At 64.8% G+C, this 55,766-nt stretch carries 55 protein-coding genes, 1 other RNA gene and 2 pseudogenes (2 of these 58 running past the window's edge); 26 read left to right on the top strand and 32 right to left on the bottom strand.

Translation table 11 applies throughout. From position 1 onward, the window contains the following. The 4 genes from H6935_10615 to H6935_10600 all read left to right on the top strand — a co-directional run. Positions 1–505 carry the 3' portion of an ABC transporter ATP-binding protein gene (locus tag H6935_10615; GenBank protein MCP5278795.1) on the top strand. The gene continues 260 nt to the left of window position 1, outside the view, so the window shows 505 of its 765 coding nt (coding positions 261–765); the start codon falls outside the window, past its left edge; the stop codon is at positions 503–505. 145 nt (positions 506–650) lie between these two features. Further along, the gene (locus tag H6935_10610; protein ID MCP5278794.1) at positions 651–1,358 is read left to right on the top strand and encodes an ABC transporter ATP-binding protein; all 708 of its coding nucleotides are present in this window, start codon (positions 651–653) and stop codon (positions 1,356–1,358) included. Positions 1,359–1,515: 157 nt separating this feature from the next. Next, positions 1,516–2,172: a hypothetical protein gene (locus H6935_10605; protein ID MCP5278793.1), complete on the top strand. Its 657-nt coding sequence runs from the start codon at positions 1,516–1,518 to the stop codon at positions 2,170–2,172. Between the two features lie 124 nt (positions 2,173–2,296). After that, positions 2,297–2,911, top strand: a complete 615-nt coding sequence (locus tag H6935_10600) for a hypothetical protein (protein ID MCP5278792.1) — start codon at positions 2,297–2,299, stop codon at positions 2,909–2,911. Positions 2,912–2,919: 8 nt separating this feature from the next. Here the strand turns inward: H6935_10600 and H6935_10595 are convergent, their stop codons facing one another. The 4 genes from H6935_10595 to zapB all read right to left on the bottom strand — a co-directional run bounded on the left by H6935_10595 (position 2,920) and on the right by zapB (position 4,346). Further along, positions 2,920–3,561, bottom strand: coding sequence for a 5-formyltetrahydrofolate cyclo-ligase (locus H6935_10595; GenBank protein MCP5278791.1), 642 nt, complete (start codon positions 3,559–3,561; stop codon positions 2,920–2,922). A 12-nt stretch (positions 3,562–3,573) separates the two neighbouring features. Continuing rightward, positions 3,574–3,753: non-coding RNA, 6S RNA (gene ssrS / locus H6935_10590), on the bottom strand. A gap of 3 nt (positions 3,754–3,756) precedes the next feature. After that, positions 3,757–4,029: a cell division protein ZapA gene (locus H6935_10585; protein MCP5278790.1), complete on the bottom strand. Its 273-nt coding sequence runs from the start codon at positions 4,027–4,029 to the stop codon at positions 3,757–3,759. Positions 4,030–4,154: 125 nt separating this feature from the next. Beyond that, positions 4,155–4,346: a cell division protein ZapB gene (gene zapB, locus H6935_10580; GenBank protein MCP5278789.1), complete on the bottom strand. Its 192-nt coding sequence runs from the start codon at positions 4,344–4,346 to the stop codon at positions 4,155–4,157. 98 nt (positions 4,347–4,444) lie between these two features. Between zapB and gluQRS the strand changes: the two genes are divergently transcribed. Then, positions 4,445–5,380 (top strand): tRNA glutamyl-Q(34) synthetase GluQRS, encoded by a 936-nt coding sequence (gluQRS, locus tag H6935_10575; GenBank protein MCP5278788.1) that lies wholly within the window; start codon positions 4,445–4,447, stop codon positions 5,378–5,380. Here the strand turns inward: gluQRS and moaA are convergent. Beyond that, positions 5,377–6,366 (bottom strand): GTP 3',8-cyclase MoaA, encoded by a 990-nt coding sequence (gene moaA, locus H6935_10570; GenBank protein ID MCP5278787.1) that lies wholly within the window; start codon positions 6,364–6,366, stop codon positions 5,377–5,379. The two genes, gluQRS and moaA, sit on opposite strands and share 4 nt — an antisense overlap. A 123-nt stretch (positions 6,367–6,489) precedes the next feature. Here moaA and mobB point away from each other — a divergent pair, with 123 nt between their 5' ends. Genes mobB through moaD form a run of 3 tightly spaced genes read left to right on the top strand, consistent with a single transcriptional unit; the run spans position 6,490 to position 8,427 of the window. After that, positions 6,490–6,987 carry a molybdopterin-guanine dinucleotide biosynthesis protein B gene (gene mobB, locus H6935_10565; GenBank protein ID MCP5278786.1) on the top strand — a complete coding sequence of 166 codons (498 nt, stop codon included), beginning with the start codon at positions 6,490–6,492 and terminating at the stop codon, positions 6,985–6,987. A 1-nt stretch (position 6,988) separates the two neighbouring features. Next, on the top strand, positions 6,989–8,176 hold the full coding sequence (locus H6935_10560) for a molybdopterin molybdotransferase MoeA (GenBank protein ID MCP5278785.1): 1,188 nt from the start codon (positions 6,989–6,991) through the stop codon (positions 8,174–8,176). Further along, positions 8,173–8,427: a molybdopterin converting factor subunit 1 gene (gene moaD, locus H6935_10555; GenBank protein MCP5278784.1), complete on the top strand. Its 255-nt coding sequence runs from the start codon at positions 8,173–8,175 to the stop codon at positions 8,425–8,427. The genes H6935_10560 and moaD overlap by 4 nt, the downstream gene beginning before the upstream one ends. Here moaD and H6935_10550 read toward each other — a convergent pair. The 11 genes from H6935_10550 to H6935_10500 all read right to left on the bottom strand — a co-directional run bounded on the left by H6935_10550 (position 8,424) and on the right by H6935_10500 (position 19,040). Continuing rightward, entirely contained in the window at positions 8,424–9,200 is a 777-nt protein-coding gene (locus H6935_10550) for a hypothetical protein (protein ID MCP5278783.1), read from the bottom strand. The genes moaD and H6935_10550 overlap by 4 nt on opposite strands. 405 nt (positions 9,201–9,605) lie before the next feature. Beyond that, positions 9,606–10,595, bottom strand: coding sequence for an NAD(P)-dependent glycerol-3-phosphate dehydrogenase (locus H6935_10545; protein ID MCP5278782.1), 990 nt, complete (start codon positions 10,593–10,595; stop codon positions 9,606–9,608). Between the two features lie 22 nt (positions 10,596–10,617). Next, positions 10,618–11,082 (bottom strand): protein-export chaperone SecB, encoded by a 465-nt coding sequence (gene secB / locus H6935_10540; protein MCP5278781.1) that lies wholly within the window; start codon positions 11,080–11,082, stop codon positions 10,618–10,620. 64 nt (positions 11,083–11,146) lie between these two features. Beyond that, positions 11,147–11,572 (bottom strand): thioredoxin TrxC, encoded by a 426-nt coding sequence (gene trxC / locus H6935_10535; protein MCP5278780.1) that lies wholly within the window; start codon positions 11,570–11,572, stop codon positions 11,147–11,149. A 68-nt stretch (positions 11,573–11,640) separates the two neighbouring features. Next, a complete protein-coding gene (grxC, locus tag H6935_10530) occupies positions 11,641–11,895 on the bottom strand; it encodes a glutaredoxin 3 (protein MCP5278779.1) in 255 nt (84 codons plus the stop codon). A 13-nt stretch (positions 11,896–11,908) separates the two neighbouring features. Then, positions 11,909–12,322 (bottom strand): rhodanese-like domain-containing protein, encoded by a 414-nt coding sequence (locus H6935_10525; protein ID MCP5278778.1) that lies wholly within the window; start codon positions 12,320–12,322, stop codon positions 11,909–11,911. 129 nt (positions 12,323–12,451) lie between these two features. Then, a complete protein-coding gene (locus H6935_10520) occupies positions 12,452–12,676 on the bottom strand; it encodes a DUF2892 domain-containing protein (GenBank protein MCP5278777.1) in 225 nt (74 codons plus the stop codon). A gap of 18 nt (positions 12,677–12,694) precedes the next feature. Beyond that, a complete protein-coding gene (locus tag H6935_10515) occupies positions 12,695–15,985 on the bottom strand; it encodes an efflux RND transporter permease subunit (GenBank protein MCP5278776.1) in 3,291 nt (1,096 codons plus the stop codon). Between the two features lie 39 nt (positions 15,986–16,024). After that, complete coding sequence (locus tag H6935_10510; GenBank protein ID MCP5278775.1) at positions 16,025–17,197, bottom strand: efflux RND transporter periplasmic adaptor subunit; 1,173 nt, start codon at positions 17,195–17,197, stop codon at positions 16,025–16,027. Between the two features lie 15 nt (positions 17,198–17,212). Beyond that, positions 17,213–18,598 carry a TolC family protein gene (locus tag H6935_10505; GenBank protein MCP5278774.1) on the bottom strand — a complete coding sequence of 462 codons (1,386 nt, stop codon included), beginning with the start codon at positions 18,596–18,598 and terminating at the stop codon, positions 17,213–17,215. 124 nt (positions 18,599–18,722) lie between these two features. Beyond that, complete coding sequence (locus H6935_10500; protein ID MCP5278773.1) at positions 18,723–19,040, bottom strand: winged helix-turn-helix transcriptional regulator; 318 nt, start codon at positions 19,038–19,040, stop codon at positions 18,723–18,725. A gap of 117 nt (positions 19,041–19,157) precedes the next feature. Here H6935_10500 and H6935_10495 point away from each other — a divergent pair, with 117 nt between their 5' ends. The 7 genes and pseudogenes from H6935_10495 to H6935_10465 all read left to right on the top strand — a co-directional run bounded on the left by H6935_10495 (position 19,158) and on the right by H6935_10465 (position 26,850). Beyond that, on the top strand, positions 19,158–20,705 hold the full coding sequence (locus H6935_10495; protein MCP5278772.1) for a 2,3-bisphosphoglycerate-independent phosphoglycerate mutase: 1,548 nt from the start codon (positions 19,158–19,160) through the stop codon (positions 20,703–20,705). Positions 20,706–20,712: 7 nt separating this feature from the next. After that, positions 20,713–21,909 (top strand): peptidoglycan DD-metalloendopeptidase family protein, encoded by a 1,197-nt coding sequence (locus H6935_10490; GenBank protein ID MCP5278771.1) that lies wholly within the window; start codon positions 20,713–20,715, stop codon positions 21,907–21,909. 42 nt (positions 21,910–21,951) lie between these two features. After that, a complete protein-coding gene (locus tag H6935_10485) occupies positions 21,952–23,364 on the top strand; it encodes a S41 family peptidase (protein MCP5278770.1) in 1,413 nt (470 codons plus the stop codon). 12 nt (positions 23,365–23,376) lie between these two features. Further along, the gene (locus tag H6935_10480; protein MCP5278769.1) at positions 23,377–23,772 is read left to right on the top strand and encodes a hypothetical protein; all 396 of its coding nucleotides are present in this window, start codon (positions 23,377–23,379) and stop codon (positions 23,770–23,772) included. 155 nt (positions 23,773–23,927) lie between these two features. Further along, complete coding sequence (gene moeB, locus H6935_10475) at positions 23,928–24,698, top strand: molybdopterin-synthase adenylyltransferase MoeB (GenBank protein MCP5278768.1); 771 nt, start codon at positions 23,928–23,930, stop codon at positions 24,696–24,698. Between the two features lie 888 nt (positions 24,699–25,586). Then, positions 25,587–25,703, top strand: a pseudogene (locus tag H6935_10470) (PEP-CTERM sorting domain-containing protein). Positions 25,704–26,277: 574 nt separating this feature from the next. After that, the gene (locus tag H6935_10465) at positions 26,278–26,850 is read left to right on the top strand and encodes a PEP-CTERM sorting domain-containing protein (protein MCP5278767.1); all 573 of its coding nucleotides are present in this window, start codon (positions 26,278–26,280) and stop codon (positions 26,848–26,850) included. Here the strand turns inward: H6935_10465 and slmA are convergent. The 8 genes from slmA to htpX form a co-directional block, all read right to left on the bottom strand. Next, entirely contained in the window at positions 26,847–27,440 is a 594-nt protein-coding gene (gene slmA, locus H6935_10460) for a nucleoid occlusion factor SlmA (protein MCP5278766.1), read from the bottom strand. The genes H6935_10465 and slmA overlap by 4 nt on opposite strands. Before the next feature lie 7 nt (positions 27,441–27,447). Continuing rightward, complete coding sequence (locus H6935_10455) at positions 27,448–27,750, bottom strand: DUF4936 family protein (protein ID MCP5278765.1); 303 nt, start codon at positions 27,748–27,750, stop codon at positions 27,448–27,450. Between the two features lie 9 nt (positions 27,751–27,759). After that, the gene (locus tag H6935_10450; GenBank protein MCP5278764.1) at positions 27,760–28,785 is read right to left on the bottom strand and encodes a folate-binding protein YgfZ; all 1,026 of its coding nucleotides are present in this window, start codon (positions 28,783–28,785) and stop codon (positions 27,760–27,762) included. Between the two features lie 156 nt (positions 28,786–28,941). After that, positions 28,942–29,781, bottom strand: coding sequence for a CBS domain-containing protein (locus tag H6935_10445; GenBank protein MCP5278763.1), 840 nt, complete (start codon positions 29,779–29,781; stop codon positions 28,942–28,944). Positions 29,782–29,784: 3 nt separating this feature from the next. Beyond that, a complete protein-coding gene (gene ybeY, locus H6935_10440; GenBank protein MCP5278762.1) occupies positions 29,785–30,306 on the bottom strand; it encodes an rRNA maturation RNase YbeY in 522 nt (173 codons plus the stop codon). Positions 30,307–30,403: 97 nt separating this feature from the next. Further along, the gene (locus tag H6935_10435) at positions 30,404–31,354 is read right to left on the bottom strand and encodes a PhoH family protein (GenBank protein ID MCP5278761.1); all 951 of its coding nucleotides are present in this window, start codon (positions 31,352–31,354) and stop codon (positions 30,404–30,406) included. Next, complete coding sequence (gene miaB / locus H6935_10430) at positions 31,354–32,691, bottom strand: tRNA (N6-isopentenyl adenosine(37)-C2)-methylthiotransferase MiaB (protein MCP5278760.1); 1,338 nt, start codon at positions 32,689–32,691, stop codon at positions 31,354–31,356. The genes H6935_10435 and miaB overlap by 1 nt, the downstream gene beginning before the upstream one ends. Before the next feature lie 57 nt (positions 32,692–32,748). Beyond that, positions 32,749–33,594 (bottom strand): zinc metalloprotease HtpX, encoded by an 846-nt coding sequence (gene htpX, locus H6935_10425; GenBank protein ID MCP5278759.1) that lies wholly within the window; start codon positions 33,592–33,594, stop codon positions 32,749–32,751. Positions 33,595–33,738: 144 nt separating this feature from the next. Between htpX and H6935_10420 the strand changes: the two genes are divergently transcribed. Continuing rightward, on the top strand, positions 33,739–34,809 hold the full coding sequence (locus H6935_10420; GenBank protein ID MCP5278758.1) for a hypothetical protein: 1,071 nt from the start codon (positions 33,739–33,741) through the stop codon (positions 34,807–34,809). 32 nt (positions 34,810–34,841) lie between these two features. Here H6935_10420 and H6935_10415 read toward each other — a convergent pair whose 3' ends face one another. Beyond that, complete coding sequence (locus H6935_10415) at positions 34,842–35,744, bottom strand: methionyl-tRNA formyltransferase (protein ID MCP5278757.1); 903 nt, start codon at positions 35,742–35,744, stop codon at positions 34,842–34,844. After that, positions 35,741–36,244, bottom strand: a complete 504-nt coding sequence (def, locus tag H6935_10410) for a peptide deformylase (protein ID MCP5278756.1) — start codon at positions 36,242–36,244, stop codon at positions 35,741–35,743. The genes H6935_10415 and def overlap by 4 nt, the downstream gene beginning before the upstream one ends. Positions 36,245–36,362: 118 nt before the next feature. Here def and H6935_10405 point away from each other — a divergent pair, with 118 nt between their 5' ends. The 7 genes and pseudogenes from H6935_10405 to H6935_10375 all read left to right on the top strand — a co-directional run bounded on the left by H6935_10405 (position 36,363) and on the right by H6935_10375 (position 43,847). After that, entirely contained in the window at positions 36,363–37,472 is a 1,110-nt protein-coding gene (locus H6935_10405) for a LysM peptidoglycan-binding domain-containing protein (protein ID MCP5278755.1), read from the top strand. 19 nt (positions 37,473–37,491) lie between these two features. Continuing rightward, on the top strand, positions 37,492–38,595 hold the full coding sequence (gene dprA / locus H6935_10400; GenBank protein MCP5278754.1) for a DNA-protecting protein DprA: 1,104 nt from the start codon (positions 37,492–37,494) through the stop codon (positions 38,593–38,595). Between the two features lie 2 nt (positions 38,596–38,597). Next, positions 38,598–39,056: a DUF494 domain-containing protein gene (locus H6935_10395; protein MCP5278753.1), complete on the top strand. Its 459-nt coding sequence runs from the start codon at positions 38,598–38,600 to the stop codon at positions 39,054–39,056. A 12-nt stretch (positions 39,057–39,068) separates the two neighbouring features. After that, positions 39,069–41,741: a DNA topoisomerase III gene (locus tag H6935_10390; GenBank protein MCP5278752.1), complete on the top strand. Its 2,673-nt coding sequence runs from the start codon at positions 39,069–39,071 to the stop codon at positions 41,739–41,741. A gap of 135 nt (positions 41,742–41,876) precedes the next feature. Further along, positions 41,877–42,479 carry a peroxiredoxin gene (locus H6935_10385; GenBank protein ID MCP5278751.1) on the top strand — a complete coding sequence of 201 codons (603 nt, stop codon included), beginning with the start codon at positions 41,877–41,879 and terminating at the stop codon, positions 42,477–42,479. A 63-nt stretch (positions 42,480–42,542) separates the two neighbouring features. Next, positions 42,543–42,941 carry a hypothetical protein gene (locus H6935_10380; protein ID MCP5278750.1) on the top strand — a complete coding sequence of 133 codons (399 nt, stop codon included), beginning with the start codon at positions 42,543–42,545 and terminating at the stop codon, positions 42,939–42,941. A gap of 822 nt (positions 42,942–43,763) precedes the next feature. After that, a pseudogene (locus H6935_10375) lies at positions 43,764–43,847 on the top strand (PEP-CTERM sorting domain-containing protein). A 147-nt stretch (positions 43,848–43,994) separates the two neighbouring features. On the opposite strand, the gene prsT reads toward H6935_10375, so the two are convergent. The 4 genes from prsT to H6935_10355 all read right to left on the bottom strand — a co-directional run bounded on the left by prsT (position 43,995) and on the right by H6935_10355 (position 49,861). Continuing rightward, positions 43,995–46,712: a PEP-CTERM system TPR-repeat protein PrsT gene (gene prsT, locus H6935_10370; protein MCP5278749.1), complete on the bottom strand. Its 2,718-nt coding sequence runs from the start codon at positions 46,710–46,712 to the stop codon at positions 43,995–43,997. A gap of 136 nt (positions 46,713–46,848) precedes the next feature. Next, positions 46,849–48,108: a transcription termination factor Rho gene (gene rho / locus H6935_10365; GenBank protein MCP5278748.1), complete on the bottom strand. Its 1,260-nt coding sequence runs from the start codon at positions 48,106–48,108 to the stop codon at positions 46,849–46,851. A 118-nt stretch (positions 48,109–48,226) separates the two neighbouring features. Next, positions 48,227–48,553, bottom strand: coding sequence for a thioredoxin TrxA (trxA, locus tag H6935_10360; GenBank protein MCP5278747.1), 327 nt, complete (start codon positions 48,551–48,553; stop codon positions 48,227–48,229). A gap of 174 nt (positions 48,554–48,727) precedes the next feature. Next, positions 48,728–49,861 carry an alanine--glyoxylate aminotransferase family protein gene (locus H6935_10355; GenBank protein ID MCP5278746.1) on the bottom strand — a complete coding sequence of 378 codons (1,134 nt, stop codon included), beginning with the start codon at positions 49,859–49,861 and terminating at the stop codon, positions 48,728–48,730. Positions 49,862–49,964: 103 nt separating this feature from the next. Here H6935_10355 and H6935_10350 point away from each other — a divergent pair, with 103 nt between their 5' ends. Beyond that, entirely contained in the window at positions 49,965–50,738 is a 774-nt protein-coding gene (locus H6935_10350) for a hypothetical protein (protein ID MCP5278745.1), read from the top strand. A gap of 7 nt (positions 50,739–50,745) precedes the next feature. Here the strand turns inward: H6935_10350 and H6935_10345 are convergent, their stop codons facing one another. Then, positions 50,746–53,067 carry a PAS domain-containing protein gene (locus tag H6935_10345; GenBank protein ID MCP5278744.1) on the bottom strand — a complete coding sequence of 774 codons (2,322 nt, stop codon included), beginning with the start codon at positions 53,065–53,067 and terminating at the stop codon, positions 50,746–50,748. A 4-nt stretch (positions 53,068–53,071) separates the two neighbouring features. Beyond that, the gene (locus tag H6935_10340) at positions 53,072–54,208 is read right to left on the bottom strand and encodes an FIST C-terminal domain-containing protein (GenBank protein MCP5278743.1); all 1,137 of its coding nucleotides are present in this window, start codon (positions 54,206–54,208) and stop codon (positions 53,072–53,074) included. Positions 54,209–54,355: 147 nt separating this feature from the next. On the opposite strand from H6935_10340, the gene H6935_10335 reads away from it, so the two are divergent. Both H6935_10335 and msrP read left to right on the top strand, forming a co-directional pair. After that, positions 54,356–54,736: a hypothetical protein gene (locus H6935_10335; protein MCP5278742.1), complete on the top strand. Its 381-nt coding sequence runs from the start codon at positions 54,356–54,358 to the stop codon at positions 54,734–54,736. Between the two features lie 287 nt (positions 54,737–55,023). Further along, on the top strand, positions 55,024–55,766 hold the 5' portion of the coding sequence (msrP, locus tag H6935_10330) for a protein-methionine-sulfoxide reductase catalytic subunit MsrP (protein ID MCP5278741.1). Its footprint extends 199 nt past the window's final position; 743 of the gene's 942 nt are visible here — the first part of the coding sequence; it begins with the start codon at positions 55,024–55,026; the stop codon falls past the right edge of the window.

Below are 55,766 nucleotides of genomic sequence, written 5' to 3'. Positions count from 1 at the left end.
CATCCGCCTGTTCGCCAACATGACCGCCCTGGAGAACGTGATGGTGGGGCGCCACGTGCGGTCCCGGGCCAATGTGCTGGGGGCGGTCATCCGCTGTGCCCGCACCCGGAGCGAGGAAAAGGCCATCCGCGACAAGTCCAGGGAACTGCTGGACTACGTGGGCCTGGGCCACAAGGGCCGCCATTTCGCCGGCCACCTTTCCTACGGCGACCAGCGCCGCCTGGAGATCGCCCGGGCCCTGGCCACGGAGCCCAGGCTGCTGGCCCTGGACGAGCCCGTGGCGGGCATGAACCCCGCGGAACGCCAGCAGATGGGTGAATTGTTCCTGAAGTTGCGGGCGGGGGGCGTGACCCTGCTGCTCATCGAGCACGACGTGAAGCTGGTCATGGGCCTGTGCGATCGGGTGGCGGTGCTGGACTACGGCCGCAAGATCGCCGAGGGCGATACCGGCACGGTGCAGCGGGACCCGGCGGTGATCGCAGCCTACCTCGGGGATGAGGGATGAGCCCCCAGTGTTGCATGCATTGCGCGGCAAAACTGCATTCCGCATTGCGGGACTTACCTCCGGCTGTCCAGCGGCCTACAGCCTGGTCGCGGCCCACCAGGGGAGCCCACGCCAGCCTTGGGCCGGCCCGGCGAAAGGCGATCGCATGAGCCTGCTTACCGTGAAAGGCCTCAGGGTCGCCTACGGCGGCATCCAGGCGGTGCGGGGAATCGACCTGGAGGTGGGCCAGGGGGAGCTGGTGTGCCTCATCGGCCCCAACGGCGCGGGCAAGAGCAGTGCCCTGAAGGGGCTCATGGGGATAGTGGCCCACAGCGGCACGGTGCATTTCGACGGCGCCAGCCTGACCCGGAAGGCCACCCACGAAATCGCTGCCCAGGGCATGGCCCTGGTGCCCGAGGGCCGGGGCATCTTCGGGCGGCTGACGGTGGCCGAAAACCTGGACATGGGCGCCTACACCCGGCGCGACAAGGCGGGCATACGCGCCGACCTGGACCGGGGCTACGACTTGTTCCCCCGCCTGGCGGAGCGCCGACACCAGCTGGCCGGGACCCTGTCCGGCGGGGAGCAGCAGATGCTGGCCATCGCCCGCGCCCTCATGGGGCGGCCCCGTCTGCTCTTGCTGGACGAACCCAGCATGGGCCTGGCCCCCCTCATGGTGCGGAAGATCTACGAAACCGTCACCGCCATCGCCCACGAAGGGGTCACCATCCTGCTTGTGGAGCAGAACGCCCACCTGGCCCTGCAGATCAGCCGTAGGGCCTACGTCATGGAGACCGGCACCATCACCCTGGCGGGCGATTCACCGGATCTGGCGCGGGATCCCCAGGTGCGGGCGGCCTATCTGGGGGAGTGAGGAAACCCGTGTGTTGCAAAAGCGCAACACAAAAATCTGGGGCATCTGGCGTCCACGGTAAAACATTCCGATGTACTAATGTTCCTACCTATACTTCAATCCCACGCAGCACAGATTAAAGTTTTCCTTTCTTATCAACCGCTTAGGAGTAGATGCAATGAAGAAGCTGTCCGCCCTCGTTCTGGCCCTGGTTGCTCAGGTTGCTTTCGCCGACCAGCCCACCCCCGAAGCCACTGCCACCCAGTTGCTGGATCCCGTCAAGTCCGCTCAGATCGCTCAGGACCCCAAGGCTGCCGTTGCCGCCATGACCAACCTGATGGACCCCGCCACCTCCATCATCATGATGCAGAAGGGCATGGACCCCGCCACCTACACCAAGATGGCCCAGGCCGGCATGTCCCCCGACATCCTGAAAGCCTACGCCGCCTTCGCTGATCCCGCCGTTTCCATGAAGTGGCTGGCCGCTGGCATGGACCCCAACTTCTACATGGCCGCCATGGCTCCCTTCCTGAACCCCAACATGTACATGAAGTGGATGATGTCTCCCCTGGACCCCCGCGTCATGAACATGGCCCTGTCCGGTCTGAACCCCAACATGTACATGAACTGGGCCGTGGCTCCCCTGGCTCCCGCCAACATGAACCTGATGATGGCTCCCCTGAACCCCAACCTGTACACCCAGTGGGCCGGCGCTGCTGCTAACCCCGCCACCTACGGTACCTGGGGCTCCTTCCTGAACCCCGCCACCTACGGCAACATCGCCAACCCCTTCGCCGCTTTCATCCCGGTGCCGGCTGCTCCCGCTGCCAAGTAATTCCGGCGGTTTAAGCTAGCAAGAAAGGGCGGAACGCAAGTTCCGCCCTTTTTCTTTGCCTTGGGCAGGGGAGACCCCATGCTAAGATTTGCCGTGAATTCATGAACTTCCTCGGCAAACTCCCATGTTTTTCCACCGTATGAAGGCATCTTGCAGCGTGGCGCTGGCGACCATCCTGGTGGCCACGGCCCAGGCTGGCCAGGATGCGGACGACGGCAGGGATGGATTTCCTAAGACCAGGGTGGTGAAGCGGGCCGACGGCAGTGAGGTGGTGCGCCTGGCCACCCTACAGCACGAGGCGGCGATGCGGATGGATTCCCCCTCTTCCCTGCCTCCCGGCGTGATTTCCTGGCTGGCCTCCTTGGAACCCCGTCCCACGACAGCCCTGGCCACCCTCCCGGCCAGATCACGCCAGGAAGCGCGGAACCTGCCGGCGGGAGTGGATCCGTCCCGGGTACGCAGCTGGGCCGAGTTCACCGATCCGGCACTGGCTTTGCAAGGGCTGGTCCTGGCTCGCCTGGGCGGGTTTTCCGAGGCCCTGCTCCAGCGCCCCGACCCTGGCGTCCGGGCCGAGCAGACGGGCATTTCTCCCCAGGGGACGACTGTGGTCAGGACGGTGAGCGAGGGAGCGAAACCTTCCCTCAGCGGCCGGCTGGCCATCCAGGCTTGGCTGACGTTGCCCAGGTTGGAACCCAGGGCCAATCCCTGGCTGTCGAACCTGGGCAGTTACCGCTACTGAGGCAAGCTTCAAGCCGTCCGGTGCCGGGGGCGCAGCAGGCCATTTTCCGTGAGAATGCCGTTCAGGGGCACGTCCCAGGGGTCGTTGGGAATGCGTTGCACCTGTTGCACGGAAAAGGCAACGCCGATGAGAGCGGGCGCGCGCCAGACCCTGCGGGCTGCAAGGAAAGCCAGGCTGGCGTCGTAGTAGCCGCCCCCCATGCCGATGCGATAGCCCCGGGCGTCGAAACCCAGCATGGGCATGAAGACCTTATGCAGGCCGGAACCCCTCAACCTCAGGCCCCGGGGGGCGTGGTACTCGGGGATGCCGAAGCGGTTCAGGCGCCAGTGGCGGGGCAGATGGGGCCGATGCTCCAGGCGGGAAAACCACATCTTGAGCTGCCCCCGGCCGGGCACGATGGGCAGGAAACACTGCACCCCCATGGCATAGGCCCGGTTGAGCAGGGGCATGACGTCGATCTCGCCATTGGCGGGGATGTAGAAGCCGATGCGCTTGCGGGCGACCAGCAGGCGGTGGCGCAGGGCGGCCCTCACCAAATCCCGGCCCGCTTGTCGCCGGGCCCGCTCTGGAACGGACTTGCGCAGGGCGCGAAGTTGCCGGCGCAACGCAGCCTTGTCCGGCGTATAGGCTATGGGGCTGGGTGATGCCATGGGCATGTAAGGGGTCTCCCCGCTTGCGCCGTCCGGGACGCTATCTTGAACCCTTGGGTTCAAGGCGGTCGGGCGCATCCGCATCGGGTACATGGGCAAAGCCACGCGCGCACCAGCGGGATAGACACCCAACCTTACGCAGAGCGTATCGGTTCAAAGAATGTACGACCCTCGCGAACGCAGCAGGGAGATTGGTCAGAAAAGATTGTCCTGCTGGGCCAGTGCCTGATCAAGCATATTGGTGATGCGGGCCAGGCGTTCCCGGTACTCCGTGTCATTGGCTTCCGGGGGACGGGCGCTGAGGAAATCGTGGGTGATGTTCAGAGCCGCCATGATGGCGATGCGTTCCAGGCCGATGACCTTGCCCGTGTCCCGGATTTCACGCATCTTGCGGTCCAGGTAGGACACGGCCTTGAGCAGGCCTTCCCGGTCATCCTCGGGACAGGCCACGCGGAACTCGCGGCCCATGATGGCCACATCCAGACTGACGTTGTGGGGCGAGGAAGGCATGTCAGTTCGCACCGGGCAGCCCCAGGCGGACCGAAGCCCCCTCGGGGAACTCGGAACGGCAAGGGCTTGAGGGGCGTTTCATCTCAGTCCGGCATCTTGTTGAAGAGGGATTCCATGCGGCCCCGGGCTTCATCCAGGCGTTCGCTCAGTCGCTTGTTGGCATTCTCAAGGCTGACCACCTGTTGGCGCAGCTTTAGATTTTCGCCACGCATGGCCTGATACCGCTCCAGCATTTGAGCGATTTTCGATTCTAGGGCGTCCAGTTCGGCCTGCATGCCGGCACTATAATTGCCGGCATTTTCCCCCGTCAACAAAGGTCTGGGCGTAGACAGGTTTCCGGCCAGGCAAAAGCCCAAGGAAGCGTGCATCCGGTATGACCGCCTATCGTGGCCGTTTTGCCCCCACCCCTTCCGGTCAACTGCATTTCGGCTCCCTGGTGGCGGCCCTGGGGAGTTGCCTGGACGCACGCTCCCAATCTGGCGAATGGCTCCTGCGCATGGAGGACGTGGACCCCCCTCGGGTGGTGCCCGGGGCGGCGGACGCCATCCTGCGCACCCTGGAGGCCTACGGCTTCGAATGGGACGGCGAGGTGATGTGGCAGGGCCGCAGGGCCGAGGCTTATGCCGCCGCCCTGGAACGTTTGCGGGAGGCGGGGCAGGTGTACGCCTGTGCCTGTTCCCGCAAGACCCTCGCCGAGGGAGCGCGGCGGGGCGTGGAGGGTTTTGTCTACCCCGGTACCTGCCGGGGTGGGCAGCCCCGTCCCGGCATGGCCCTGCGCCTCCTGGTGCCGGCAGCGCGGGTGGTGTTCCAGGATGGCCTGCTGGGCCGGGTGGCCTGCGACGTGGCCCGGGAATGCGGCGATTTCGTGCTGCGACGGGCGGACGGGGTCTACGCCTACCAGCTGGCGGTGGTCGTGGACGATGCAGAGCAGGGCATCACCCACGTGGTGCGGGGTGCCGACCTGCTGGCTTCCACGCCGCGCCAGCTGGTACTGCAGGCGGCCCTGGGTTACTCCCCACCGTCCTACCTGCATTTGCCCTTGGCCCTGGACCCTGGAGGTTTCAAGCTGTCCAAGCAGACCCTGGCCGCGCCCCTGGACGATGCCCGTCCCCTGCCGGCCTTGCGGCAGGCGGCGGAGTTCCTTGGGATGGGGATGGAGCCGGTGGGCTCCCTGGCGGAATTCTGGGACCAGGCGCGGGCGTCATGGTGTTCGACAATACGCCTGCCCGTCAGGGGCAAGCGGCTTGAAGCGCAGACGGCCCGCCCGGGCCGTCCAACCCTGCCCCAGGGCCGGCAGAGCGCGGCCTAGCCCCCCGTCATGCTCATGAAGCGCACCAGCTTCTGGGGTTGTTCCCGAAACTCGTGACGCTCGGGCTTCAGGTCGATGGCGTGGCGGATGGCATCCATCAACTCGGCATCCGAGGCGCCGGCACGCATCAGTTCTCGGAAGTCAACCCGCTCCTCCTGGCCCAGGCAGAGATGCAGCACCCCATCCACGGTGAGGCGCACCCGGTTGCAGGTAGCGCAGAAATGCTGCGAAAGGGGGGTGATGAAACCCACAGAGAAACGGCCGTCGGCCGTGCCCAGGTAACGGGCCGGGCCGCCGCCGGGCAACACGGTATCCACCAGGCTGAAACGCTCCTGCAGGCGGGCTTTGACGGGCTGCAAATCCACGTAGCCCATGCGCCGGGCCGTGTCTCCCATAGGCATTAGCTCGATGAGGCGCAGCACGTAGCCACGCTCCATGCAGAAGGCCACCATGTCGTCCACGTCTCGGGCATTCTCGTGCATCACCACCATGTTGAGCTTGATGGGCGCGAAGCCTGCCGCGGCAGCGGCTTCCAGGCCGGCCAGTACCTTGTCCAGCACGGGTCGCCCGTTGATCCTGGCCACCGCCTCGTCCCGCAGGGAATCCAGGCTCACATTCAGGCGGGTCACGCCGGCATCCTTCAGATCCCGGGCCATGGATGCCAGCTGGGTGGCGTTGGTGGACAGGGACAGGTCCTCGACGCCCGGAATGCTGGAGACCCGCCGGCACAGTTCGGTCACATTGCGTCGCAGGAGGGGTTCGCCGCCGGTGAAGCGCACGTGCTTAAGGCCCAGGCCGGCGAACAGGCCCAGCAGTCGCTCGATCTCGTCGAAGGTCAGCCAGTGGTCGGGCTCCTCGAAGCCCTTGAACCCTTCCGGGATGCAATAGGCACAACGCAGGTCGCAACGGTCCGTGACGGAGAGCCGCAGGTAGTTGATGTGTCGGCCGTAGCGGTCAACGAGGTTGGGCGAAGTGGTGGTAACCATGGGGCACAATATAGACCCTGCAATCATGCAAAAAAACGTCGAAAGTCATCATGGTCATTGTTTGGAAGGCGCGCCTTGACTTGGGTCATGTCCCCGGGGCCAGCGGACGGTGAGCATGGAGCCATGAAAGCACTGGGAATCGCCGGCTACAGTGGCAGCGGCAAGACCACCCTCATAGAGGCCTTGCTGCCCCGCCTCAAGGAGGCGGGGCTGGCGGTGTCGGTGGTCAAGCAAAGCCACCATGATTTCGAGGTGGACGTGCCGGGCAAGGATTCCTGGCGCCATCGTCAGGCGGGGGCCCAGGAGGTGTTGCTTACCTCTCCCCACCGCTGGATTCTGCTGCATGAGCTGCGCGGCGCCCAGGAACCGGCCCTGGCGGAGCATCTTGGTCGCCTTTCCCCCTGCGATCTGGTACTGGTGGAGGGGTTTCGCCACGCCGCCCTGCCCAAGATCGAGGTGTGGCGGGCGGCCAACGCCCGGCCCTGGCTGCATCTGGACGACCTCCACATCATTGCCGTGGCTTCCGACGCAGAACCGCCGGGTACATTGCCCCGCCTGAACTTGAACGATGTGGCGGCCGTGGCCGCCTTCATCCTGGAGTGGTTGAACACACATGAGTGACATGCTTTCCATCGACGCCGCCCTGGCGCGGCTGATGACTTCCGCCCGGCCCTTGGCGGAGACGGAAACCCTCCCCGCCGAGTCCGCCCTGGGGCGGATCCTGGCCCAGGACCTGGTTTCCAGGGTGAACGTGCCGCCCCTGGACAATGCCGCCATGGACGGCTACGCCCTGCGCCTGGCGGACTGGTCCGCCGATGCCTGGCTGCCCGTGAGCCAGCGCATCCCCGCCGGCAGCCTGGGCCAGACTTTGGCCGGCGGCACCGCCGCCCGCATCTTCACTGGCGCGCCCGTGCCCCCGGGCGCCGATACGGTGGTGATGCAGGAAGACACGGAAAGCGGCGAAGGCGTGGTGCGCATTCCCCGGGAGCCTGAACCGGGCAGCCATGTCCGCCGCCTGGGCGAAGACATCCGGGACGGCCAGACGGTGCTCTCCCCCGGCCAGCGCCTGGGTCCGGCCCAGCTGGGCGTGGCCGCCTCGGTGGGGGCCACGGAACTCAGTGTGTACCGCCGCCTGAAGGTGGCGGTGTTCTTCACCGGCGACGAGATCGTCATGCCCGGCCAACCCCTGCCCCCCGGCCGCATCTATAACTCCAACCGCGCCACCCTGATGGCCCTGCTGGGCCGCCTGGGGGTGGAAGTGATGGACCTGGGCCAGGTGCCGGACAAACTTGAGGACACCATGGCGGTGCTGGAACGGGCCGGCCTGGAGGCTGACGTGGTCATCACCACCGGCGGCGTGTCCGTGGGGGAGGAGGACCACGTGAAGGCGGCGGTGGAGCGCCTGGGCCGCCTGGACATGTGGAAGGTGGCCATGAAGCCCGGCAAGCCCCTGGCCTATGGCCGGGTGGCCGAGGCCGACTTCGTTGGCCTGCCGGGCAACCCGGTGTCCGCCTTCGTGGTCTACACCCTGTTCGTGCGCCCCTTCCTGCTAGCCCGCATGGGCGCCCTGCCCGCCACGCCCCTGGCCTTCACCGTGCCGGCCAGCTTCGCCTGGCCCAAGCCCGGCAAGCGGCGGGAGTTCCTGCGCGCCCGCCTGGAGGCCGGCCAGGCCGTGCTCTACGCCAACCAGAGCTCCGGCGTGCTCACCTCCCTGGCCTGGGCGGACGGCCTGGTGGACGTGCCCGACGGCGTCACCGTGCTGCCGGGCGACATGGTGCGTTTTCTGCCTTTGGGGGAGTGGCTGGCATGAACATCCGACTACTGTATTTCGCCCGCCTCCGGGAAGTCTTCGGCCTGGGCCGGGAGGACATGGAGCTGCCCTCCCCCGCCAGCCTGGCAGACCTGCTGGAAGCCTTGCGCGGCCGAGGCGGGGTGTGGGCCCAGGAACTGGCGCCGGGCCGCGCCTTCCGCCTGGCGGTGAACCAGGATATCGCCGGCCAGGACGCTCCGTTGCGGGAGGGCGACGAGGTGGCCATCTTTCCTCCCGTCACCGGCGGCTAGGCCTCGTCGATGAACTGGGCCAGGTAGAGCCGGGCGCCCTGGCGTTCTGCCAGGGCCCGGGCCTGCTTGCGGAAGCGGGCGCCTTCGCCCAATTCCCCCGCTGCATCCAGAGCCCGGGCCTTGAGGCCCATCAGGCGGGCCTTCAGGTGGTGCTGACTGAAGAGATCCACCTGATCCAGGGCGTGGTCCAGCCATACCGTGGCCCAGCGGGGACCGAGCCAGTATAGGGCTTCTGCCAGCACGGCTTCGCCTTGTACGCACAGGCTGGGATGCAAACACCGCAGTCGGGCCAGGGCGCGTTGGTGGACGGCAAGGGAGATGGGATGTCCCCCGCGGGCCTGGGACCAGGCATCCAGCAAGGATGAGAAAAGACGGTCCGGCTCGGTGGGGCCCCGGGGGGCGGCAGCCGGCCAGTCCTGGGCACGGTCAGCCACATAGGCGAGATAGCGTGGTTCCAAACCGGGCAGTGGCACTGCATGGATGGCTGCGGCGGCTGGACTTCGCAGCAGCAGGTATAGCCGCCGCTCCAAAGCCGTGATGCCCTCATCCTCTTCCGCTTCCGGCAGGGCTGCCTGGGCTTCCGTGAAACGTCCCAGGGTGTACAGGTCCAAGGCCAGGGCATGTTGTGCCTGGCGCAATTGCGCCCTGCCCAGGGGGCGTGCCAGTTCAGGCAGGCGCCAGGCATAGGGGTAGGAACGGCCCGGTCCTTGCAGCCGATGCAGGGTCTGCCAAGTCCCAAGGCGTTCGGCATACGCCTGTTCGGCCGAGTTCATGGGCAAATCGCCCCCGGATAAGGGCTTGGCATGGGGTGTACGGCCGGGATGTGCTTGCGGCATCCATCATCCGGCAAGACGAACATGGCGCGACGCGACTTCATCTTCCGCGATATCCGCAATCTCCAGGCGGTCCCGGAAGTGGAGATGCGCCGGGCAACCGGGCGCATCAGCGGGGGACGTCGCATTAAGGAAGGCAGGGCCTGGTTCGATGGCACTGGCCAGGAGTCAGCGGCTGCCGGCAGGGTGGCCACCGAGGATGGACAGCACTCTGCCCGACTTGCTTCGAGCGCATGCGTTCCATGCGCCAGGTCCTGGAAGAACACCTGTTTGTGTCCCAGAGCGTGACCGAGTTGCTGCAAGGCCGGGAGGACTGATTCCCGCCAGGGCCCGCCGGCACGGTCCCTAGATCCCCTCATCCTTCAGGCCCCGGGCCAGCAGGGCCGTGACCGCCTCCTTGGGAGGCAGTTCCTGCATCAGGATTTTCGCCACGGAGGAAGTGATGGGGGTTTCCACACCCAGTTCCCCGGCCAGCTTGGCGGCCTCCAGGGCGGTGGTGGCGCCTTCCGCCACGTGACCCAGTTCCCGCAGGGCCCCCTCCAGGCTTTCCCCCGCCGCCAGGCGCAGGCCCAGCTGGCGGTTTCGGGACAGGTCACCGGTGCAGGTGAGGATCAGGTCCCCCATGCCCGAGAGTCCCATGAAGGTCTCGGGCCGCCCCCCCAGCTTCAGGCCCAGGCGGGTCAGCTCCGCCAGGCCCCGGGTCACCAGGGCGGCCCGGGCGTTGAGGCCGAAGCCAAGGCCGTCGGAGATGCCGGCGGCGATGGCGATGACGTTCTTCAACGCCCCCCCCAGTTCCACGCCCACCACGTCGGTGGAGGCGTACAGGCGGAACTTGGGGTCATGCAGGGCCTGGGCCATGGAGCGGGCGAACTCCATGTCGGCGCTGGCCACGGTGAGGGCGGCGGGCAACCCCTTGGCCACTTCCTGGGCGAAGCTTGGTCCGGAGAGCGCTGCGGCGGGCGGGTGGTCCGGCCAGGCCTCGTTCAGCACCTGGTGGGGCAGCTTGCGGCTGCCGGACTCGAAGCCCTTGCACAGCCATACCAGGGGGATGGGCAGGCCGTCTTCCCGCAGGGCCAGGGCCAGGGAACGCAGGGCGTTGCTGGGCACGGCGCAGACGAGGCAGTCGGCGTCTTCGGCGGCTTTGGCCAGGTCGCTGGTGGCTCGCAGATCGGCCGGGAAGGCATGGCCCGGCAGGTAGCGATGGTTCTCCCGGGTCTCGTTGAGGTCCCGGGCGTGGTCCTGTGAGCGGGTCCAGATCAGGACCGGGCTCCTGCGGGCCAGGCGGATGGCCAGGGCCGTACCCCAGGCCCCCGCCCCCAGAACGCCGAACTTCATGCCGCGTCAGGCCCGGTGGGGTTCAGTTGGGTTTCTGGGCGGCAGCCTGTTGGGCCTGGGCCTGCTGCTGCATGTACATAAGTTCGAAGTTGACGGGCTGCAGGATCAGGGGCGGGAAACCGGCCTTCAGCACGGCATCGGAAACCGCCTCCCGGGCATAGGGGAAGAGGATGTTGGGGCAGCCCACGCTGAGGGCAGGCTCCATGGCTTCCTGGGGCAGGTTCTGGATGCGGAAGATGCCGGCCTGCTTCAGCTCCACCAGGAAGGCGTTCTTGTCCTGGATCTTGGCGGTGATGGTGAGGGTGAGGATGCACTCGTAGATGCCTTCGTCGTTAACCCTGGCGCTCTGGGTGTTGAGCTGCATGTTCATCTGGGGGGCTTCCCGCTCCAGGAAGATGGCAGGGGCATTGGGCACTTCCAGGGAGAGATCCTTGACGTAGATCTTCTCGATGTTGAACACGGGCATGGCTTGTTGCTGGTCGGTCATGGCGGAATCCGGAGGAAATTGAAAAAGCGGTCAATTATAGCCGCTGGGGTGTGGCGGATATTTGTCAGCCCTGGACGCGGCGCAGCCAGGCCTCCAGTTGTGGCGCCGGCAGGGCACCGGAGACCCGGTCCACTTCCCGGCCGCCTTTGAACACGGCCAGGGTGGGGATGCTGCGGATGCCGTGGCGGGTGGCCAGGGCCTGTTCCGCCTCGGTGTTCACCTTGGCGAAGCGCACTTTGTTCGCCCAAGGGCCGGCCAGTTGGGTGAATACGGGAGCGAATTGCTTGCAGGGGCCGCACCAGGGGGCCCAGAAATCCACCAGCACCGGCAGTTCATTGCGGCCCACGAACTTGTCGAAGGTGGCGGCGGTGAGCTCCACGGGGTGCCCGGGCAGCACATCGGCTCCGCATTTGCCGCATTTGGGCTGGTCACCCAGGCGCTCGGACGGGACGCGGTTCACCGCACCGCAATGAGGGCAGACGAGTTCCATGGCGAAGGCTCCGAAAATTGATCTTCGCAGCAGATGGCGCCTGCCCGGGGGAAATCAAGCCGCCGGGGTCAGGCCAGCAGGGGCTCCAGTTCGCCCGCCGCGTCCAGGGCGGACAGATCGTCGAAGCCGCCCACGTGGCGGTCGCCGATGAAGACCTGGGGCACGGTGCGGCGGCCGGTGATCTGCATCATGTGCTCCCGCTGGGCGGGGTCCAGGTCCACGCGGATCTTCTCGATCTCGGTGACGCCCTTCTTGTTCAGCAGGCGTTCGGCCATCTGGCAGTAGGGGCAGACGGCGGTGCAATACATCTTGATGGGGGGCATGGCTATTCCTAACTTATCTTTTCTCGCGGGGAAGGCCGGCCTGCTCCCAGGCCTGCATGCCGCCGGCCAGGTTGTGCAGGTTTTCGAACCCCGCCTTCTTCAGGACGCCGCAGGCGTGGTTGGAACGGTTGCCGCTGCGGCACACGGCGATGATGGGCTTGCCCTTGTGCTTCTCCAGGTCCGCCAGCTTGTTCTTCAACTGGCCCAGGGGGATGTGCCTGGCCTTGGCGATGTGGCCGTCGGCCCACTCGGACTGCTCCCGCACGTCCAGCACCAGGGCATCCTCGTGGTTGAACAGCATCACCGCTTCCTGGGGCGCGATCTGCTTGATGCCGGAAATGCGGCTGAAGAGGCCGCCGCCCAGGAGCATGAAGGTGGACAGGGCGGCCAGCAGGATCAGCCAGATGTTTTGCAGGACGAAATCCATCCGAATTACCTCAAAGCGCTAGCAAGGGGGCGGATTTTAACCCTCAGGCTCGAGAAATACGCCGGCCTGACCCAAGGGTTTCTTCTTCCCCACGGGGGGCGGGCTGGGCGCAGTCCGGCCCCGGGGCCCTCAGCCGCAGCAGCTGCCGCCTTCCTTGAAGCCCATCTTCTTCAGCAATTTTTCCGGGGGGCAGAAGCCGGTGAAGCCCGATTGCAGCAGGTTCAGGCCAATGAAGGCGGTGAACCACAGCCAGGACAGGCTGGCCATGTCCACCTGGCCGGTGAAATGGGCCAGGGCCAGGGACAACAGGATCATGACGCCGGCCATGATGCGGATGATGCGTTCGATGGACATGTGCAAACTCCTTTCGGGTTAATTGGTTTCCGCGGTTGCAACAGGATTGGCAGGGGTTTTCGCATTACGCTGCCACAGGAAGTACAGCAGGGGGATCACCACCAGGGTCAGGGCCGTGGAGGCGAAGGTGCCGAAGATCAGGGACACGGCCAGGCCGCCGAACACCGGGTCGGTGATCATGATGGCGGAGCCCAGGATGATGGCCAGGGCGGTGAGCAGGATGGGGCGGAAGCGCACGGCCCCCGCCTCGATCACCGCTTCCTTGAGCTCGTAGCCTTGCTTGCGGTAGTCCAGGATGAAGTCGATGAGCAGCAGGGAGTTGCGCACCACGATGCCCGCCAGGGCGATGACGCCGATCATGGAGGTGGCGGTGAAGGCCTGGCTGGTGGCCCAGTGGCCGGGGAACACGCCCACCAGGGTGAGGGGGATGGCGCCCATGACGATGACCGGCAGGGCGAAGGACTTGTAGTAGCCCACCAGCACCAGGTAGATGAGGATCAGGGCCACGATGAAGGCGGAACCCAGGTCACGGAACACGTCCAGGGTCAGGCGCATCTCGCCGCCCCACAGCAGGGTGTAGTCCACCACGTCCTTGGGACTGGCCTGGACGAAACCCAGGTTGCCGGTGGTGAAGGTGGCCCCATTGGGCAGTTTCTTGCCGTCCAGTTCCTTGTCCAGGGCCAGCACGGCGTAGACGGGGCTGGACTTCAGCAGCTCGCCCCCCACCATGACCATGGGATGCTGGTCCCGGCCGTAGATGGGCTTGGCCTCGGTAACCCGTTCCACGCTGGCCACGGCGGACAGGGGGATCTGCACGCCGTGGGGGTTGCTCACCCGCAGGGCCAGGAGGGTCTCGGGACTGGCACGCAGGGCCTTGGGCAGGCGCACCTGGATGTCGATGGGCTCCCGGGCGTCGGTGGCGTGGAGGGTGCCGATGGCAAAGCCGGACACGTAGTTGCGCAGCAGTTGCGCCACTTGGCCGGGGGCCACGCCGGACAGCAGGGCCTTCTCGGCGTCGACGTGGACATGGAAGCTGTCCAGGTTGGCGGTGACGGAATCGTCCACGTTGATCATGCCGTAGATCTTGTTGAAGGCCTCGTCCACCACGGGCGCGGCGCTGCGCAACACGTCGTAGTCCGGGCCGTACAGCTCCGCCAGGATCTGGGCCTGCACCGGCGGGCCGGGGGGCGTCTCGTAGAGTTTGAGCTTGGCGGTGGGGAAGGCCTTGCGCACTTCGCCCAAGGCCACGTTCAGCTCGTCGGCGATCTCGTGGGAGGAGACGGCACGGTGATGCTTGTCCACCAGGTTCACCCGGATCTGGGCCAGGTTCTGGCCCTTCTTGATCATGTCTCCCCGCACCAGGGCGGCGAAGTCGATGGGGGCCGTCATGCCCAGGAAGGTCTGGTAGTCGGTGACGTGGGGATGCCTGCCCACCACCTGGCCCACGGCCCGGGCCACCTGGTCCGTGGCGGCCAGGGCGGTGCCGGCGGGCATGTCCACCTGCAGGAGCATGGTGTTGGTGTTGTCGTTGGGCAACATCTTCAGTTCCACGCCCATAGGAGACAGGGGGCCATTCAGGCCGGCGGGCCGCACGAACTGCCAGGCGGGCATGAGCATGGCCCCGCCCAGCAGGCCCAGCACCACCAGGAAGGTGATGTTGCGCTTGGAGGCGGAGTTGATGAGGGGGGTGAGCACCGCCACATAGGCCCGGTGCAGGGGGTCCTGTTTCTGGGCGCCCTGCTCTTCCAGGCTGGCTGTATGGGCCAGAGCGGACTGGGCTGCCTTGTTCCTCAGCCACAGATTGGAGGCCCAGGGCACGGCCATGTAGGCGATGACGATGGAGGCGATCATGGCCACGGGCACGTTGAAGGGGATGGGGGCCATGAAGGGGCCCATCATGCCGGTGACGAAGGCCATGGGCACGAAGGCCAGGATCACGGCGATGGTGGCGATGTTGGTGGGGTTGCCGATCTCGTTGGTGGCTTCCACCAGCACCTGCCCGAAGGGCTTGTTGCCCGTGCCGTGGTGCAGGTGGCGGTGGATGTTCTCGATCACGACGATGGCCGCGTCCACCAAGAGGCCCAGGGACAGGATCAGGGCGAACAGGGTGATGCGGTTGATGGTCTGGCCGAAGGCCAGGCCCACGGCCAGCACCACGAACAGGATCAGGGGCACGGTCATGGTGACGATGCCCGCCTCCCGCCAGCCCAGGAAGATCACCAGGATCAGCACCACGGAACCGATGGCGATGCCCAGGTGCATGACCAGTTCGTTCACCGCGGCGTTGGCCTTGGCGCCGTCGTTGCGGGTGACGGCAATCTGCACCTCGGCGGGGATGGCCTGCTTCTTCAGTTCCTCCACTTTGGCCAACACGGCGTCGGCCACCACCACGGCGTTGGTGCCGGCCTTCTTGGCGATGGCCAGGGTGACGGCGGGGTTCTCGCCTTTCAGTGCCGCGCTGGACGCAGGACCGTAAGCAAAGCGGGTGGCTTCCTCGATCTCGGCGGGGCCGTCCTCCACCCTGGCGATGTCCTTCAGGTACACCGGCCGGCCCTGGCGGGACACGCCGACGACGATATCGGCCACCTCCTCGGCGGAACCCAGGAAGCCGGACAGGCGCAGGGGCGTGGCCAGGTTGTCCCGCACCAGGTCACCCAGAGGCGCGGACACATTGGTGCCCCGCAGCATCTGGTCTACCTGGTTCAGGCTGAGGCCGGCGGCCTCCAGGCGCTGGGGATCGATCCACACGTTCACCGCCCGGGCGCGGCCGCCGATGATCTGGGTGAAGGACACGCCGGACACGTTGCGCACCTGTTCCAGCAGGCGCTGGGCCACTTCCCGCAGGCGGAAGTCGTCCAGGCCGGCGGAGGCCAGGGTCAGGGTCATGATGGGCACGTCGTCCACGTTGACGGGGCGCACCACGGGCTGCATGGCGCCGGGGGGAATCCGGTCCATGTTCTGCATGAGCTGGTTGTACATCTTCACCAGGGAGTCTTCCTGGTTCTCGCCCACCTTGAACTGCACCGTCACCAGGCCGAAGTCGTTGCTGGCGTAGCCGTAGGTGTGGTCCACCCCGGACTGGGCGTTCATGATGGCCTCCAGGGGCTTCACCACCAGGTTCTGGATCTCGGTGGCAGAGGCGCCGGGCTTGGCGACGATGATGTTGGCCGCCGGCACCACGATCTGGGGGTTGTATTCCCGGGGCGTCACCATCAGGGCCAGCAGGCCGGTGAGGGTCACCGCGATGATCATCAGGGCGGTGAGCTTGGACGTAAGGAAGGCCCGGGCAAGATTGCCCGCCATGTTCATGGGGGTGTCGTGGGTATCGTGTTCAGTGGCGCTCATGGCTTAGCCCTGCACCTTGTTGCCGTTGTTAACTGCTTCGGCGTTGCCCGTCACCACACGCTCGCCGGGGTTCAGGCCGGAGAGGATTTCCACCTGGCCGTCCACCTCGGCGCCGGTGCGCACCATGCGGTACTGGGCCAGTCCCTGGGCGTCCACCACGAACACGCCGGTGATGCCCGCCCGTTCCAGCACGGCGGCCTTGGGCACGGCCAGCATCAGCTTGCTGCCCGTGGGGAACAGCACCCGGGCGAAGGCGCCGCTGCGAAGTTGCGCCCCCGGCCCGGAAACCACGCCCGAGCCGCCCCCCGAGGGGGTCAAGTCGTTCTTGGGGCGGCCCGGCGAACGACTTGTGAGGCCGGCGCCGGCCACGTCCAGCTTCACCATGTAGGTGTGGCTCATGGGGTCGGCGGCGGGGGAAAGGCGCGCTACCTTGGCGGCGACGGGGGCTTCCAGGCCATCCACGACCACCTGCACGGCCTGGCCCAGCTTCAGGGTCTTGAACAGGGCCTCGGGCACGCTGGTCTGAACCTGCAGCTTGGCGGGGTTCTCCACCATCAGCACCGGATGTCCGGGGGCGGCGATGTCCCCTTCCATGGCCAGCTTCTGGGTCACCACGCCATTGATGGGGGAGGTGACCACGGCATACTTCAACTGGCCCTGGGCGGTGCCCAGCCCCGCCTTGGCCTGGGCGGCCCGGGACACCGCGATGTCGTGGTTGAGTTTCATCTTCTCGTAGTGCTGGCGGGATACCACCTCGTCCTTGTACAGGGCCTCGAAGCGCTGGTAGTCGGCCTTGGCGTCCTTCAGGGCGTCCTCGGCCTGCTGCAGTCCCAGGCGGGCCTGGGCCACGGCACCCTCGATGTCCAGGGGGTCGATGGTGAAGAGGCGCTGGCCAGTCTTCACGCTCTGGCCTTCAACCACGGCGATGTCCTTGATGTAGCCCATGAGGCGGGAGGCCACCTTCACGGATTCCAGGGCCACGATGGTGCCGGGAGTAGTGGCTGTGGACTGGGTTTCCACGGGCTGGATGGCCGTGACCTGGGCCTGGACGGTGGGGGCCGGTTCTTCCTTGATCTTGGATTGGTCATCCCCGCCGCAACCGGCCAGGCTGATGGAAAAGGCCAGGGCCAGGGCGGTGGCCAGGGGCTTGATCGTTGCAGAGAGGGCGTGGGTCATGTCGCTCACCTTGAATCAGAGTTGTTCCGGGGACAGCACGCCCACGGCGCGCTTCAGTTCGGCACGGTTGACGGCCAGGTCGTAGCGGGCCGCCACCAGGTCTGCCCGGGCCTTGTCCAGCTGGGCCTGGGTGGAGAGGAGTTCGATCAGGGTGGCCACGCCGTTCTCGTAGCGCTTCTGCACCAGGCGCTGGGCCTCGGCGGCCTGCTCCATCGCGGTTTCCCGGGCGGCGATCTTTTCCTCCGCCTCCAGGGCCTTGCGGCGGGCATCACCCACCTGGTACGCAATGCCGTCCTCGGCCTGGCGCAGCCTGGCGGCCAGTTCCGTGCGCTGGGCCTCGGCCCGGTCGACGCCGGCCTTGGTGACGCCGCCGTCGAAGGCGGTCCAGGACAGCACGCCGGCCACGGTGTAGGAAGCGGCGCCGAAGCCCAGGGCCTCGTCGTTCACGTCGCCCCGCAGCATGACGTTGAACTGGGGTTTGTAGCTGGCCCGGGCGGCCTCCACGGCGGAGCCGGCGCCCTGCATCTGGCTTCGCAGAGCCTGCAGGCCCGCGTGGGTGTCCAGGGCCTGGAGGCGAAGGTCCGCGTCGTTGCCCGCCAGCAGGCTGGGGGTGACGGGAGCACCCACGTCCAGGGGTTCGCCCAGGGGCTTGCCCAACAGCAGGTGAAGCTGGTCCAGGGCGGCTGCCTCGGCATTCCTCGCCTCCACCAGCTTCAGCTTCACCTCTTGCAGGTTCACCTTGGCGGACAGCGCGTCGCTCTTCACCGCCATGCCCTGCTTGTGCAGTTTCTCGGTGATGCGCACGTACTCCTCGGCGGCGGCTTTGCCTTGCTCCGCCACCTTGATGTAGGCCCGAGCGGTGTGCACGCCCTGGTAGGCCATGAGCACGTGCTTGATGATCTGTTGCCGCGCCAGGCGATCGCCGGACTGGGCGGCGCGCACATAGGCCTGGGCCTGCTCCACGTAGCTCTGCACCATGCCGCCGTTGTACACGGGGATCAGCAGTTCAACGCGGGGATTGACGTTGGTGACCGAGTCCGGGTGGTTCAGGTCGTGGGGGGCAATCGAGAGCACATTGGGATTGGCTGGATTGAATTCCCCCGCTCCGAAATCGCCGAAGGTGGCGTTCCGCTGTGACAGCTTCAGGCCGAAGGCATTCAGCGCGTCGTTGGTGTTGGTGGCGGTGACCGACAGGTTGAGACGGGGCTTTTTGTTGCCCTCGGCCTGGCGCATGGCGGCTTCGGCCTGGTCGATCTGGGCCCGGCTGACGACCAGGTCCGGGTTCTGGTTCAGGGCCTGCTCCACGGCCTGCTGGAAGCTCAGGGTCTGGGCCCAGGCCGCCGGCACGGATAGGGCCAACAGCATGGCACCCGCGAGGGTGCCCAACTTGGCAGCACGCATATCAACACTCCTAGCTGAAAGGGGGGCTGCGCCCGGGGGCGCGGCAAAATCAGTAGGTGCTAATATAGCTATTAATTATTTTTATGTCTAGATAAGCAGGTCTGGGTTGCCTGGAATTTTGTGGCTATTTCGCAAAACCGCAAAAAACGTCCCGCATCATGCCGATGAGTTGCAGGGTGCGAGTGTCACCCACGCGGTAGTACACCCGGTTGGCGTCCTTGCGGGTACGAAGCACGCCCTTGTCCCGCAGGATGGCCAGGTGCTGGGAGATATTGCTCTGGGAGGTGCCCACATTCTCGACGATGTCCTGCACGCTGACTTCCTTGTCCCCCAGGACGCAAAGAATCTTCAGGCGCAGGGGGTGGGACATGGCTTTCAGGGCGCGGGAAGCCTGTTCGATATGTTCGTCCTTGTCGATCAGTTCCGTGGACTCGATGGTCATTTTGTCTCCGTCGTTGCGGTATTGCCTCTGGGAGTGCGCACACCCGGGGGCTCGATGTATTCAAATATACTAAAATACCCACGCGAATTGTGCTGGAAAAACAGATAAAATCTTCTGATGCCCCCATCGACCACCAAGCCCGTACTGCTCATCGTCCTGGACGGTTTCGGCTGTCGCCATCCGGACAGCTACAACGCCATCGCCTGCGCCCACAAGCCCAACTGGGACCGGTTATGGAAGTCCAACCCACACACCCTGATCCAGGCCTCCGAGGCCGCGGTGGGTCTGCCCGCGGGACAGATGGGCAACTCCGAGGTGGGGCATCTGAATATCGGCGCCGGCCGGGTTGTGTACCAGGAATTCACCCGCATCGACCGGGCCATCCACAACGGCAACTTCTTCCTCAACCTGGCCCTCAAGGACACGGTTGCCCAGGTTAAGGAGCGGGGCGCCGCCCTGCACATCCTGGGCCTGCTTTCCGATGGCGGCGTGCACAGCCACGAGACCCACATCCACGCCATGCTGGAGCTGGCCCTGCGGGAAGGGCTGGACAAGATATACATCCACGCCTTCCTGGATGGCCGGGACACGCCGCCCAAGAGCGCGGACGAATACCTGCGCCGCCTGCAGGAAAAGATCGACGCCCTGGGGGGCGGGCGCATCGCCTCCATCATCGGCCGCTACTACGCCATGGACCGGGACCGGCGCTGGCAGCGGGTGAAGGCTGCCTATGACCTGCTTACCCTGGGCCGGGGCGAGTACACCGCAAACGATGCCGTGGAAGGCCTGTACCTGGCCTATTCACGGGGCGAGACCGACGAGTTCGTCAAGGCCACCACCATCGTGCCACCAGGCCAGGAGGCCGTGCGCATGCAGGATGGGGACGCCATCGTGTTCATGAACTTCCGTTCCGATCGGGCGCGCCAGATCACCCGCACCTTCATCGAGCCGGACTTCGCCGAATTCGAACGGGAGACGACGCCCCAACTGTCCCGCTACTGCACCCTCACCAGCTACAGCGACGACTTCGACGTCGAGGTGGCCTTCCCGCCCGAGCGCATCCGCAACGGTTTCGGCGAGTACATCGCCAACCAGGGCCTGCACCAGCTGCGCATCGCCGAAACGGAGAAGTATCCCCACGTCACCTACTTCTTCAATGGTGGCGAGGAGACCGTGTACCCCGGCGAAGACCGCATCCTGGTGAATTCCCCCGATGTGGCCACCTACGACCTGAAGCCGGAGATGAGCGCCTACGAGGTGACGGACAAGCTGGTGGAGGCCATCCATAGCCGCAAGTACGACGTCATCATCTGCAACTTCGCCAACTCGGACATGGTGGGCCACACTGGCGTATTCGAGGCCGCCAAGAAGGCGGTGGAGGTGGTGGACGAATGCGTCGGCCGGGCCGTGGAGGCCATGCGGGCCATCGGCGGCGAGGTTTTGATCACCGCCGACCACGGCAACGCCGAAAGCATGATGGATACGGCCAATGGCCAGCCCCACACGGCACACACCATCAACCTGGTGCCCTTCCTTTACGTCGGTCGCAGGGCCCATATCGCCGAGAAGGGCGCCCTTGAAGATGTGGCGCCCACTCTCCTGCGGATGATGGGCCTGCCCCAGCCCATGGAAATGACGGGCCACCCCCTCATCGAATTCGACTGATTCCCCCGTGGCAGCCTGGTCCGCGCGGCTACTCCACTGGTTGTGCCTCAGCCTGTTGGTGAGCACGGCGTGGGCAGCGCCGGATAGCCGCCAGGAAGAGCTGGAGGACCTGAGGGCCCGTATCCAGGCCCTTCAGAAGGAAGTGGAGGCGGCCACGGAAACCCGCAGCGAGGCGGCGGACGCCCTGAAGAAATCCGAGCGACGTATCTCTGACGTCAATCGGGGCCTGCGCCAGCTGGAGTTGCGCCAGCGTGACCTGTCCAGAAGCCTCAAGCAACTGGCCCAGGACAGCAAGACGACCCAGTCGGAGATTGTCGATCAGCAGTCGCGCCTGGCGGAACTGCTCCGCCAGCGTTACATCCACGGCGACAACGACGCCATCAAGCTCATGCTCAACGGCCAGAACCCGGGCGAAGCGGCCCGCAACCTGGAGTACTACGGCTACGTAGGCCGGTCCCGCAGCCAGTTGATCCGGGAGCACCAGGCCACCCTGGCGCGCATGCGGGACCTGGAAGCCTCCGTGCGGGACAAGCAGGCTGGCCTGGAACAGGTCAAGAAGGACCGTGTGGACCAGAAGAAGGCCCTGGAATCTGAAAAGGCGGCACGCCAGGACGTGCTTTACAAGTTGTCCTCCCAGATCAGGCGCCAGCGTAACGAGATCAACACCCTGGTGCAGAACGAGAAGCGGCTGACCCAGCTGATCGAGCGCCTGGCCCGCCTGGCGGCCAAGCGCAAGGCTGCCAAGCCCGCCGTGCCGGCCAGGCCCGGCGAAAAGGTGGACCGTGTGGCCGACGCCAGCCTGGCCGGACTGAACTTCGCCCGGCTCAAGGGCAAGCTGGCCCTGCCCGTGGCGGGAGAAATCCTGCACCGCTTCGGCCAGGGCCGCCCCGGTGGAGGGCCTGCCTGGAAGGGCCTGTTCATACGTGCCCGCCAAGGCCAGGAGGTGCGTGCCGTGGGCACCGGCAAGGTGGCCTTCGCCGACTGGCTGCGGGGCTTCGGCAACCTGCTCATCGTGGACCACGGCGATGGCTTCCTCAGCCTATACAGCAATAATGAAAGCCTGTATAAACAACCGGGTGACCCCGTCCAGGCGGGCGACGTGGTGGCCACGGTGGGTGCCACAGGCGGTCAGGATGAACCCGGCCTGTATTTCGAACTGCGGCGCCAGGGCAAACCCTTCGACCCCATGACGTGGGTCAGGTAACCGGGACTGAACCTATCCCGTCCCCCAAGACTCAGAGGCAACATGTCCAGCAAGCTCAAACAACTCAGTCTCATCGGCATCGGCGTGGTGTTCGGCGCGGCCCTCAGCCTGAATTTCTCCGCCATAGCCGACCGGGAACCCGAGCCACTGCCCATCGAGGACCTGCGCGCCTTCACCGAGATATTCGGCAAGATCAAGAGCGACTACGTGGAACCGGTGGAGGACAAGAAGCTCATCACCGAGGCCATCAACGGCATGTTGGCGGGGCTGGACCCCCACTCCTCCTACCTGGACACGGAGGCCTTCAAGGACCTGCAGGTGGGTACCCAGGGCGAGTTCGGCGGCCTGGGCATCGAAGTGGGCATGGAGGACGGCTTCGTCAAGGTAGTGTCCCCCATCGAGGACACCCCCGCCTACAAGGCCGGCGTGAAGGCAGGCGACCTGGTCATCAAGCTGGATGACACGCCGGTCAAGGGCATGAGCCTGAACGATGCGGTGAAGAAAATGCGCGGCAAGCCGGGCACCAACATCACCCTTACCATCGTCCGCAAGGGCGAGGTCAAGCCCCTCACCATCACCCTTACCCGGGCCGTCATCAAGATCAAGAGCGTCAAGCACAAGCTGGCGGAGCCTGGCTACGGCTACGTGCGCGTCACCCAGTTCCAGGAACGCACCGGCGAGAACCTGGTGGCGGCCCTGAAGGATCTGGATACCCAGAACAAGGGCGCTCTCAAGGGCCTGGTGCTGGACCTGCGCAACGACCCGGGCGGCCTGCTCAACACCGCCGTGGCCGTGGCCGGCAGCTTCCTGAAGCCGAACGAACTGGTGGTCTACACCGACGGCCGCACCGAGGACGCCAAGATGCGCCTCACCAACAATCGGGAAAACTACCTGCGACTGGGGGAGAGCGATTACCTGAAGGGTCTTCCCGCGTGGACCAAGAACGTGCCCCTGGTGGTGCTGGTGAACGGTGGTTCCGCCTCTGCTTCTGAAATCGTGGCCGGCGCCCTTCAGGATCATCGCCGCGCCCTGATCGTCGGCACCCAGTCCTTCGGCAAGGGCTCGGTGCAGACCATCCTGCCCCTCAACAACGGCACCGCCATCAAGCTCACCACGGCCCGCTATTACACGCCCGGCGGCCGCAGCATCCAGGCCAAGGGCATCACACCCGACATCGTCGTGGAGGAAGGCACCGTCACCACCGGGGATGGTCCGGGACTCGAGGTTCGCGAAGCGGACCTGGAAAAGCATCTGATCAATGGCCAGGAACCCGAGGCCGGCAAGGATGCCGGTAGTGGTGCCAAGCCCAAGGCCCCACCCGCCAAGGATGGCCAGACCAAGCAGGAGGACGTTGAGGCAACACCCCGGGACATCGTGCGCAAGAACGACTACCAGTTCAATCAGGCCCTCACCCTGCTGAAGGGCCTCTCCCTGCTGCAAGAACGCAAGCAATAGGAGCCGTGCAGGATGGCGACGACCTGCGATACCCGGAAACGTCGTGAGCTGGTCTTCCATCCACTGCCTCCCGGGCAGGTGGAGCGGGCCATGGAACTGCTGGTAGGGTTGCCCGACCTGGATGTGGTTCGCCTGGGCGAGCACACCATCAGTCTGGAATACGACGTGACCGAGTACGCCCTGGAAGACCTGGAAAACGCCCTGGGCGCCCAGGGCTTCCACCTGGAGGCCACCCTCATGATCCGCATCCGGCGTGCCCTGGCATACCATTGCGAGCGGGTGCAGCGCCGAAACATGGGCACCCCCGAACCCCGCACCAAGAACTACAAGGCCTTCGTCGAGGCCTGGCAGCACCGCCCCCACGGCGACCACGACGAAACGCCGGAAGAGTGGCGGCAATACAAGTGATCAAGTGTCGGGAAGTGGATAGCAGGTAGTTGGAAGTGACGGGTGGCTGGCGAGCAGCGGGTGGCATAAAAGCACTTACACTCCCGAAACTGCTAACTGCTAACTGCTAACTGCTAACTGCTAACTGTTAACTGCTAACTGCAAACTGCTCTCCCATGGAAGACGCCCAGCTCCTTCGCTATTCCCGCCATATCCTGCTGGATCAGATCGGCATCGACGGCCAGGAACGTCTGCTGGATGCCCACGCCCTGATGGTGGGGGCCGGCGGCCTGGGTTCCCCCGTGGCCTTGTATCTCGCCGCCGCCGGCGTGGGCCGCATCACCCTGGCGGACCATGACGTGGTGGAAATGACCAACCTGCAACGCCAGATCGCCCATGACATGGCCAGCCTGGGGGTCAACAAGGCCGAGTCCGCCGCCCGTCGCATGCAGGCCATGAACCCGGACGTGCAGGTGATCCCCTTGCGGGAGATGCTGGCCGGCGATGCATTGGATGCGGCTGTGGCCTCAGCCGATGTGGTGCTGGATTGCAGCGACAACTTTCCCACCCGCCAGGCGGTCAACCGGGCCTGCACCCGCCACCGCAAGCCCCTGGTTTCCGGCGCCGCCGTGCGCTTCGACGGTCAGGTGGCCGTGTTCGACCTGCGTCGCGACGACGCCCCCTGCTACGCCTGCCTGTTTCCGGAGGATGCCCGGGATGCCGAGATGCGCTGTGCCGAATTCGGCGTCTTCGCCCCCCTGGTGGGCGTCATCGGCGCCATGCAGGCCACCGAGGCCCTCAAGCTGCTCATGGGCGTGGGTGTAAGCCTGTCAGGACGCTTCCTGATTTACGACGCCCTGGCGGCGGAATGGCGCAGCATGCGCCTGAAGAAGGACCCCGGCTGTTCCGTTTGCGGGCAGGGGCGTCCACTCAATCCGACTGGCTGACGCTGGCTGATACCGGGCGGCCAGATGGGGTTCTGGCGCTCGCCTCGCAACAAAGAATTTCCAACGTACCCGGTCAGGGCCTGAGATGTGTCGGCATGCTTTACACACCCGCATGAGTCGTTATCCAAGGATATGTTTTAAATAAACATTTTTTCTGGAATGGTTATTGCGTGGATTTCGCCTAGGTGAATTCTTGACCGTTGCTAACACTTGGAAGAAGGGAAGATCATGAATACTCGGACGCGCTCTTATCCTGCCTTGTTGCTGGCTGTGGGCCTCAGCGTTGCAGTGCCTGTCCAGGCTGCCCTGCACGACCGCGGCGGCGGCCTGATTTATGACGATGTACTGGATGTCACTTGGCTGCAGGACGCCAACTACGGTGCGGGTTCCAGCTATGACGATGGGGGCAGCGCCACCGATGGCCGCATGACCTGGGCCAATGCCGTGGCTTGGGCCGCCAGCCTCAGCTACTACGACAGCGTGCGCGACGTCACCTATGATGACTGGCGCCTGCCCACCATGATCGATACCGGTACTCCTGGTTGTAACTCGGGCTACAGCGGCACCGACTGCGGCTACAACGTGCAAACCTTCAGCGCGGGGACGACTTATAGCGAGTTGGCGTACATGTATTACGTCAACCTGGGCAACAAGGGCCGGTACGACCCGTCCGGCAGCGAGCAGTCTGGCTATGGCATGGTGGACGATCCGCTCAATGCGAATGACGAAAGCCTGTTCACCAACCTCGGGTCAAATTTGTACTCGTCCGGCTTGGAGTACGCGCCCAATACCTCCTATGCGTGGTTCTTCTATACCTACGATGGCGTCCAAACTTCAAACAGCAAGATCATCGGCACCTACTTCGCGTGGGCGGTTCGCGACGGTGACGTCGCCGCCGTCCCCGAGCCCGGGACCTACGCCATGCTGCTGGCCGGCCTGGGGCTGGTGGGCATGATGGCCCGCAGGGCCACCCGGCAGGCGGACCGCCTCCAGGACGCAGCCTGAATCCAACGCGCCTCTGGAGCCCATCATGAGAAAGACATTTTCCCTTCGTCCCCTGGGCCTGCTGCTGGCCGCTTCCCTCCTGGCCTCCAACGCCCAGGCGGTTCTGGTGTCCCAGGACCTGACCACGTCCGGCGACGGGCTGATCACCCTGGACACCGCCACCGGCCTGCAATGGCTGGACCTGAACCTCAGCCAGCCCTGGCGCATCAACGAGCCCAGTATCTACCTGGCCTCCGGCTGGTCCGTGGCCTCCCTGGGCCAGGTCCAGACCCTCATCGGCAACCATTTCGGCTCCAGCATCACCAACGGGTCGCGGATACCGGTGGACACGGCCGACGCCCAGTCTTTCGTGGGCCTGTTCGGTCCCACCTTCACCTCGGAGTTGTCCTGGGGGCGCTTCCAGTCCACCGTGCCGGGACGAGCAGGTCAGGCCATCGTGCGCTACGACACCGGCCTGGTCAGTTACCTGATCAGTGACGACGCCTTTGGCGCAGGCGAGCCCCACTCCCTCTCGGGCATCTTCTACGTCCGGAATGCGCCCGCACCGGCCCCGGTCATCCTGAGCGGCCAGGGCATGCCCTCGGACCACAGCGCCCTGACGGGAGGCACGGTGATCGACTTCGAGAGCCAGACAGCGGGGGATGCGGCCATAAGCTTCGACTATGTCGGCATGACCATGACCGGCAACAACATGCTGCACATCACCGACGCCTTCGACGGCAGCCACAACACCACGGGCAACAGCCTGGCCTTGACCAGCATCGACCGCACCCAGGAGATCGTGATCGATTTCGATACGCCGGTGGACGCCTTCGGCTTCAATTTCGGCGGCACCAACGAAACCTGGCACCTGGTGGCCTACGGCGCCGGCGATGCCGTGCTGGAGGAACTGGACCTGCCGGTGATCGATCCGACCAACGATGGCGACTGGCGTGGCATCGCGGCGGAGGGGATCGTCTCGGCGAAGCTTTACAACACGGCCTTCGATGTGGGCACCGACAGCGGCTCCATGGACTACATCGTGCTGGACAACTTCACCTATTTCCCAGCCGCCGTGCCGGAGCCCGAGACCTATGCCTTCATGCTGGCGGGCCTTGGGGTGGTGGGCTGGGCCGCAAGCCGCAGAAGGACTGGCCGGGTCGTCTAAGTGCGGGGCGGGGCCTGCATGGCCGCCGCCAGCATCGCCCACTGCCCTTCCCATTGGGCCAGGGGTGTCTTGGTGAAACCGCTTTTCACGAACTGCTGCCAGCGGCCCTGGATCCATACGAGCACAAGGTTTGCTGCCACGCTCACGTCGGCGTGGGTGTCCCCCTGGGTGGCGGCGATGCGCAGGGACTGCTTGAGGCTGGCCTCCACCCGGTCCAGGAGCTGGTTGACCCGGGCCTGGAGGCGGGCGTTTTCGTTCACCAGCACTTCGCCGGTGAGCACCCGGGTCATGCCCCGGTTCTTTTCCGCGAAGGCCAGCAGCAGCTGAGCCATGGCCCGTACCTGGTTGATGCCCTTGGGTTCGTCCGAGTTGATGCGGTTGATGAAGCCAAACAGGGTTTGTTCGATGAATTCGATGAGGCCTTCGTACATCTGGGCCTTGCTGGCGAAGTGGCGGTAGAGGGCCGCCTCGGAAACCTCCAGTCGGGCGGCCAGGCCGGCGGTGGTGACCTTTTCCGCCTGGGGGGCCTCCAGCATCTGGGCCAGGGTTTGCAAAATCTGGTGCTTGCGTTCGCCGTTCAGTCGGGGCATGGGTGCCTCAGGGGTGGGTTGCACAGGTGGGTGTGGCGCACCAGTCTTCACTGAAGGCTTCCACGCGGCGTTCACCATCGATGAACATGCCCAGGTCGAACTCGTCCACTTTCTGCGCCATCAAGCGCTCGAAGCCGTCCTGGTCGGCCACGCCGGCATACACCTCCATCCACAATCGGGGTTCGTCCCGTTTCTTCAGCAGCCGTCCGGCGACGCCGCTGCGGCAGGCCAGACGGGCCATCATGCCGCGCACGGCGTTCTCCGTGTCCCGGTCGTCCTTCTCTACCCGGTACCAGACGTAGATGTGCATCCCTTGGTGTCAGGCCACGGGGTAAGGCAGGGGGCGGAAGGCCAGTTTCGTGCCGTCCCGGGCCTTGAGGTGCACCACGCCGGCTTCCACGCTGGGGGACAGGGCCACCACCAGGGCATCCCAGCCGCCGCCGGGTGCGGGGGCGGCGTTGGCCACCAGGCCACAGGACTGGTCCGCCGGTTCTGGCGCGTAGAGTTCGTCGCCGGGGTGAGCCGGGGCATCCACATGGGCCAGGAACAGGCGGCGTTTCACCTTGCCCAGGTACTGGCTGCGGGCCACGATCTCCTGACCGGGGTAGCAGCCCTTGCTGAAGCTGACTCCTCCCAGCACCTCCATGTTGGCCATCTGGGGCACGAAGTGGTCCTGGGTGGCAGGCAATACGGCGGGGATGCCGGCGTTGATGAGCAGCCAGTCCCAGGCCGGGGCCCCCACAGGCCGGGCGGTGGCGGCCAGCATTTTCCACATGTCCCGGGCCGCCTCGGGGGCCAAGAACAGATCGAAGCGATCATCCCCCAGACGCAGGACGAAGGCCTTGTCGTTGTGGGCCATGCCCATGATGCCCTCCGGCAGGGAGGTGCCCAGGGCTTCAACGGCCAGCCTGGCGGCGTCAGGTCCGGCCAGGCCCAGGCGCACCCATTCTGCGGAGGCATCCCGGGCCTTGACCTTGGAACGCAGGATGAACATGGACAGGCGCTTCTGGATGGCTTCGCGCAGGCTGGCGGGAAGCATGACCAACAGGTCCCCGCCCCGTTTCATCACCAGGAAGTTGGCCAGCATGCGGCCCTTGGGGGACAGGTAGCCGGCGAACACAGCGGTGTTCTCCCGCAGGCCGCGCAGGTCGTTGGTGATCTGGGCGTGGAGGAAGGTCTGGGCCTCTTCCCCGGCGAAGCCGATGAGGCCGTAATTTGAGAGGTCGGCCAGCACGGTCTGGCTGGCAGCGGCGGCCAGTTCGCCGGGGGCGTCGCCGAAATGGGCCACGGCGTCATTTTCCAGGCGGGCGCCCTGGGTGGTGAGGAAGTCGGTCCAAGCGGTCATGTCAGGTCCTTGAAGGTTCGGTTATTGATGTCTTGGACAAGTGCGGGCGACCGGCCTCGCTTCAAGCTCTAATGATCGAGGCCGGCAGATTAGCGGCAAGTCGATATGCTGGCAAGGTAAGCGTTTACTTACGCGGTATGGCCTGTGAGTAGTGGGTCAGAGCAGAGGCTGCTGGGCCAGCCGCTCCACCTTCAGGGTGTGCAGGCGGCGGCTGTCGGCCCGCAGCACGTGGAAGCGGAAACCGGCGATTTCCACTGTTTCGCCCCGCTTGGGCAGGCGGCCGAAGGCATGGATCACCAACCCACCCACGGTGTCGTATTCGTCGTCGCTGAACCGGGCCCCCAGGGCCTGGTTGAAGTCGTCCACTTCGGTCTGGGCCTTCACCCGCCAGGCGCCCTTTTCGTCGGAGACGATGTTGTCTTCCGCCTCGTCGTAGTCGTATTCGTCCTCGATGTCGCCGACGATCTGTTCCAGCACGTCCTCGATGGTTACCAGTCCGGCCACGCCGCCATACTCGTCGACGATGATGGCGATGTGGTTGCGGGAGGCGCGGAACTCCCGCAGCAGCACGTTCAGGCGCTTGGACTCGGGGATGAACACGGCGGGACGCAGCATGTCCCTCAGGTCCACGTCCTCGCCGGTGCACAGGCGCAGCAGGTCCTTGGCCAGGAGGATGCCCACCACGTCGTCACGGTCGCCGTCGATGGCGGGGAAGCGGGAGTGGGCGGTCTCGATGATGAAGGGGAGGAGTTTTTCCGGCGGCTCGTTGATGTCCACCACGTCCATCTGGGCCCGGGGGACCATGATCTCCCGCACCTGCATCTCGGAGACCTGCATGACGCCCTCGATCATGGACAGGGCGTCCGCATCCAGCAGGTTGTTCTCGTAGGCGGAGTGAAGAAGCTCCAGGAGCTCTTCCTTGTTGTCAGGCTCCCGTGAGAGCCAGGCGGTGATGCGTTCTAGGAAACCCGGTCTAGGACTACTGTCGTCTGTCATAAGTTATTGATAAGGGTCGGGAAATCCCAACGCCTGCATGATAAAGCTTTCCACGGCTTCCATGGCAACTGCATCAGTCTCGCCGGTTTCGTGGTCGTAGCCTTGCAGGTGCAGCAGGCCATGCACGGTGAGGTGGGCGTAGTGGGCGGCCAAAGGCTTGCGCTGCTGCTTCGCCTCCTTCTCCACAACCGGGGCGCACAGCACGATGTCCCCGGTGAGAGCGCCGGTTTCCGGATCCGGGCCGTATTCGAAGGTGAGCACGTTGGTGGCGTAGTCCTTGCCCCGGTAGTCCCGGTTCAGGGCCAGGCCTTCCTCCGCATCCACGACGCGCAGGGTGGCGGCCACGTCGGTCCTGAGGGCCGACTTGGCCCAGCGGCGGAAGTCGGCGCGGGTGGGCAGTTCACTCCCTCCACCTTGAGGGGGGGCGTAGGCGGGGTTTTGGAGCGCACTGCTCTCCGCCACCGAAGCCGGCAGGCCATGCAGGGCCTGCCGTGGACGGGCTGGGGAGGGGGTGGGTTTTTGCATAGGTTTTTTATGATCTGCCCTACGCTTCACCCTCTCCCCCGCCCCTCTCCCCTCGAGGGAGAGGGGATTCAAGGGGCACGCGAACTGGATGGCCAGCTCAAGCCTGGGGCTTGTCATGCTTGTCTTTGAAGGCGTCGTAGGCGTCGATGATGCGGGCCACCAGGGGGTGGCGCACCACATCGTCGTTCTGGAACTCGGTGAAGGCGATGCCGCGCACCTCCTTCAGCACCTCCCGGGCCTCCACCAGGCCGCTCTTCTGGTGCCGCTGCAGGTCGATCTGGGTCACGTCCCCCGTTACCACGGTCTTGGAGCCGAAGCCGATGCGGGTGAGGAACATCTTCATCTGCTCCGGCGTGGTGTTCTGGGCCTCGTCCAGGATGATGAAGGCGTGGTTCAGGGTGCGACCCCGCATGAAGGCCAGGGGTGCCACCTCGATCTGCTGCTTCTCGAAGGCCCGGTTGGCCTTGTCGAAGCCCATCAGGTCCCACAGGGCGTCGTAGAGGGGGCGCAGGTAGGGGTCCACCTTCTGTACCAGGTCACCGGGCAGGAAGCCCAGGCGCTCGCCCGCTTCCACTGCCGGCCGCACCAGCACGATGCGCTTCACCAGGTCCCGCTCCAGGGCATCCACCGCCCCGGCCACGGCCAGATAGGTCTTGCCCGTGCCGGCGGGACCGATGCCGAAAGTGATGTCGTGCTCCTGCATCTGGCGGATGTAGGCGTTCTGCCGTGCCGTGCGACCGTGGAGGCCGGCACGGCGGGTCATGAGCACGGGGATTTCATTCTCCGGCGTGCCCGCCTTGGGCTTGTGGACCACCTCCACCAGGGCCAGCTGGATGTCGTCGATGTCCAGGGGTTTGCGGGCCCGCTGGTAGAAATCCTTCAGCATCAGCCCGGCGGCCTCCGCCTTGTCACCGGAGACCTGGAAGACTTCGCCGCGGCGGTGGATGTTCACGTTGAGGGCGGTCTCGATCTGGCGCAGGTTCTCGTCCAGCACGCCGCACAGGTTGGCCAGGCGGGTGTTGTCGGCGTCGGGGAAGGTGATCTGCATTAGTGGATTTCAGTGGTTACGACTTCGCCGCGCAGGGAATGGGGCATGGCCTGGGTGATGGTGACGTCCACGAACTGGCCGATGAGTCTTGAGGGGGCGGGGAAGTTGACGATGCGGTTGTTCTCGGTGCGGCCCATGAGCTCATTCTGGTCCTTCTTCGACTTGCCTTCCACCAGCACACGCTGCACCGAGCCCACCATGGCGGCGCTGATGGCGGCGGCCTGGGCGTTGATCTGGTCCTGCAGGTGGTAGAGGCGCTGCATCTTCTCGTCGTGGGGGGTCCTGTCTTCCAGGTCGCAGGCGGGGGTGCCGGGGCGGGGGCTGTAGAGGAAGCTGAAAGAGGCGTCGAAGCCCACCTCGGCGATGAGTTTCATGGTGGCGTCGAAGTCCACTTCCGTTTCCCCCGGGAAGCCGACGATGAAGTCCGAGGCGATGGAGATGTCCGGCCGGGCCGCCTTCACCTTGCGGATGATGCTCTTGTACTCCAGGGCGGTGTAGCCCCGCTTCATGGCCGCCAGGATGCGGTCGGAGCCGGACTGCACCGGCAGGTGCAGATAGGAAGCCAGCTTGGGCAGCCGGGCGTAGCAGTCGATGAGCCGCTGGGTGAACTCCCGGGGGTGGGAGGTGGTGAAGCGGATGCGACCGATGCCCGGGATCTCGTGCACCAGTTCCAGCAGCAGGGCGAAGTCGGCAATCTCACCTCCGTCCATGGCCCCCCGGTAGGCGTTCACGTTCTGGCCCAGCAGGGTCACTTCCTTTACGCCCTCTGCGGCCAGGTGGGCCACTTCGGCGAGCACGTCCGCCAGGGGGCGGGAGACTTCCTCGCCCCGGGTGTAGGGCACCACGCAGAAGGTGCAGTACTTGGAGCAGCCTTCCATCACCGACACGAAGGCGGAGGGGCCCTCTACCCGGGCGGGGGGCATGTGGTCGAATTTCTCGATCTCGGGGAAGTCGATATCCACCTGGGATTGGCCCGACTCCCGGCGCTTTTCCATCATGGCCGGCAGCCGGTGCAGGGTCTGGGGGCCGAACACCAGGTCCACGTAAGGCGCCCGCTTGACGATGGCGGCCCCTTCCTGGCTGGCCACGCAGCCCCCCACGCCGATGATCAGGTCCGGGTTCTTCTGCTTCAGGTGGCGCACCATGCCCAGGTCGGTGAAAACCTTTTCCTGGGCCTTCTCCCGTACGGAGCAGGTGTTGAACAGGATGACGTCCGCCTCTTCCGGGTTATCCGTCTTCTCATAGCCTTCTTCCGCTCCCAGCACATCCGCCATCTTGTCGGAGTCGTACTCGTTCATCTGGCAGCCGAAGGTGCGGATAAAGACTTTGCGGGACATGGAAGGTCTGGGGACAGGGAAATCGGAAGTGGGGAGTGGGTAGTGGGGGTGAATCTATCAGCGGCGCTGTGCCAAGGCCAGCAGCCGGGCCACCCGCTGCTCCGTGGCCGGGTGGGTGCGGAACAGGCCCTGGAGGTCACCGCCCGAGAGGGGGTTGATGATCATCATCTGAGCGGTTTCCGGGTGGGCCTCGGCAGCATGCATGGGCGTGCCCCGGGCATAGGCCTCGATCTTGCGCAGGGCGCTGGCCAGTGCCTCCGGGTCGCCGGAAATCTCGGCGCCGCCCTGGTCCGCGCCGAACTCCCGGGCCCGGGAAATGGCCATCTGGATGAGCATGGCGGCCAGGGGGGCCAGGATCATCACGATGAGTTGCACGGCGAAGTTGGGCCGGTCCCGGTCACCGCCCCCGAAGAACATGCCGAACTGGGCCAGGGCGGAGATGGCGCCGGCCACGGTGGCAGAGATCGTGGAGATGAGGGTGTCCCGGTGCTTCACGTGGGCCAGCTCGTGGGCCATGACACCCCGCAGCTCCCGCTCGGAAAGGATGTGCATGATGCCCGTGGTGGCCGCCACGGCGGCGTTTTCGGGGTTGCGGCCGGTGGCGAAGGCGTTGGGCTGGGCCTCGTCGATGACGTACACCCGGGGCATGGGCAATTCGGCGCGACGGGCCAGGTCCGCCACCATGGCGTGGAAGGCGCCGCCGCTGGACGCATCCACCTCCCGGGCGTTGTACATGCGCAGGACCATCTTGTCCGAGTTCCAGTAGGCGAACAGGTTCATGGCCCCGCCGAACAGCAGGGCGAGGAGCATGCCCGTGCGTCCGCCCAGGGCCATGCCCACGACACCGAACAGGGCGACGATGGCGGCCATGAGCAGGGTGGTCTTGAACCAGTTGTTCAGCATCGGGTTCTCCAATGTTTCCGTACGGACCAATAGTTGGGTGACATCCCAGGAAATTCAATGGATTGCTCAAGTTTTTCCCGGGTGCGTCGTTAGGGGGGTGAAATTGGTAACTGGACGAATATGATGGGGCCAAGACTCCTGTTGATGATCATGGCGCTGGCCATGGCGGTGTATCCGGTGGTGGCCGTGGGCCTGGCGATGGCGGGTTTGACCTCCTGGTTGGCCTGGGGCTCGGCCCTGGGACTGGCAGTGGCCGTGCTGGCTTACCTCTGGTGGTGGCACATGCGTCACCATCTGGCTCCCGTTCCGGCGTTGCCTGTAGAGGCGATGGACGAGGTGGCGCTGCCCGCCAGGGTGGAACCCGTTCTGGCTGCCATTTGCGAGGCTCTGGAGGCCCATCTTCGTCCAATGCGGGTCACCCTTGGCCGAGCACGTGAACTGTCCTTGCCTCCTGTCCCGGGCGTGGCAGAGGCGACTACATCGCTGGAGAATGGCGAGGCCTTCCAGTCCTGCCTGGCCAGGACCCGGGCTCATCATGAGGATGTGGTGGAGTCATTTGGCCGCCTGGCGGCATACAACAGGGATATCCTGCAAACTGTATCGGGCAACGCGCACCAGATTTCGTCGGTGTCCCTGGACCTGAAAAAGCGGTTCTCGGACATCGAGGTACGCATCAGCGACATGTTGTCCGCCCTGGGGGAGATCGAGGACATCACCAAGCACACCAATTTCCTCGCCCTCAATGCCTCCATCGAGTCCGCCCACGCCGGCGACGCTGGGCGTGGTTTCAAGATCGTGGCGGAAGAGGTGCGCAACCTGTCCAAGCGCACCGGACAGTTCTCCGCCCACATCCGCAGCAACATGGAGGAGGTGAGCGGACATTTGCTCAAGGCAAGCGAGGTGATGGGCCAGGTGGCCGGCATAGATGCCACCATGGTCGAGCACGCTTCAAGGGGGCTTGGGGAAACCTCGGGCATGGCCTCGGAACTAAACGCCAAGCTGGCCCAGACCATGGCGGACCTGGGTGAATTTTCAGGGGGAGTGCGGGCAGCTGATACGGGAGATGCGCGCCTAGCAAGCCTGCCGCGACTGGAACCGCTGCTGGATCAGCTCGATGGCCAGATGGCTTGTTTGGTCGACTTCCTGGGGCAGGTGCGGCAACTTGAGGCTAGCGAGGGGACAGTGGCAGCCCTGAAGGCGCTGGAAAAAGCTTGAGATGCGGGGCCCGGTGCGGGCTTCCGCTGTCCTCAGGACCGCAGCCCCCGCAGGTAGTCCGCCACCGCTTGGCGCCTGGCCCCGGCTTTTTGTACTTCCTCGATGCGCAATGCATCCTGGCCGCAGGCCACCGTCAGACTTTCCCGATCCTGCTCGAGCAAGGTTCCGGGCTGGCCTTGGCCCGCTACCGGCCGGGCCCGCCATATCTTGAAGGGCACGCCATCCACGTCGGCGCTGGCGCCGGGGAAGGGATTGAAGGCCCGGATCCTGCGCGCCAGCATCGCGGCCGGCTGCTTCCAGTCCAGAGACGCTTCCTCCTTGCTGATCTTGCTCGCGTAGGTGGCGAGGCTGCCGTCCTGGGGCTCGGCCATGACGGCGCCCTGCTCCAGCCGCGGCAGGAGGGCCACGATTTCCCGGGCCCCCAGTTCCGCCAGGCGGTCATGGAGGCTGCCCGTGGTGTCGGTGTCCTGGATGGGAATGGCAGTCCGGCTCAGCATGGCGCCGGTGTCCAGGCCCGCATCCATCTGCATGAGGGTGATGCCGGTTTCCGCATCCCCGGCCTCGATGGCCCGGTGGATGGGGGCCGCGCCGCGCCACCGGGGTAGCAGGGAGGCATGGATGTTGACGCAGCCCAGGCGGGGCATGTCCAGCACGGCCTGGGGCAGGATGAGGCCGTAGGCGGCCACCACCATGACATCGGCATTTGCCTCGGCGATGGGACGGCGTGCCTCCTCGGTCTTCAGGTTCTCCGGCTGGGCCACGGCCAGGCCATGGGCCAGGGCCACTTCCTTCACCGGGCTCATGCGCAGCTTCATGCCGCGCCCCGCGGGGCGGTCAGGCTGGGTCAGGACGAGGGGGATGTGGTGGCCGGCCGCGATGAGTGCCTTCAGGGCGGCCGCCGCAAAGTCGGGCGTGCCGGCGAAAATGACCCTCACATCGCTTCCTTGGCCTGCTTGAGGAGCTTGTGCTTGATGCGACTCTGCTTCAGGCGGGACAGGTACTCCACGAACACCTTGCCGTTGAGATGGTCGATCTCGTGCTGGATGCAGATGGCCAGAAGGCCGTCCGCATCCAGTTCGAGCGGGTTGCCGTGCAGGTCCAGGGCTTTCACCCTGATGCGTTCGGCCCGGGTGACCTTGTCATAGATGCCGGGCACGGACAGGCAGCCTTCCTCGTAGACCGTTTCCCCGTCCTTGGAGACGATTTCCGGATTGATGAGGATTTTCAGCTGGTCCTTGGTCTCGCTTATGTCGACGAGAATCATTCGGATGTGGCGGTCCACCTGGGTGGCGGCCAGGCCGATGCCCGGGGCGGAGTACATGGTTTCGGCCATGTCCGCGGCCAGTCGGCGGATTGCGTCGTCCACCTGGGCAACGGGCTTGGCCACGGTGTGCAGGCGCGGATCGGGGTAATGAAGGATTTTTAGCAAGGCCATTGTGAATGGGGGCGAAGGATTCCGTGCAAAATCTGACAAAGTGCTTTAAGTTTCAACTGTTCTGAATTATAACGGGCGCAAAGTTTTGTTCAGTCGCCTAAACACGAGGGCAGGAATCATGCGAATCCTTCCATTACTTGTTGCCATCGGTCTGGCCTTGCCCGCCATGGCGGATGAAATCCGCTTGCAGGACAACGCCCCTCAACGCCACGTGGTGGTCAAGGGCGACACCCTGTGGGACATTTCGGAGAAGTTTCTCAAGGATCCCTGGAAGTGGCCCGAGGTCTGGCAACTCAACCGGGAAGAGATACGGAATCCCCATCTCATATACCCCGGCGACGTGGTGGTGCTAGGCATCGTCGACGGCAAGCCCAGGTTGTTCCTGGAAAAGGCGGCCTTCACCGAAACCGTGAAGCTCTCTCCCCAGGTGAAATCGGAACCCATAATCATCAAGGAACAGGGTATCCCCAGCATTCCCATCGGCGCCATCCAGTCCCTGATGGTCAAGGGTGCGGTGGGCGATGCGGGCGAACTGGCAAATGCGCCGCGCATCCTGGGTTCCAGCGATGCCCGGGTCATGTTTGCCAAGGGGGACCGGGTCTATGCCACCAAGGCAGAGACGCATGGCAAGGCCTGGCGGGTGATGCGCCTGGGCCAGGCATTGCGGGACCCGGACAACAAGGACGAGAAGTCCAACATCCTGGCCTATGAACTGGTGTATCTGGGGGATGCGGTCACGGAGACGCCCGGTGATCCCCAGTTGATCCGCATCACCTCCACGGACCAGGAAGTGCTGGAGCGTGACCGGCTTATGCCCGCATGGGATGGCAATCCGCCCCAGTACGTGCCCCATGCACCGGACAAGCCGGTGGAGGTCAAAGTGGTGGCCGCTCTGGGCGGGCCCATCCACGCCGGTACATGGATGAACCTGGTGCTGAACCGGGGCAAGAACGGTGGCCTGGAGGAGGGGCATGTACTGGCCCTCTACCGTGCGGGTCGTTCCGTGGCGGACCCCAAGTGCATACGGGCCAAAAAGATTGCCTTCATGGCGGGCGGTGGCCGCGGTCATGCAGAGGATTGCGTCGCCAACCAGGACGACGGTTCAGTCTTGCCGGAAACCAGGGTGGGCCTGGCCTTCGTCTACCGGGTGTTCGACAAGCTGTCCTATGCCTTGGTGCTGAAAGGTACCGAACCAGTCTCGGCCGGAGACGTGGCACGCAATCCCTGAGATCGCATTGGGGAGAGGCATGCCAGCGCAAGGGGATACGCTCGCCTGGCTGACCCTGGAGGCAGTGCCTGGCCTGGGACCGGAAACCCTGAGCCACCTGCTGGAAGCCTTCCCGGGGCCCGTCGACATCCTCCAGGCCTCCTCAGCCCAGTTGACCCACGTGGTGGGCAAGGCCATGGCCCTTGCCATCCTGACGGCGGCGGACAAGCCCGAAACCGCCGGGTTGATCACCGCGGCAATGGATTGGCTGTCCCTGCCCGGCAACCACTTCATCCCCCGCACCGATCCCCGCTATCCCCCCCAGCTACTGGAACTGCAGGATGTCCCCGCCTGGCTCTACGTGAAGGGCGATCCGGACTGGCTGGCCCGACCCATGGTGGCCATCGTGGGCAGCCGTCATGCCACCCAGCAAGGGCTGCGGGATGCCGCCGCTTTTGCCCAGGCCCTCTCGGAAGCGGGGCTGACCGTGGTCAGCGGCCTGGCCCTGGGTGTGGACACGGCCGCACATGAGGGCGGCCTGGCCGGCCTCGGCTCCAGCGTGGCGGTGGTGGGCACGGGGCTGGACCGGGTCTATCCGGCACGCAACAGGGACCTGGCCCACCGCCTTGCTGGCCAGGGGGCCATCGTGTCCGAATTTCCCCTGGGAACGCCCCCCAAGACCGGGCATTTCCCCCGCCGCAACCGGCTCATCAGCGGCATGTCCATGGGAGTTCTGGTGGTGGAGGCAGCCCTGGAGTCGGGCTCCCTAATCACCGCGCGGCTGGCGGCGGAACAGGGCCGGGATGTGTTCGCCATGCCCGGCTCCATACATTCCGCCCTGTCCAAGGGTTGCCACCGCCTCATCAAGCAGGGCGCCAAGCTGGTGGAGTCGGCGGCGGACGTCCTGGAAGAACTGGGCCCCCGGTTGCGCCAGCAACCGAGCCGTCCCAGGGGAGATGCCCCCGCCAGCGGGATACCAGGTGATCCGGTGCTGGACGCCCTGGCCACAGGCCCTCTGGGCCTCGACCAATTGTCCGAGCGCCTTGGCTTGACGGTGGGGACGCTTTCAGTCAGGCTACTTTCAGCCGAAATGTCGGGCCAAGTGGCGCGTCTTCCTGGCGGCCTGTATCAACGTACCTATTGAACATGTTCGACATCCTGCTCTACCTCTATGACACGTATATGCTGGCGGACCAGATCCCCGACGCAGAGCATTTGAGCCGCAAGCTTTCCGCTGCGGGCTTTGAAGAGGACGAGATCGCCGAAGCCCTGGACTGGCTCGCAGGGCTGGATGAACTCGTGGCGGTGGATGAGGCGGTGCAGCCCCGCGGCATCCGCATCTACAGCCTGGAGGAAGAGCGTCGCCTGGACACGGAAGGCCGTGGCTTCCTGGCCTTTCTGGAAAGCGCCAACCTGTTGCCGCCCCATGGGCGAGAATGGGTGATCGAGCAGGCCCTGGCGCTACCGGACCCTGAGATTCCCGCCTCGCGCATCAAATGGATTGCCATGCTGGCCCTCTGGAAGCTCAAGGGCGCCGGCGACGTGTTGTGGCTGGAGGATTTGGTCCGTGGTGCCGAAGAAGGCCGGCGCCCCACCTTCCACTAACCCCACCTTTCCGTGAGCAAGCAACTCATAATCGCCGAAAAACCTTCGGTGGCCCAGGATATCGCCCGGGCCCTGGGGGGGTTCAAGAAGGAAAAGGACTACTTCGAGTCCGAGGAATTCGTATTGTCCTCCGCCATCGGCCACCTGCTGGAATTGGCGGTGCCTGAGGAATACGAGGTCAAGCGGGGCAAATGGTCCTTCGCCCATCTGCCGGTCATACCGCCCCGATTTGCCCTCAAGCCCATAGAGAAGGCAGAGGACCGTCTCAAGCTTCTCACCCGCCTGATCAAGCGCAAGGACGTCGACGGCCTGATCAATGCCTGCGACGCTGGCCGGGAAGGCGAACTGATCTTCAACTACATTGCCCAGCACAGCGGCACGAAAAAGCCGGTTCGGCGCCTGTGGCTGCAGTCCATGACCCAGGGAGCCATCCGCGAGGGCTTCGACAGTCTGCGGGAGGCCGCCGAGGTGGAGGGGCTGCGCACCGCCGCCGTGTGCCGGGCCGAGAGCGACTGGCTCATCGGCATCAACGGCACCCGGGCCATGACGGCCTTCAATTCCAAGACCGGCGGCTTCCATCTCACCACCGTGGGCCGGGTCCAGACCCCAACCCTCGCCGTTGTGGTGGAGCGGGAGGAAAAGATTCGCGCCTTCAAGCCCCGGTCCTATTGGGAGCTGGAGGCCCGTTTCAGCGGCGCCAAGGGGGAATACACCGGGCGCTGGTTCGACGAGAAGTTCAAGAAGGACGAGAGTGACGAGCACGCTACCGCATTCCGTATCTGGGAGCAGAAGGATGCGGATCACATCCGTGCCGCGTGTCTCGGCCAGCCTGCCACGGCGGAGGAAGAAACCAAGCCATCCAGCCAGCTTTCCCCGCTGCTGTATGACCTGACCAGCCTGCAGCGGGAGGCCAACAGCCGCTTCGGCTTCTCCGCCAAGACCACCCTGGGCTTGGCCCAGGCCCTGTACGAGAAGCACAAGGTCCTGACCTATCCCCGTACCGATGCCCGCGCCCTGCCGGAAGACTATCCGAGCACGGTGAGCGAGGTGCTGGGCAACCTGCCCGATGCCTACGCGCCTCTTGCCGCCGAGATCAAGGCCAAGGGGTGGGTGAAGCCCAACAAGCGCATTTTCAACAACACCAAGATTTCCGACCACTTCGCCATCATCCCCACGGGTAATGCGCCCAAGTCCCTGTCCGAGGCGGAAGAGAAGATCTTCGACATGGTGACGCGACGTTTCCTGGCGGTGTTCTACCCGGCGGCGGAATACCAGATCACCACCCGCATCACCCGCGTCGGCAAGGAGGCCTTCAAGACCGAGGGCAGGGTGCTGGTGAATCCGGGCTGGCTGGCGGTCTACGGCAAGGGTGCCCAGGTGGACGATGAAGAGGGTGGGCCCAGCCTGTCGCCTCTGGTGCCGGGGGAGAAACTGCAGACGGAAGACGTTGTGATCAAGGCCTCCCTGACCAGGCCACCCCCCCGCTTCACCGAGGCCACGTTGCTTTCCGCCATGGAAGGCGCCGGCAAGATGGTGGAGGACGAGGAGATGCGAGCCGCCATGGCCGGGCGGGGACTGGGCACGCCGGCCACCCGGGCCCAGATCATCGAGAACCTCATCGCCGAGAACTACCTGCACCGGGAAGGCAAGGAACTGGTGCCCACGGCCAAGGCCTTCTCTCTCATCACCCTGCTGCGGGGCCTGGGTATCAAGGAATTGGCCTCCCCTTCCCTGACCGGCGAGTGGGAACACAAACTGGCCCAGATGGAAAAAGGCGGCCTGAGCCGCGACGCCTTCATGGGCCACATCACCGCCCTGGCCCAGGAGATCGTGGACCGGGCCAAGCGCTACGAATCCGATACCGTACCGGGCAATTTCGCCACCCTCGCCGCGCCCTGCCCGAAATGCGGTGGTGTCATCAAGGAGAACTACAAGAAGTTCGCCTGCCAGTCCTGCGACTGGAGCGCCTGGAAGATCGTGGCCGGGCGCCAGTTCGAGATCGAGGAAATTGAAACCCTGCTGCGGGATGGTCGGGTAGGCCCCCTCACCGGTTTCCGCAACAAGATGGGCCGCCCCTTCGACGCGGAGATCCGCCTCAACGACGACAAGCAGCCCGAGTTCGATTTTGGCCAGCCCCGGGAAGGCGAAGGCGAAGCCGAAGAGGTGGACTTCTCCGGCAAGGAACGTCTGGGGGCGTGTCCCAAGTGCGGGTCTGGCGTGTACGAACACGGCAATGCCTACGTCTGTGAACGCAGCATCGGGGCCGCGAAGGCCTGTGATTTCCGCAGTGGCAAGGTCATCCTGCAGCAGCCGGTGGAGGCTGAACAGATGCGCAAGCTGCTGGCAGAAGGAAAGACCGACCTGTTGGCCGGTTTTGTGTCTGCCCGGACCCGGCGCAAGTTCTCCGCCTTCCTGGTGCGGGACAAGGAAGGCAAGGTGGGTTTCGAGTTCGAGGCTCGGGAACCCCGGGGCAAGGAATCCGCCAAGGCTGCTCCTTCCTCCCGGGAACTGGGGGCCCATCCCCGGGACGGCAAGCCCGTGCAGGTCAAGTCGGGCCGTTTCGGGCCCTATGTGCAGCATGGCAAGCTGATGGCCTCCATTCCCAAGGACCGCCAGCCGGAAGAAGTGACCCTGGAGGAGGCGGTAACCCTCCTTGCCGAGAAGGCCGCCAAGACCGGAAAATGAGTATTAACCCGGTGGATGGCTTGTTGAGGCTCGTATAAAATTAATCAATATTGTGAGCGGATTCCAGGGCGGGAGATGGGGTTGGCCACGGCATTGATCGGATCTTTTTCTTTTTTAAATCAAGAGGTAATTTAAATGGCCGTACTCGTAGGCAAGCAAGCACCTGATTTCACCGCAGTGGCTGTCATGGGCGACAACGATTTCAACGAAAACTTCAACCTGTCCGCCCACATCAAGGACAAGTACGCGGTGGTCTTCTTCTACCCCCTGGACTTCACCTTCGTCTGCCCCTCTGAGCTGCTGGCTTTTGACCACCGCTTGCCAGAATTCACCAAGCGCAACGTGGAGGTCATCGGTGTCTCCATCGACTCCCATTTCAGCCACCTGGCCTGGAAGAACACCGCCGTCAACAATGGTGGCATCGGCAAGGTTGGCTATCCCCTGGTGGCCGACATCAAGCACGAGATCTGCAAGGCCTATGACGTGGAAGCCGACGCCGGCGTGGCGTTCCGTGGCTCCTTCCTCATCGACAAGCACGGCATCGTGCGCCACCAGGTGGTCAACGACCTGCCCCTGGGCCGCAACATCGACGAGATGATCCGCATGGTGGACGCCCTGCAATTCGTCGAGGCCCATGGCGAGGTCTGCCCCGCCGGCTGGAAGCAGGGCGACGAAGGCATGAAAGCATCTACCGAAGGTGTGGCCGAGTACCTGGCCAAGCACGGCGAAGAACTGTAAGCGTCTGCTGGAAAAGCAAGGACAAGGGGGCTGCGGCCCCCTTTCTGTTTTCAAGGAGAGCATATGTCCCAGGCCCCGGTCCTGCTCAATGTCATCGAGCTGTTGGGGTACCCAAACCTGCGCCCCCTCTATGAGCGCCTGGGGTATCGGGTACTGACTGAATTCGCCGTGCGCAAGGCCATCAGCCTGATGCGGAAGGAGAAACCGGCCGTGATCGTGGCGGACTTCTACTTCCAGCCGGATTTCCGCGACCGGGTGAGCAACCTGGAATCCCTGCTGGCCACGGCCCAGTCACAGAAGGACGTGAAGGTGGTGGTGCTTTACGAGGCACGGCACGAGCATGCCCTGGTAAGGTTGAAGCAACGATTTCGCATCGACTGGGCCTTGACTCTGCCAGAGAGGGAGGCGGAACTGGAAAATATCCTGCGACGGGCAATGCAAGGCGACATGGCGGGTCACTGATGGGGTGACCGGCCAAGGGGTGTCGGTCATTTTTACAGGGTGGGCGTGCTGGCGGGCCGGCAATGCCCGGGAATGAGGGCCATACCTGCTGAAAAGCCGTTGGACAGGGACTTGGCAGGGTTGCCGGTAAAGATTGCTTTACATGGCATGAGGCTTGCTAATTTTTAGCCAAGAGCAATGAACTTGCCAAAGGTGCAAGAAATGAAAAGCCTATCCAAGAATACGAACAAGCTTGCCCCGCTTTCTGTCCTGGCCTTGTGCATGGGCCTGAGCGGGGGTGCCTTTGCCGCGACCTGTACCGTTACCTCGTCCGCGGATCCGGATGCGTACATCACCGGGGCCCGGGGCAGCGATGAAGGCGTCTATGGCGACAATGCGACAAACACCGGCCGTTATTCCACCACGGCGGACTGTGGCCTGGGCATTGGTACCAACGATCGAAATACAACCGCGATGGATGGTTTTGGCGGCGTCGAGGATTGGACTCTGTATGGCAACGAGATCAATAACGGAAATGGAAGCCTGGTAGGTTGGTCAGCCACTACTCAAGACAGGAAAACCGGTACCTGGTCTATCGACAGCAGCAATTTCGACGATGGCACCCTGTTCATGCTGGTCCTGAAAGATGGCCAAGGCGCCCAGGAGGATGGCGCCAACCCTGCTTATGATGCCACACAGTGGGTCTGGTTCATCATCGGACCGGATACGGGGTCGAACATGAGCGGGGATTGGGGCATGTACGGAAGGAACGGGCAGAGAGTGGAAAATTCCCACATCAGCCTTTACACGGCATCCGGAACTCTGCCGGGTCCTGGACCTGGACCCGTGCCCGAGCCGGGCATCCTGGGGTTGCTGGGCGTGGGCCTGGCCGGCCTGGCCTTGGCGCGTCGCCGCAAGCCCAGCTGACCAAGGGGCTGTTTACGCAAGAAGGCGCTGGTTTTCCAGCGCCTTTTTTGTTGCTGTGCGAGCTGCATGGGTATGAGAACCATGTAAGCACCTCCGGGCGCCAACGTAAGAATATTCGACAGCGGCGGTGGAGTAGGTTGCATATGGCTAAAGTCCCTTCAGCAAGCCCCGCGCCTCGGCATATTCCGGGAAGGTGTCGCCCCGGGCGACGGCGGCCTGCAGTTCCTGGCGCGCCGCCTCCCGGTTGCCGGCCCGCATCAGGGCGAAGCCGAAGTGGTAGCGCAGGGTGCCGGATTGGGGCGCGGCCTCGCTGGCTCGGCGCAGGGTCTCCAGGGCCCGGGGCAACTGGCCCTGCTCCAGCAGGATCCAGCCCAGGGTGTCCTGCAGATAGGGATTGCCCGGGGCCGCCTTGAGCGCCCGTTCAGCCATGTCCACGGCCCGTGGGTCCCCTTTCTGATGGTATAGGTTGGCCAGGTTGTTGAGGGCGGCGGCCTGATCGGGCCTGGCCTGCACCACCTTTTCGAAGAGGATGATGGCGTCCCGGTCGTGGCCCGACAGCATGTAGGTCTCGGCCGCTCCCAGGAGGGCCAGCATGTCCTCGTCGTGCCGGGCCAGCCAGGCCTTGAGCTGGTACTCCGCCTTCTGCATGTCGCCGGCATTCACCAGGGCGCGATGGGTCAGGATGAACAGCTCGGCACTGCCAGCCCGGTCCAGGGCCTTCTGGAAGGCCACTGCGGCCTCCGCGGGGCGCTTGCCGGCGTTCAGAATTTCGCCTTCCAGGCGAAAGCCAGCCGGGGAGGCGGGGCGCTGGGACTGGATCCGCCGGGCCATGGCCAGGGCCTGGTCCCGTTTGCCCTGGGCCAGATCGAGCAGAGCCAGGGCCCGCTGGGCCGAGGTGAAGTCGGGGCGCAGGCTAAGGGCACGTTCCAGGCTGGCGCGGGCGACGGTTGGCGTATTCATGGCCATCTGGGCCCGGGCCAGCCCCAGGTGCGCTTCGGGCAGGCTGGGGGCCAGGTTGACCAGCAACATGAAGGTTTCCTCGGCACCCCGGCCGTGGCCGATCTCCAGCTGGGTTTCGCCTTGTAGCAACAGGGCCCCGGGGTTCTTGGGATCCCAACCGTAGCCCTCCTTGGCCAGGCGCAAGGCGGTGGCGGATTCTTTCTTGTCCAGGTGGTGGCGGACCAGCCGGGATCGGGTGTTCAGCGCCCGGGGGTTGCTTTTCAGGGCCAGGTCCAGCCATTCCAGGAAGGCGCTCTCGTTGTTCTGGCGCTTGGCGATTTCGGCCAGGCCAAGCATGGCTTCCTGCTGGTTGTGGCTGTAGGAGAGAATGCCGCGCAAGCGCTTCTGCGCGTCTTCCAGCCTGTTCTCCAGCATGTCCAGCCGCGCCAGGTTCAGGTTGGCGGGAATGAACCGGGCATTCAGGGTCAGGGCTTTTTCCAGGGATGTTCTGGCCGCCGCCGGCTCGTTTCGGCCCAGGAAGGCATGGGCACGCAGGTTGTGGAGGGCCGGGTTGTCCGGCAACCGCTGTTCCAGTTCCCGCAAGACGCCGAGGGCACGGTCCCAGTCCCGGTTTTGAAGGTACAGGGACACGATTTCCAGGTCCGTCGTGCCGTCCCCCCGGTTCAGCCGGGCCGCAGACTGCATCTCGGCATAAGCTTGCTGGGTTTGCCCCAAAGCCTGATGCCCCTTGGCCTTCAGGATCTTGACGGCGGGGTTGACGGGATCGATGGCGGCGGCCTGGCGCAGGTAGTCCATGGCCTGGCCGTATTCGCCCTGGGCCAGGTGAGCCTCCCCCATTAGGGCCAGCAGGCGCGCGTCCCCGCCGTGCTTCTTGGCCAGGCCTCGCAGGGTGCTCAGGGCTTCGTAGGTCTCCTTGGTCTGGATCTGCGTGGCGGCCAGGATACGGCCGGCCTCGAGATGACCGGGATTGGAAAGCAGGAATGCGGAGGCCAGTTTGCGGCTTTGTTCGTAATCGCCCAGGACCAGGCTGATCTTGGCCTGCAGCAACTGATTGGGCGGGTAGTCCGGCATCTGCCGCATCACCAGGCTGCTGGCGGCATTGGCCGCCTTCAGGTTGCCCCGCGCCAGTTCCACGCTGCCCCGCGTGTAAAGGACCAGGGGGACGTTGGCCGCGAACTTTTCCGCTGCCTGAAGTGCCTGGTCAGCGCCGGCCTGGTCCCCGAGCTGATGCTTGATCGTGGCCATGGCAACGAGGGCGATGAACTGGCGGGGGTCCAGTTCCACGATGCGTTGATAGAGTTCCAGGGCCTCCTTGTCCTGGCCGGAAGTACGCCTCAGGATGGCCTTCATGTAGAGACCGTCGATGTACCCAGGGTCGCGCTTCAGCGCCTGGTCGATGAAGCGGCCTGCCTCCTGGTGGTCCCCTCTGAACAAGGCGATGGAGGAACGGGCCAGGAACAGCTCCGGGTGGCTGGCGTCCACTGCTTGGGCGATGGTCAGGGCCACCCTGGCGGCCGAAGGATCCCCCAGGGCATGGAAGGCCAGGCCCCGCGCGCTGTGCAATACCACCATGGTGGTTGTGCCGAGGCCGGATTCGGGAAATTTCAGTTCGACCACCTGCCGGAACTTGCCCTGCTGGAGCAGGGCTTTCACGAGTGGCGGCAGCACGAGGTCGTCGGCCAGCTTGAGTTTGCGGGCCTCAAGGAGTTCCTTTTCCGCCTCCTGAAAGGCCTGCATGGCCAGATGGGCCCGTCCCAGCAGCAGGCGGGCCTCACCGTTACCCGGCTGATCCTCCAAGACATTCTTCAACGAGATGATGGCCGCCGGGTATTCCGACTGATCCAGGAAGACGCGTCCCTGGCGCAGCTGGGATTCCGGGTCGTTACCACAGCCTGCCAGCGCCATCAGGCATGCAAGCAAAGTTTTCTGGAGGGCGCCTCGTCTGATCACTTATCCGGACGAAAAGAAGGATGGGACAGTTGAAATTCAGGCCCGACGACCCGATACGTCGTCAGCTTGGCTGAGCAGGTCGTGCTCCCCATCAACCCCGGCGCATGGAATCGAAGAAGTCCCCGTTGGTCTTGGTGGCCCGCACCTTGTCGGAGAGGAATTCCATGGCCTCCAGGTCGTCCATGGGGTAGAGCAGCTTGCGCAGCACCCAGATCTTCTGCAGGGTGGCCGCCTCGATGAGCAGTTCCTCCTTGCGGGTGCCGGAGCGGTTGACGTTGATGGCGGGGTAGACCCGCTTTTCGGCCATGCGACGGTCCAGGTGGATTTCCATGTTGCCGGTGCCCTTGAATTCCTCGTAGATCACGTCGTCCATGCGGGAGCCGGTGTCGATGAGGGCGGTGGCGATGATGGTGAGGCTGCCGCCTTCCTCGATGTTGCGGGCGGCGCCGAAGAAGCGCTTGGGCTTCTGCAGGGCGTTGGCGTCAACGCCGCCGGTGAGCACCTTGCCGGAGGCGGGCTGCACGGTGTTGTAGGCCCGGGCCAGGCGGGTGATGGAGTCCAGCAGGATGACCACGTCCTTCTTGTGCTCCACCAGGCGCTTGGCCTTCTCGATGACCATCTCGGCCACCTGCACGTGGCGGGACGCGGGTTCGTCGAAGGTGGAGGCCACCACTTCGCCGCGCACCGTACGGGTCATCTCCGTCACTTCTTCCGGACGCTCGTCGATGAGCAGGACGATGAGTTCCACGTCCGGGTGGTTGGCGGTGATGGCGTGGGCGATGTGCTGCATCATCACCGTCTTGCCGGTCTTGGGCGGCGCCACCAGCAGGCCCCGAGAGCCCTTGCCGATGGGGGAGATGATGTCGATGATGCGACCGGTCATGTTTTCCTCGGCCTTGATGTCCCGCTCCAGCTTGAAGGCCTTGTTGGGGAACAGGGGCGTGAGGTTCTCGAACAGGATCTTGTGCTTCAGGGCCTCGATGGGGCCGCCGTTGGCGTTGTCCAGCTTGGTGAGGGCGAAGTAGCGCTCGCCGTCCTTGGGGGTGCGGATCTCGCCGGAGATGGTGTCGCCGGTGTGCAGGTTGAAGCGGCGGATCTGGGAGGGCGAGATGTAGATGTCGTCCGGGCTGGACAGGTAGGAGGTCTCGGGGGAGCGCAGGAAGCCGAAGCCGTCCGGCAGGATCTCCAGCACCCCGTCGCCGTAGATGGTCTCGCCGTCCCGCGCCTTCTTCTTCAGCATGGCGAAGATGAGCTCCTGCTTGCGCATGCGGTTGGCATTCTCGATGCCGTTGGCCTCGGCCATTTCCAGGAGTTGGGAGACGTGTAATTGCTTGAGTTCGGATAGTTGCATGGCGTGAATGAGCAGGTGGGCCAGAACGGCCAGGAGGGAAAAACGAGAGGGGGAGGGGGGTTATGGGGTGGGACCCCGGCAACCGGCAGGACGCCGGATGCCGTGAAGCTAGCGGAGCTTAGATGTTGCTGTCAACAAAGGCGGTGAGTTGGGACTTGGAAAGGGCGCCGACCTTGGTGGCTTCCACGTTGCCATTCTTGAAGATCATCAGGGTGGGGATGCCGCGGATGCCGTACTTGGGGGGAGTGCCCTGGTTCTCGTCGATGTTGAGCTTGGCGACCTTCAGGCGACCGGCATATTCCTTGGCCACCTCGTCCAGGATGGGGGAGATCATCTTGCAGGGACCGCACCAGTCGGCCCAGTAGTCCACCAGCACGGGCAGGGGAGATTGCAGGACTTCCTGCTCGAAGGTGTCGTCGGTGACGTAATGGATGTGTTCGCTCATGTTGGGAACCTCTTTGAAGACTGGGCGTGGGAAATTCGGATGGCCTGGAGGCGTTGGATCGGCGCTGGCCGGATGGCAAATGACTTGAACCAAGTAATAACCGTATGCGGCACAATGCTAGCGAAAAAGTCAGGGCGAGAAAAGCCGCGGTTTTCAGCTGTCGCAGCGCCGCTTCTATTGTTTGTTCAAAACTTTAGCCAGGGCTTCCAGGCAATAGTCCACATTCCGTTCACTTGCGGACGCTCCCATGAGGCCTATGCGCCAGACCTTGCCAGCCAGGGCGCCCAGGCCGGCGCCGATCTCCAGGTTGAATTCGGAGAGCAGGCGGCCCCGGACGGCGGCATCATCCACACCCTCGGGAATGGTCACCGCGTTCAGCTGGGGCAGGCGTTCCTGATCGGGCACCACCAAGTCGAGCCCAAGCCGTGCCAGGCCGGTCTTGAGCCGCTCGTGCATGGCACGGTGGCGGGTCCAGGCGTGCTCCATGCCCTCCTCCGCCAGCATCACCAGGGCCTCGTGCAGGCCGTAGAGGGGATTGATGGGGGCGGTGTGGTGGTAGGTGCGCTTGCCCTCGCCGCTCCAGTAGCCCAGCACCAGGTTGAGGTCCATGAACCAGCTCTGCACGGGGCTCTTGCGGGCCCTGACCTTGTCGATGGCCCGCTCCCCGAAGGTCACGGGGGAAAGGCCCGGGGTGCAGGACAGGCACTTCTGGCTGCCGGAATAGGCGGCGTCGATGCCCCAGGCGTCGATCAGCACCGGCGTGCCCCCCAGGGAGGTGACGCAGTCCATGATGGTGAGGGCGCCGTGCTTGCGGGCAAGGGCGGCCAGGGTGGCTCCATCCGACTGGGCGCCGGTGGAAGTCTCGGCGTGGACGAAGGCCAGGACCCTGGCATCCGGATTGGCGGCGAAGGCGGCTTCCACCTTGCCGGGGTCCACGGCCCGGCCCCAGGCATCCTCCACCACCACCGGCACGCCGCCGGTGCGCTTAACGTTCTCCAGCATGCGACCGCCGAACACGCCGTTGATGCAGACGATCACCTTGTCGCCCGGCTCCACCAGGTTCACGAAGCAGGTTTCCATGCCCACGGAACCGGGGCCGGAGACGGGGAAGGAGAGCTTGTTCCCGGTCTGGAAGGCGTAGCGCAGCAGGGCCTTGGTCTGCTCCATCATGTCGCCGAAGGCCGGATCCAGATGGCCGATGGTGGGGCGCGCCATGGCGTCCAGGATGCGCTGGGGCACGTCGGAAGGACCGGGACCCATGAGGGTGCGGCGGGGGGGCAGGAAAGATGCAATGTTGGGGGCTTGCATGATGTGGATTGGCTTGGTGGCAAAAGCCCAGGCATTCTAGTCAGATGAAGCGGCTACCGAAACCCGGCCTACAATCCACCTCAAACAAGCCAGGAGGAACGCAATGGACAAGACCGTGGTGTTGATGGGACTGGGCCAGTTGGGACGTGTGTTCGCCGGTGGCCTGCTGCGCACGGGCCACATCGTGGTGCCCGTGACACGGGAGGACAGCATGGCGGCCGTGGCGGCCAGGTATCCCGACCCTGATCTGGTGATGGTATCCGTGGCGGAGAACGATCTGCACCCCGTGCTCAGCGGCATGCCGGAGGCGTGGAAGGACTCCGTGGGACTGCTGCAGAACGAACTGCTGCCCCGGGACTGGCTGGCCCACGGCATCGAGTCCCCCACGGTGGTATCCGTATGGTTCGAGAAGAAGCAGGGCACGGATGCCAAGCCCCTGATTTCCTCCCCCGTATACGGTCCCGAGGCCCAGCGGCTGGTTCGGGCCCTGGAAAGCATCGATCTTCCGGCCCACACCCTGCCCGACGGTGACAGCCTGGCCTGGGAACTGGTGCGCAAGAACCTGTACATCCTCACCACCAACATCGCCGGCCTGGAGACGGGCGGCACGGTGGGGGCCCTGTGGGACCAGCACCGGGAACTGGCTGAAAGGGTGGCCAACGAGGTGCTGGATGTCCAGGACTGGCTCATGGGCCACGCCTATGCGCGGCCCCCGCTCCTGGGAGGCATGCTGGAAGCCTTCGAAGCCGACCCTGAGCATGGTTGCGCGGGGCGTTCGGCGCCAGCCCGGCTTAGGCGTGCCTTGCATCACGCCGATGTGGCGGGCCTCCAGGTGCCCACGATGCGGGAGATTGCCTCCCGGCATGGCGTGAATTGAACTCGCGCTATACCTTGTACAGGGCTTCTTCGATGGCCGCCATCAACACATCGCGCCGAATGGGCTTGGCCACATAGCCGTCCATGCCCGCTTCCAAGCAGCGCGCCTCGTCGTCCGGATAGGCGTTGGCGGTCAGGGCGATGATGGGAACCTGGCCTGACGGGGCTGGCAGATGGCGGATGCGCCGTGTGGCTTCCAAGCCGTCCATGCCGGGCATCTGCATGTCCATCAGCACCAGGTCGAAGGGCTCGGACATCACGGACCCCACGGCTGCGGCGCCGTCCTCCACGACGGTGACCTGATGCCCCGCCTTGCCGAGCAGGGCGAGGGCCAGCTTCTGGTTGATGGCGTTGTCCTCGGCCAGGAGGATGCGCAGGGCTCGCGCATTTTCGCAGGCAGGGGCGGCTTGCGTGACTGGCGAGGTGGCGGGCAGCGCGGAGTGGGCCCGGAGGGGCAGGCAGAAGTAGAACTCGCTGCCCACCCCCGCCTCGCTCCGCAACCCCATGTGTCCGCCCATCAGCTGGACCAGGCGGTTGGAGATGGTCAGGCCCAAGCCGGTGCCGCCGAAGCGCTTGGTGATGGAGCCGTCCGCCTGGGTGAAGGCCTCGAAAACGGATGCCTGCTTGTCCTTGGGTATGCCGATGCCCGTGTCCCGCACATGGAAGCAGATATCGTCCTGTGCCCGGCTTATTTCCAGGGTGATGCGCCCCTGGCTGGTGAACTTGATGGCGTTGCTCAGCAGGTTGACCAGTACCTGGCGTACCCGGGCCAGGTCGGCCACCAGGGTGGAGGGCAGGCCCGTCGAGGTCTTGAGCTGGAACTCCAGGCCTTTCTCGCGGCAGCGTGGTTCATGCAGACGTGCAAGCTCGCCCGCCAGGTCCAAGGGGGACATGAGTTCCTGGTGCACGTCCAGACGACCCGCCTCGATCTTGGAGAAGTCCAGGATGTCATTGAGGATGTGGAGCAGGGCATTGGCGGATGAGTGGGCCAGGCCCAGATACTCCCGTTGCTCCGCGTCGAGGGGCGTGTCCAGGGTCAGGTTGATCATGCCCAGCACGCCGTTCATGGGCGTGCGGATCTCATGGCTCATGTTGGCCAGGAATTCGCTCTTGGCCTTGCTGGCGGCTTCGGCGCCTTCCTTGGCCAGGCGCAATTCTTCCTCGTGCAGCTTCCTTTCCGTGATGTCCGCTCGGATGCCGATGTACTGGTAGGGCAGGCCATTGTCGTCCAACAAGGGCGCCAGCGTGGCCAGCACCCAATAGAGCCGGCCATCCCTGGCGCGATTGCAGATCTCGCCTGTCCAGGTGTGGCCGGAACTGATGGTTGCCCACATGTCCGCGTAGTAGCCATCCGGGTGCATTCCGGATTTGACGATGCGGTGGTTCTGGCCCAGGAGTTCCTCCTGGCGGTATCCGGAAATTTCACAGAATTTCCTGTTGGCATAAGTGATGCGGCCCTCCACGTCCGTGATGCTGACGATGGCGTGCTCGTCGATGGCCGCCTTGAACTGGCCCAGGTAACGCTCCAGCTCCATGCGTTTGGTGATGTCGCTGTGGGTGCCCACCAGGCGCACCGCACGCCCTTCCGGATTCCGGATGGCCAGACCCCGGGCGAGTATCCAGATGTAGTGTCCCTTCCGGTGCCGGAACCTGAAGGTGCCTTCGTAATGGGGGGTGTGGCCTGACAGATGGGCTTCAAGCGCGCTCATCGAATTGTGCAGGTCCTGGGGATGGACCCGGTTGCGCCATTCTTCCGGAGCGCTGCCCACGTCATGTTCATCCTCGCCGACCATTTCCTTCCATCGTGGCGAGTAGTACACAGAGCCGTTGACCAGGTCGTAGTCCCACAGCCCGTCGTTGGCACCGCGCATGGCCAGCTCGAAACGCTCCTCGCTCTTGGTCAGGGCCTGGCGCATGCGTTCCTGCTCCCGGGTCAGGTCGGCCAACTGCTCGGCCATGCTGACCAGGTCATTCTCGTCCTTGTCCGCCGCCGCCGGATTGCCACGCGTGGCGTCAAAGGCCTGCTGCAATGCCTTGAGGGCCTTTGCGCTGGCCTTGGCGTCTTCCCTCAGCCTCTGGTTGGCGGTGGACAGTTCCTCGGAAGAGACCTCAAGGCTGCGACGCAGCAGGGCCAGGTCACGGTCCTGCTGGGCATAGGCCTCGGACACTCTCTGCAGCAATTCAGGAAGACCGAGCAGGGCTCGGGCCAGTTCGGCGTCGCCCTCCCCTGCCTGATGAGCGACAACCCTGACCAAATTCTCCAGTTCCGGCCATCGTTCGGGGCTGATGCCGAGGGTGCGCTTGATCTGGCGCTCGAGAAGGCGGTGCATGGGCCTAGTTTTCGGCCAGATAACTGATGGTCATGGTCTGGTTATGCAGCTTGCACTCCGTAGTCTTCAGGAAAGGACTGATCTCGCCATTGGAATAGAAGCCGGCCAGGGTGCAGTTCTGGCCAAACACCGCTCCGACGGCCTCCACCTCTTCGTCCACCCTGTCACCCATCACCAGCTTGCGGCCAATGCAGGACACCAGCAAGGCCAGGCCCTGGCCCTTGCCCGATTGCATTTCCCTGGCCGCCAGGGCGGCAGCTTCCGCCCCGTCCACCAGGGCCTCCGTGGAGGCATGCATCAGCCGCAGGTAGCCGTCCTGGGGGATGTCCCCCGCCAGGGTGAGGCTGCCTTGTGCCTCGTCGATGCCCAGCAAGGTTCGGATCAGGCCGGTCTCCTGATGGTCATCGGACAGGATCGCGAAGGGAAAAAGCAGGCCGGAGGCGGGCAGATCCTGGGCGTAGTCGCCCAGGTACCGCTTGTAGATGCCCAGCGCGGGCTCTCCGTCGAGCTCATACAGCACATTGCCTTCGGCACGGGTGGCCTTGCGCGCGGGCCCGAAGCTCTGCCAGCCTCCGAAGGAACCATGCGCGAAATGGATGGCGTCGCCATACAGGCCGATGGCCAGCATCAGCCTGTCTGACACCTGGTTGTCCAGCAGGGACCAGGTGCGTGAGAAGGCACCGTTGTCGCCTGCCAGTCCGCCCGTGATGGGAACGCCTTGTCCCAGTATCGCAACAGCGCCGGCGATCAGGTCACTGCCGTTCACCGCCACGCCCTGGGACAGCAGGATGACGGCCTTCAGGTCGGGCGCGGCGAGTTGCTCCGCCAGACGCCGTCCTGCTCCAGCGGAGTCCTCCATGCCAGCGATATCCGTAGCCGCGATCCTGAAGGGGGAGCGCTCCAGACGGACGGCAGTGACGACGATGGAGTCGCTGTTTACCCCCTGGGAGGTGATCTCGCCCGCCGTGGACAAGGCTATGCGCCTTGCATCGGGAAACGTCTTCCCCAACCAACCCGGCAGAACTGGGTCAGTGAAGTACTGGGGAGCGGCAAAGGCGAGCACCAGGTTGGGTTCGAGGACAGACAAGGGGGCGAGTCCGCCCTCTTCGAGGCTTGTGACGGCTATTTGACCGACGCGCATGATCTGATCCGTTGGGGGTACATGCCAGCACTATCGGAAAATATGGGCACTTCTTGAGTCGGGCGGGACGCCAGGATCCCTATTGATGGTTGTTCCCTCCGCTGACGGCATAATCCCGGTACACAAAAGGAGACGGGGTCAAGATCCATGGCCGAACACTGGCTGCGACGTGAATTCAGGAAACTCATGATCCTCCTGAGGGACCCCATCACCTGGGTGATGACGACAGTGATCCTGGTGGGAGTGGGTTTGATGCTGTGGTTCCTGCTTCGCGCGGCGAACAACTTCGGCACCTACTACTCCATGCCCTACGCCTGCTCCGCCAGTTTTTCCCAGTTGCGCCTGTTGGCGCTGACCATCATGGCCCCCCTGTTCTTCGTTGCGGTGGTCGTCACCATGGGCGAACTGAGCCTGGTGCTGGGCCTGCGCAAGAAAAAGCGCAGCCATGTCAGCTACCGTTTCCTGTTCATCGCGTTGACTGCCGGAGTGGTGCTGGGCGGAACCTCCTTCGCCCTGCTGAGTTGCTGAGACGCCGGCATTGCCCCAGGTGCTGGCTTGGTTCCGCGGCAACCTTAAACAATTTGTTAATTGCCCCAGGGGGGCGGCTGCTATCGAATAGGTGACGTCAACGTTCACTGGGGGGCCGCCTTGCGGATCACCGGCTTCCAACCGGCTTTCGTTCCAGCAGCCTGCTGGCCGGCGTCATGCCGGCATGGACAAGGCCTTCGGGGCCTGGGCGTTGAACGTGATCCCCGAACGGCTGGTCAACCTGACCACCACCCTCTGAAACAGAGCATCCTCGAGAGGAACGAGCCATGTTGATCAAACGACCCTCCGACATCACGCCGTCCGAGATCACAAATCCCGACGTGTATCGCGCCCGGCGTGATTTCCTGGGCGCCGCCGGCGGCCTGGTCTTGGCTGCGGGGCTGGGCCTGCAGGCCCGCCATGCCGAAGCGGGTCCCCTGCTTTCCAGCCTGCGCAATCCCACCTACAGCGTGGACGAGGAGCTCACCCCGAAAAGGGATGTGACCACCTACAACAACTACTACGAGTTCGGCACCGACAAGGCGGACCCGGCCCGCAATGCCCACACCCTGCGCACCCGTCCCTGGACAGTGCAGGTGGATGGCCTGGTGAAGCACCCCGGCGCCTGGAACATCGAGAAGCTCCTCAAGCTGGCCCCCCTGGAGGAACGCATCTACCGCCTGCGCTGCGTGGAAGGCTGGTCCATGGTCATCCCCTGGCAGGGCTACCCCCTGAGCGCGCTGATCAAACAGCTGGAGCCCCTGGGCAGTGCCAAGTACGTGGCCTTCACCACCCTGGCGGACCCCAAGCAGATGCCCGGCGTGCGTCGCAGCGTGCTGGACTGGCCCTACGCGGAGGGCCTGCGCATGGACGAGGCCATGCATCCGCTGACCCTGCTCACCTACGGTTTGTACGGCGAAGTGCTGCCCAACCAGAACGGCGCCCCCGTGCGCCTGGTGGTGCCCTGGAAATACGGCTTCAAGAGCGCCAAGTCCATCGTCCGCATCAGCTTCCTGGAGCGGCAGCCCCA

The sequence above is a fragment of the Thiobacillus sp. genome, assembly GCA_024235835.1.
Taxonomy (GTDB): Bacteria; Pseudomonadota; Gammaproteobacteria; order Burkholderiales; family Thiobacillaceae; genus PFJX01.
The sequence above is the reverse complement of the archived record's forward strand: the minus strand, read 5'-3'. Positions and strand labels throughout refer to the sequence as shown.

Excerpts from the sequence above, each read along its gene's own strand:
- H6935_10495 (MCP5278772.1), top strand. The coding sequence starts at position 19,158 with ATGCCCCCATCGACCACCAAGCCCGTACTGCTCATCGTCCTGGACGGT.
- moaA (MCP5278787.1), bottom strand. The coding sequence starts at position 6,366 with ATGGTTACCACCACTTCGCCCAACCTCGTTGACCGCTACGGCCGACAC.
- H6935_10525 (MCP5278778.1), bottom strand. The coding sequence starts at position 12,322 with ATGGATTTCGTCCTGCAAAACATCTGGCTGATCCTGCTGGCCGCCCTG.
- dprA (MCP5278754.1), top strand. The coding sequence starts at position 37,492 with ATGCCAGCGCAAGGGGATACGCTCGCCTGGCTGACCCTGGAGGCAGTG.
- slmA (MCP5278766.1), bottom strand. The coding sequence starts at position 27,440 with ATGCCCCGACTGAACGGCGAACGCAAGCACCAGATTTTGCAAACCCTG.
- H6935_10610 (MCP5278794.1), top strand. The coding sequence starts at position 651 with ATGAGCCTGCTTACCGTGAAAGGCCTCAGGGTCGCCTACGGCGGCATC.
- htpX (MCP5278759.1), bottom strand. The coding sequence starts at position 33,594 with ATGCTGAACAACTGGTTCAAGACCACCCTGCTCATGGCCGCCATCGTC.
- rho (MCP5278748.1), bottom strand. The coding sequence starts at position 48,108 with ATGCAACTATCCGAACTCAAGCAATTACACGTCTCCCAACTCCTGGAA.
- H6935_10515 (MCP5278776.1), bottom strand. The coding sequence starts at position 15,985 with ATGAACATGGCGGGCAATCTTGCCCGGGCCTTCCTTACGTCCAAGCTC.
- H6935_10485 (MCP5278770.1), top strand. The coding sequence starts at position 21,952 with ATGTCCAGCAAGCTCAAACAACTCAGTCTCATCGGCATCGGCGTGGTG.
- H6935_10435 (MCP5278761.1), bottom strand. The coding sequence starts at position 31,354 with ATGCAGATCACCTTCCCCGACGCCGACAACACCCGCCTGGCCAACCTG.
- H6935_10595 (MCP5278791.1), bottom strand. The coding sequence starts at position 3,561 with ATGGCATCACCCAGCCCCATAGCCTATACGCCGGACAAGGCTGCGTTG.
- miaB (MCP5278760.1), bottom strand. The coding sequence starts at position 32,691 with ATGTCCCGCAAAGTCTTTATCCGCACCTTCGGCTGCCAGATGAACGAG.
- H6935_10585 (MCP5278790.1), bottom strand. The coding sequence starts at position 4,029 with ATGGGCCGCGAGTTCCGCGTGGCCTGTCCCGAGGATGACCGGGAAGGC.
- trxA (MCP5278747.1), bottom strand. The coding sequence starts at position 48,553 with ATGAGCGAACACATCCATTACGTCACCGACGACACCTTCGAGCAGGAA.
- H6935_10355 (MCP5278746.1), bottom strand. The coding sequence starts at position 49,861 with ATGCAAGCCCCCAACATTGCATCTTTCCTGCCCCCCCGCCGCACCCTC.
- ybeY (MCP5278762.1), bottom strand. The coding sequence starts at position 30,306 with ATGCAAAAACCCACCCCCTCCCCAGCCCGTCCACGGCAGGCCCTGCAT.
- H6935_10450 (MCP5278764.1), bottom strand. The coding sequence starts at position 28,785 with ATGACCGCTTGGACCGACTTCCTCACCACCCAGGGCGCCCGCCTGGAA.
- H6935_10480 (MCP5278769.1), top strand. The coding sequence starts at position 23,377 with ATGGCGACGACCTGCGATACCCGGAAACGTCGTGAGCTGGTCTTCCAT.
- zapB (MCP5278789.1), bottom strand. The coding sequence starts at position 4,346 with ATGCAGGCCGAACTGGACGCCCTAGAATCGAAAATCGCTCAAATGCTG.
- H6935_10350 (MCP5278745.1), top strand. The coding sequence starts at position 49,965 with ATGGACAAGACCGTGGTGTTGATGGGACTGGGCCAGTTGGGACGTGTG.
- H6935_10335 (MCP5278742.1), top strand. The coding sequence starts at position 54,356 with ATGGCCGAACACTGGCTGCGACGTGAATTCAGGAAACTCATGATCCTC.
- def (MCP5278756.1), bottom strand. The coding sequence starts at position 36,244 with ATGGCCTTGCTAAAAATCCTTCATTACCCCGATCCGCGCCTGCACACC.
- moaD (MCP5278784.1), top strand. The coding sequence starts at position 8,173 with ATGAACATCCGACTACTGTATTTCGCCCGCCTCCGGGAAGTCTTCGGC.
- H6935_10550 (MCP5278783.1), bottom strand. The coding sequence starts at position 9,200 with ATGAACTCGGCCGAACAGGCGTATGCCGAACGCCTTGGGACTTGGCAG.
- H6935_10445 (MCP5278763.1), bottom strand. The coding sequence starts at position 29,781 with ATGACAGACGACAGTAGTCCTAGACCGGGTTTCCTAGAACGCATCACC.
- H6935_10340 (MCP5278743.1), bottom strand. The coding sequence starts at position 54,208 with ATGCGCGTCGGTCAAATAGCCGTCACAAGCCTCGAAGAGGGCGGACTC.
- mobB (MCP5278786.1), top strand. The coding sequence starts at position 6,490 with ATGAAAGCACTGGGAATCGCCGGCTACAGTGGCAGCGGCAAGACCACC.
- H6935_10520 (MCP5278777.1), bottom strand. The coding sequence starts at position 12,676 with ATGTCCATCGAACGCATCATCCGCATCATGGCCGGCGTCATGATCCTG.
- H6935_10420 (MCP5278758.1), top strand. The coding sequence starts at position 33,739 with ATGATCATGGCGCTGGCCATGGCGGTGTATCCGGTGGTGGCCGTGGGC.
- secB (MCP5278781.1), bottom strand. The coding sequence starts at position 11,082 with ATGACCGACCAGCAACAAGCCATGCCCGTGTTCAACATCGAGAAGATC.
- H6935_10455 (MCP5278765.1), bottom strand. The coding sequence starts at position 27,750 with ATGCACATCTACGTCTGGTACCGGGTAGAGAAGGACGACCGGGACACG.
- gluQRS (MCP5278788.1), top strand. The coding sequence starts at position 4,445 with ATGACCGCCTATCGTGGCCGTTTTGCCCCCACCCCTTCCGGTCAACTG.
- H6935_10510 (MCP5278775.1), bottom strand. The coding sequence starts at position 17,197 with ATGACCCACGCCCTCTCTGCAACGATCAAGCCCCTGGCCACCGCCCTG.
- H6935_10405 (MCP5278755.1), top strand. The coding sequence starts at position 36,363 with ATGCGAATCCTTCCATTACTTGTTGCCATCGGTCTGGCCTTGCCCGCC.
- H6935_10385 (MCP5278751.1), top strand. The coding sequence starts at position 41,877 with ATGGCCGTACTCGTAGGCAAGCAAGCACCTGATTTCACCGCAGTGGCT.
- H6935_10395 (MCP5278753.1), top strand. The coding sequence starts at position 38,598 with ATGTTCGACATCCTGCTCTACCTCTATGACACGTATATGCTGGCGGAC.
- trxC (MCP5278780.1), bottom strand. The coding sequence starts at position 11,572 with ATGGAACTCGTCTGCCCTCATTGCGGTGCGGTGAACCGCGTCCCGTCC.
- H6935_10545 (MCP5278782.1), bottom strand. The coding sequence starts at position 10,595 with ATGAAGTTCGGCGTTCTGGGGGCGGGGGCCTGGGGTACGGCCCTGGCC.
- H6935_10605 (MCP5278793.1), top strand. The coding sequence starts at position 1,516 with ATGAAGAAGCTGTCCGCCCTCGTTCTGGCCCTGGTTGCTCAGGTTGCT.
- H6935_10465 (MCP5278767.1), top strand. The coding sequence starts at position 26,278 with ATGCCCTCGGACCACAGCGCCCTGACGGGAGGCACGGTGATCGACTTC.
- H6935_10380 (MCP5278750.1), top strand. The coding sequence starts at position 42,543 with ATGTCCCAGGCCCCGGTCCTGCTCAATGTCATCGAGCTGTTGGGGTAC.
- H6935_10345 (MCP5278744.1), bottom strand. The coding sequence starts at position 53,067 with ATGCACCGCCTTCTCGAGCGCCAGATCAAGCGCACCCTCGGCATCAGC.
- H6935_10500 (MCP5278773.1), bottom strand. The coding sequence starts at position 19,040 with ATGACCATCGAGTCCACGGAACTGATCGACAAGGACGAACATATCGAA.
- moeB (MCP5278768.1), top strand. The coding sequence starts at position 23,928 with ATGGAAGACGCCCAGCTCCTTCGCTATTCCCGCCATATCCTGCTGGAT.
- prsT (MCP5278749.1), bottom strand. The coding sequence starts at position 46,712 with ATGGCGCTGGCAGGCTGTGGTAACGACCCGGAATCCCAGCTGCGCCAG.
- H6935_10600 (MCP5278792.1), top strand. The coding sequence starts at position 2,297 with ATGTTTTTCCACCGTATGAAGGCATCTTGCAGCGTGGCGCTGGCGACC.
- H6935_10505 (MCP5278774.1), bottom strand. The coding sequence starts at position 18,598 with ATGCGTGCTGCCAAGTTGGGCACCCTCGCGGGTGCCATGCTGTTGGCC.
- grxC (MCP5278779.1), bottom strand. The coding sequence starts at position 11,895 with ATGCCCCCCATCAAGATGTATTGCACCGCCGTCTGCCCCTACTGCCAG.
- H6935_10560 (MCP5278785.1), top strand. The coding sequence starts at position 6,989 with ATGCTTTCCATCGACGCCGCCCTGGCGCGGCTGATGACTTCCGCCCGG.